This window comes from Nocardioides guangzhouensis, from assembly GCF_004519545.1.
In the GTDB taxonomy this organism is placed as follows: Bacteria; Actinomycetota; Actinomycetes; order Propionibacteriales; family Nocardioidaceae; genus Nocardioides; species Nocardioides guangzhouensis.
In genome coordinates this window covers 54,360-111,280 of sequence record NZ_SDKM01000003.1, presented here as the reverse complement: position 1 = coordinate 111,280, position 56,921 = coordinate 54,360, and the positions used below count along the sequence as shown (strand labels likewise).

54 protein-coding genes (2 of these 54 cut by a window edge) are annotated in these 56,921 nt (G+C 72.2%); 26 read left to right on the top strand and 28 right to left on the bottom strand.

Annotation, left to right across the window (positions count from 1 at the left end):
- A protein-coding gene (locus tag EKO23_RS03065) for a sugar ABC transporter ATP-binding protein (protein ID WP_134713948.1) crosses the window boundary here: on the bottom strand, window positions 1-524 show its start. 994 nt of this gene lie to the left of the window's left edge; the window shows 524 of its 1,518 coding nt (coding positions 1-524); the start codon lies at window positions 522-524; its stop codon lies off the left edge, out of view.
- Window positions 525-731: 207 nt separating this feature from the next.
- Between EKO23_RS03065 and EKO23_RS03060 the strand changes: the two genes are divergently transcribed.
- The 5 genes from EKO23_RS03060 (at window position 732) to EKO23_RS03040 (ending at window position 6,008) form a co-directional block, all read left to right on the top strand.
- Window positions 732-1,748: a LacI family DNA-binding transcriptional regulator gene (locus EKO23_RS03060; RefSeq protein WP_134713946.1), complete on the top strand. Its 1,017-nt coding sequence runs from the start codon at window positions 732-734 to the stop codon at window positions 1,746-1,748.
- A gap of 285 nt (window positions 1,749-2,033) precedes the next feature.
- Window positions 2,034-2,813 (top strand): exodeoxyribonuclease III, encoded by a 780-nt coding sequence (locus EKO23_RS03055; RefSeq protein WP_134713944.1) that lies wholly within the window; start codon window positions 2,034-2,036, stop codon window positions 2,811-2,813.
- A gap of 80 nt (window positions 2,814-2,893) precedes the next feature.
- The gene (locus EKO23_RS03050) at window positions 2,894-4,390 is read left to right on the top strand and encodes an FAD/NAD(P)-binding protein (protein ID WP_217702428.1); all 1,497 of its coding nucleotides are present in this window, start codon (window positions 2,894-2,896) and stop codon (window positions 4,388-4,390) included.
- On the top strand, window positions 4,293-5,483 hold the full coding sequence (locus EKO23_RS03045) for a DNA recombination protein RmuC (RefSeq protein WP_134713942.1): 1,191 nt from the start codon (window positions 4,293-4,295) through the stop codon (window positions 5,481-5,483). Before EKO23_RS03050 ends, EKO23_RS03045 begins: the two co-directional genes overlap by 98 nt.
- A gap of 21 nt (window positions 5,484-5,504) precedes the next feature.
- Window positions 5,505-6,008, top strand: coding sequence for a DUF6542 domain-containing protein (locus tag EKO23_RS03040; protein ID WP_175582654.1), 504 nt, complete (start codon window positions 5,505-5,507; stop codon window positions 6,006-6,008).
- Here the strand turns inward: EKO23_RS03040 and EKO23_RS03035 are convergent.
- Together EKO23_RS03035 and EKO23_RS03030 are read right to left on the bottom strand one after the other, a co-directional pair.
- Window positions 5,942-6,565: an L-threonylcarbamoyladenylate synthase gene (locus tag EKO23_RS03035; protein ID WP_134713940.1), complete on the bottom strand. Its 624-nt coding sequence runs from the start codon at window positions 6,563-6,565 to the stop codon at window positions 5,942-5,944. The genes EKO23_RS03040 and EKO23_RS03035 overlap by 67 nt on opposite strands.
- Window positions 6,566-6,578: 13 nt before the next feature.
- A complete protein-coding gene (locus EKO23_RS03030; protein WP_134713938.1) occupies window positions 6,579-7,580 on the bottom strand; it encodes a 4-hydroxy-3-methylbut-2-enyl diphosphate reductase in 1,002 nt (333 codons plus the stop codon).
- Window positions 7,581-7,669: 89 nt separating this feature from the next.
- Here EKO23_RS03030 and xseA point away from each other — a divergent pair, with 89 nt between their 5' ends.
- Entirely contained in the window at window positions 7,670-8,935 is a 1,266-nt protein-coding gene (xseA, locus tag EKO23_RS03025; protein ID WP_246050869.1) for an exodeoxyribonuclease VII large subunit, read from the top strand.
- The gene (locus tag EKO23_RS03020; RefSeq protein ID WP_134713936.1) at window positions 8,928-9,143 is read left to right on the top strand and encodes an exodeoxyribonuclease VII small subunit; all 216 of its coding nucleotides are present in this window, start codon (window positions 8,928-8,930) and stop codon (window positions 9,141-9,143) included. The genes xseA and EKO23_RS03020 overlap by 8 nt, the downstream gene beginning before the upstream one ends.
- Before the next feature lie 10 nt (window positions 9,144-9,153).
- Here EKO23_RS03020 and EKO23_RS03015 read toward each other — a convergent pair whose 3' ends face one another.
- Entirely contained in the window at window positions 9,154-9,723 is a 570-nt protein-coding gene (locus EKO23_RS03015; RefSeq protein WP_167880297.1) for a DUF4245 family protein, read from the bottom strand.
- A 131-nt stretch (window positions 9,724-9,854) separates the two neighbouring features.
- Here EKO23_RS03015 and EKO23_RS03010 point away from each other — a divergent pair, with 131 nt between their 5' ends.
- The 5 genes from EKO23_RS03010 to glpX are packed head-to-tail and all read left to right on the top strand — an operon-like array spanning window position 9,855 to window position 13,856.
- Complete coding sequence (locus tag EKO23_RS03010; RefSeq protein ID WP_134713932.1) at window positions 9,855-10,250, top strand: TOBE domain-containing protein; 396 nt, start codon at window positions 9,855-9,857, stop codon at window positions 10,248-10,250.
- A 3-nt stretch (window positions 10,251-10,253) separates the two neighbouring features.
- Window positions 10,254-11,030 carry a molybdate ABC transporter substrate-binding protein gene (gene modA, locus EKO23_RS03005; protein ID WP_134713930.1) on the top strand — a complete coding sequence of 259 codons (777 nt, stop codon included), beginning with the start codon at window positions 10,254-10,256 and terminating at the stop codon, window positions 11,028-11,030.
- The gene (locus EKO23_RS03000) at window positions 11,027-11,821 is read left to right on the top strand and encodes an ABC transporter permease (protein ID WP_246050868.1); all 795 of its coding nucleotides are present in this window, start codon (window positions 11,027-11,029) and stop codon (window positions 11,819-11,821) included. The genes modA and EKO23_RS03000 overlap by 4 nt, the downstream gene beginning before the upstream one ends.
- A 14-nt stretch (window positions 11,822-11,835) precedes the next feature.
- Window positions 11,836-12,813, top strand: a complete 978-nt coding sequence (locus tag EKO23_RS02995) for a sulfate/molybdate ABC transporter ATP-binding protein (protein WP_217702427.1) — start codon at window positions 11,836-11,838, stop codon at window positions 12,811-12,813.
- 17 nt (window positions 12,814-12,830) lie between these two features.
- Window positions 12,831-13,856 (top strand): class II fructose-bisphosphatase, encoded by a 1,026-nt coding sequence (glpX, locus tag EKO23_RS02990; protein WP_134713926.1) that lies wholly within the window; start codon window positions 12,831-12,833, stop codon window positions 13,854-13,856.
- A gap of 112 nt (window positions 13,857-13,968) precedes the next feature.
- Here the strand turns inward: glpX and EKO23_RS02985 are convergent, their stop codons facing one another.
- Window positions 13,969-14,781, bottom strand: a complete 813-nt coding sequence (locus EKO23_RS02985) for an esterase/lipase family protein (protein ID WP_134713924.1) — start codon at window positions 14,779-14,781, stop codon at window positions 13,969-13,971.
- 90 nt (window positions 14,782-14,871) lie between these two features.
- Between EKO23_RS02985 and EKO23_RS02980 the strand changes: the two genes are divergently transcribed.
- Window positions 14,872-15,798 (top strand): alpha/beta fold hydrolase, encoded by a 927-nt coding sequence (locus tag EKO23_RS02980; protein ID WP_134713922.1) that lies wholly within the window; start codon window positions 14,872-14,874, stop codon window positions 15,796-15,798.
- A 107-nt stretch (window positions 15,799-15,905) separates the two neighbouring features.
- Here EKO23_RS02980 and EKO23_RS02975 read toward each other — a convergent pair whose 3' ends face one another.
- The 5 genes from EKO23_RS02975 to EKO23_RS02955 form a co-directional block, all read right to left on the bottom strand.
- Window positions 15,906-16,988, bottom strand: a complete 1,083-nt coding sequence (locus EKO23_RS02975) for an ABC transporter ATP-binding protein (protein ID WP_134713920.1) — start codon at window positions 16,986-16,988, stop codon at window positions 15,906-15,908.
- An 86-nt stretch (window positions 16,989-17,074) separates the two neighbouring features.
- Window positions 17,075-17,233, bottom strand: coding sequence for a hypothetical protein (locus tag EKO23_RS02970; protein WP_217702426.1), 159 nt, complete (start codon window positions 17,231-17,233; stop codon window positions 17,075-17,077).
- 65 nt (window positions 17,234-17,298) lie between these two features.
- Complete coding sequence (locus tag EKO23_RS02965) at window positions 17,299-18,189, bottom strand: carbohydrate ABC transporter permease (RefSeq protein ID WP_134713916.1); 891 nt, start codon at window positions 18,187-18,189, stop codon at window positions 17,299-17,301.
- 4 nt (window positions 18,190-18,193) lie between these two features.
- Window positions 18,194-19,225 (bottom strand): carbohydrate ABC transporter permease, encoded by a 1,032-nt coding sequence (locus tag EKO23_RS02960; RefSeq protein ID WP_134713914.1) that lies wholly within the window; start codon window positions 19,223-19,225, stop codon window positions 18,194-18,196.
- Between the two features lie 75 nt (window positions 19,226-19,300).
- Window positions 19,301-20,584, bottom strand: a complete 1,284-nt coding sequence (locus tag EKO23_RS02955; RefSeq protein ID WP_134713913.1) for an ABC transporter substrate-binding protein — start codon at window positions 20,582-20,584, stop codon at window positions 19,301-19,303.
- A gap of 413 nt (window positions 20,585-20,997) precedes the next feature.
- Between EKO23_RS02955 and EKO23_RS02950 the strand changes: the two genes are divergently transcribed.
- Entirely contained in the window at window positions 20,998-22,113 is a 1,116-nt protein-coding gene (locus tag EKO23_RS02950) for a LacI family DNA-binding transcriptional regulator (RefSeq protein ID WP_134713912.1), read from the top strand.
- Here EKO23_RS02950 and EKO23_RS02945 read toward each other — a convergent pair.
- Together EKO23_RS02945 and EKO23_RS25015 are read right to left on the bottom strand one after the other, a co-directional pair.
- Window positions 22,049-23,722, bottom strand: a complete 1,674-nt coding sequence (locus EKO23_RS02945; protein WP_134713911.1) for a sulfatase-like hydrolase/transferase — start codon at window positions 23,720-23,722, stop codon at window positions 22,049-22,051. The genes EKO23_RS02950 and EKO23_RS02945 overlap by 65 nt on opposite strands.
- A gap of 140 nt (window positions 23,723-23,862) precedes the next feature.
- Window positions 23,863-24,078, bottom strand: coding sequence for a hypothetical protein (locus tag EKO23_RS25015; protein WP_167880296.1), 216 nt, complete (start codon window positions 24,076-24,078; stop codon window positions 23,863-23,865).
- A 172-nt stretch (window positions 24,079-24,250) separates the two neighbouring features.
- On the opposite strand from EKO23_RS25015, the gene EKO23_RS02940 reads away from it, so the two are divergent.
- The 6 genes from EKO23_RS02940 to EKO23_RS02915 all read left to right on the top strand — a co-directional run bounded on the left by EKO23_RS02940 (window position 24,251) and on the right by EKO23_RS02915 (window position 30,718).
- A complete protein-coding gene (locus tag EKO23_RS02940; RefSeq protein ID WP_167880295.1) occupies window positions 24,251-27,166 on the top strand; it encodes an ATP-binding protein in 2,916 nt (971 codons plus the stop codon).
- Between the two features lie 86 nt (window positions 27,167-27,252).
- The gene (locus tag EKO23_RS02935; RefSeq protein ID WP_134713907.1) at window positions 27,253-27,480 is read left to right on the top strand and encodes a hypothetical protein; all 228 of its coding nucleotides are present in this window, start codon (window positions 27,253-27,255) and stop codon (window positions 27,478-27,480) included.
- Complete coding sequence (frdA, locus tag EKO23_RS02930) at window positions 27,473-29,227, top strand: fumarate reductase (quinol) flavoprotein subunit (protein WP_246050867.1); 1,755 nt, start codon at window positions 27,473-27,475, stop codon at window positions 29,225-29,227. The genes EKO23_RS02935 and frdA overlap by 8 nt, the downstream gene beginning before the upstream one ends.
- Before the next feature lie 2 nt (window positions 29,228-29,229).
- A complete protein-coding gene (locus tag EKO23_RS02925) occupies window positions 29,230-29,973 on the top strand; it encodes a succinate dehydrogenase/fumarate reductase iron-sulfur subunit (protein WP_134713905.1) in 744 nt (247 codons plus the stop codon).
- A complete protein-coding gene (locus EKO23_RS02920) occupies window positions 29,970-30,371 on the top strand; it encodes a fumarate reductase subunit C (RefSeq protein WP_246050866.1) in 402 nt (133 codons plus the stop codon). The genes EKO23_RS02925 and EKO23_RS02920 overlap by 4 nt, the downstream gene beginning before the upstream one ends.
- Window positions 30,368-30,718 carry a succinate dehydrogenase/fumarate reductase transmembrane subunit gene (locus EKO23_RS02915; protein ID WP_217702425.1) on the top strand — a complete coding sequence of 117 codons (351 nt, stop codon included), beginning with the start codon at window positions 30,368-30,370 and terminating at the stop codon, window positions 30,716-30,718. The genes EKO23_RS02920 and EKO23_RS02915 overlap by 4 nt, the downstream gene beginning before the upstream one ends.
- A 4-nt stretch (window positions 30,719-30,722) precedes the next feature.
- Here the strand turns inward: EKO23_RS02915 and EKO23_RS02910 are convergent, their stop codons facing one another.
- Window positions 30,723-31,763 (bottom strand): FAD-dependent oxidoreductase, encoded by a 1,041-nt coding sequence (locus EKO23_RS02910; protein ID WP_134713902.1) that lies wholly within the window; start codon window positions 31,761-31,763, stop codon window positions 30,723-30,725.
- Window positions 31,764-31,837: 74 nt separating this feature from the next.
- Between EKO23_RS02910 and EKO23_RS02905 the strand changes: the two genes are divergently transcribed.
- On the top strand, window positions 31,838-33,526 hold the full coding sequence (locus EKO23_RS02905) for a fumarate hydratase (protein WP_134713899.1): 1,689 nt from the start codon (window positions 31,838-31,840) through the stop codon (window positions 33,524-33,526).
- A 3-nt stretch (window positions 33,527-33,529) separates the two neighbouring features.
- Here EKO23_RS02905 and EKO23_RS02900 read toward each other — a convergent pair whose 3' ends face one another.
- Window positions 33,530-34,405: a MerR family transcriptional regulator gene (locus EKO23_RS02900; RefSeq protein WP_134713897.1), complete on the bottom strand. Its 876-nt coding sequence runs from the start codon at window positions 34,403-34,405 to the stop codon at window positions 33,530-33,532.
- Between the two features lie 211 nt (window positions 34,406-34,616).
- Here EKO23_RS02900 and EKO23_RS02895 point away from each other — a divergent pair, with 211 nt between their 5' ends.
- Complete coding sequence (locus EKO23_RS02895) at window positions 34,617-35,027, top strand: TFIIB-type zinc ribbon-containing protein (RefSeq protein WP_217702424.1); 411 nt, start codon at window positions 34,617-34,619, stop codon at window positions 35,025-35,027.
- A gap of 10 nt (window positions 35,028-35,037) precedes the next feature.
- Window positions 35,038-35,730 (top strand): spermidine synthase, encoded by a 693-nt coding sequence (locus tag EKO23_RS02890; protein WP_134713895.1) that lies wholly within the window; start codon window positions 35,038-35,040, stop codon window positions 35,728-35,730.
- Here the strand turns inward: EKO23_RS02890 and EKO23_RS02885 are convergent.
- Window positions 35,709-36,215: an SRPBCC family protein gene (locus EKO23_RS02885; RefSeq protein ID WP_134713893.1), complete on the bottom strand. Its 507-nt coding sequence runs from the start codon at window positions 36,213-36,215 to the stop codon at window positions 35,709-35,711. The two genes, EKO23_RS02890 and EKO23_RS02885, sit on opposite strands and share 22 nt — an antisense overlap.
- Complete coding sequence (locus EKO23_RS02880) at window positions 36,212-36,589, bottom strand: ArsR/SmtB family transcription factor (RefSeq protein ID WP_167880294.1); 378 nt, start codon at window positions 36,587-36,589, stop codon at window positions 36,212-36,214. The genes EKO23_RS02885 and EKO23_RS02880 overlap by 4 nt, the downstream gene beginning before the upstream one ends.
- Window positions 36,590-36,717: 128 nt before the next feature.
- On the opposite strand from EKO23_RS02880, the gene EKO23_RS02875 reads away from it, so the two are divergent.
- Complete coding sequence (locus tag EKO23_RS02875) at window positions 36,718-38,070, top strand: class II fumarate hydratase (protein ID WP_134714186.1); 1,353 nt, start codon at window positions 36,718-36,720, stop codon at window positions 38,068-38,070.
- On the top strand, window positions 38,067-38,891 hold the full coding sequence (locus EKO23_RS02870; RefSeq protein WP_134713889.1) for a class I SAM-dependent methyltransferase: 825 nt from the start codon (window positions 38,067-38,069) through the stop codon (window positions 38,889-38,891). Before EKO23_RS02875 ends, EKO23_RS02870 begins: the two co-directional genes overlap by 4 nt.
- Window positions 38,892-39,026: 135 nt before the next feature.
- On the opposite strand, the gene EKO23_RS02865 is transcribed toward EKO23_RS02870, so the two are convergent.
- From EKO23_RS02865 to EKO23_RS02845, 5 genes are all read right to left on the bottom strand, one after another.
- On the bottom strand, window positions 39,027-40,634 hold the full coding sequence (locus EKO23_RS02865) for a PKD domain-containing protein (RefSeq protein WP_134713887.1): 1,608 nt from the start codon (window positions 40,632-40,634) through the stop codon (window positions 39,027-39,029).
- 653 nt (window positions 40,635-41,287) lie between these two features.
- Window positions 41,288-41,938: an aggregation-promoting factor C-terminal-like domain-containing protein gene (locus EKO23_RS02860; RefSeq protein ID WP_134713885.1), complete on the bottom strand. Its 651-nt coding sequence runs from the start codon at window positions 41,936-41,938 to the stop codon at window positions 41,288-41,290.
- Between the two features lie 258 nt (window positions 41,939-42,196).
- Window positions 42,197-43,531, bottom strand: a complete 1,335-nt coding sequence (phoH2, locus tag EKO23_RS02855) for an RNA 5'-3' helicase PhoH2 (protein ID WP_134713883.1) — start codon at window positions 43,529-43,531, stop codon at window positions 42,197-42,199.
- A 322-nt stretch (window positions 43,532-43,853) separates the two neighbouring features.
- Window positions 43,854-46,529 carry a pyruvate, phosphate dikinase gene (gene ppdK / locus EKO23_RS02850; RefSeq protein ID WP_134713881.1) on the bottom strand — a complete coding sequence of 892 codons (2,676 nt, stop codon included), beginning with the start codon at window positions 46,527-46,529 and terminating at the stop codon, window positions 43,854-43,856.
- A 137-nt stretch (window positions 46,530-46,666) separates the two neighbouring features.
- Window positions 46,667-47,443 carry an isoprenyl transferase gene (locus EKO23_RS02845; RefSeq protein WP_281280840.1) on the bottom strand — a complete coding sequence of 259 codons (777 nt, stop codon included), beginning with the start codon at window positions 47,441-47,443 and terminating at the stop codon, window positions 46,667-46,669.
- A gap of 72 nt (window positions 47,444-47,515) precedes the next feature.
- Here EKO23_RS02845 and trhA point away from each other — a divergent pair, with 72 nt between their 5' ends.
- Window positions 47,516-48,268 carry a PAQR family membrane homeostasis protein TrhA gene (gene trhA / locus EKO23_RS02840; protein ID WP_134713877.1) on the top strand — a complete coding sequence of 251 codons (753 nt, stop codon included), beginning with the start codon at window positions 47,516-47,518 and terminating at the stop codon, window positions 48,266-48,268.
- A gap of 246 nt (window positions 48,269-48,514) precedes the next feature.
- Here trhA and EKO23_RS02835 read toward each other — a convergent pair whose 3' ends face one another.
- The 7 genes from EKO23_RS02835 to EKO23_RS02805 all read right to left on the bottom strand — a co-directional run.
- Window positions 48,515-50,509 carry a thioredoxin domain-containing protein gene (locus EKO23_RS02835; RefSeq protein ID WP_134713875.1) on the bottom strand — a complete coding sequence of 665 codons (1,995 nt, stop codon included), beginning with the start codon at window positions 50,507-50,509 and terminating at the stop codon, window positions 48,515-48,517.
- Window positions 50,510-50,523: 14 nt separating this feature from the next.
- Entirely contained in the window at window positions 50,524-50,802 is a 279-nt protein-coding gene (locus tag EKO23_RS02830; RefSeq protein ID WP_134713873.1) for a hypothetical protein, read from the bottom strand.
- 9 nt (window positions 50,803-50,811) lie between these two features.
- Entirely contained in the window at window positions 50,812-51,735 is a 924-nt protein-coding gene (locus EKO23_RS02825; protein WP_134713871.1) for an ATP-grasp domain-containing protein, read from the bottom strand.
- Window positions 51,732-52,595: a hypothetical protein gene (locus EKO23_RS02820; RefSeq protein WP_134713869.1), complete on the bottom strand. Its 864-nt coding sequence runs from the start codon at window positions 52,593-52,595 to the stop codon at window positions 51,732-51,734. Before EKO23_RS02820 ends, EKO23_RS02825 begins: the two co-directional genes overlap by 4 nt.
- A 7-nt stretch (window positions 52,596-52,602) precedes the next feature.
- Window positions 52,603-54,525, bottom strand: a complete 1,923-nt coding sequence (locus EKO23_RS02815; protein ID WP_217702423.1) for a M6 family metalloprotease domain-containing protein — start codon at window positions 54,523-54,525, stop codon at window positions 52,603-52,605.
- Between the two features lie 268 nt (window positions 54,526-54,793).
- Window positions 54,794-55,981 (bottom strand): lytic transglycosylase domain-containing protein, encoded by a 1,188-nt coding sequence (locus EKO23_RS02810; protein ID WP_134713867.1) that lies wholly within the window; start codon window positions 55,979-55,981, stop codon window positions 54,794-54,796.
- Between the two features lie 120 nt (window positions 55,982-56,101).
- On the bottom strand, window positions 56,102-56,921 hold the 3' portion of the coding sequence (locus EKO23_RS02805) for an ATP-binding cassette domain-containing protein (RefSeq protein WP_134713865.1). Its footprint extends 20 nt past the window's final position; the window shows 820 of its 840 coding nt (coding positions 21-840); its start codon lies beyond the right edge, outside the window; it ends in the stop codon at window positions 56,102-56,104.

The following is a 56,921-nucleotide window of genomic DNA, read 5'->3' as shown; positions in this document are numbered from 1 at the left end:
GCGGTGGGCTCGTCCATGATCAGCAGCCGCGCGTCGAGCGAGATGGCCTTGGCGATCTCGAGGATCTGCTGGTCGGCGATCGAGAGCCCGAGCGCCGGGCGGCGCGGGTCGATGTGGACGCCGAGCCGGGCGAACAGGCGCTCCGTCTCGGCGTACATCGCGGCCCGGTCGATCCGCCGACCGCGGCCGGTGGGCTGGCGGCCCATGAAGATGTTCTCGGTGACCGACAGGTCCGGGAACAGGGTCGGCTCCTGGTAGATCACCGCGACGCCTGCGTCCTTGGACTCGGCGGTGCTCCCGAAGTCGACCTCCTCCCCGCCGAGCAGGAACTCCCCCGCGTCGCGGCGGTGCACGCCGGCGACGATCTTGACCAGCGTGGACTTGCCGGCGCCGTTCTCCCCCACCAGTGCGTGGATCGATCCGGTCCGGGCCTCGATGCGCCCGGAGCGCAGGGCCACGACCGGCCCGAACGACTTCGAGACGTCGCGGAGAGCGAGGACCACCTCGCCGCTTCCTGCCGTCATCGGAACCTCCGGTTGTCGTGATTGAAAGGTTTCAAGTTTGGCTAACGTAACGTGACCGTCGCCACACGTCAAGGCTCGCCAGAGATTTGGCCTGAACGGGTCTCCACCTGCGTAGACAGGTGGAAGTCGCTACAGTCGTGCGAGACGCAGGAAGCGTCGTAACGTTTTAGGTCGACCCGGCAAGGGGTCGCGGGACGGGGTGGTCGCATGGCTGTGGGCGTCAAGGACATCGCCGTGGCCGCCGGCGTCTCGCTGGGCACGGTCTCCAACGTGCTCAACCACCCCGACCGGGTCAGCGCGCGGACCCGCGCCCGCGTCGAGCAGGTGATGAGCGACCTCGGGTTCGTGCCCAACGAGTCGGCCCGCCAGCTGCGCGCGGGCCGCTCCCGCACGCTGGCCTACGTCGTGCTCGACGCCTCCAACCCGTTCTTCACCGACGTCTCGCGCGGGGTCGAGGAGACCGTCGCGGAGAAGGACCTCTCGCTGTTCATGTGCAACAGCGACAACCGGGTCGACCGCGAGAACGCCTACCTCACGCGGCTGGAGGAGCAGCGCGTCGCCGGCGTCCTGGTCACCCCGGTCGACCCCGACTCCCAGACCCTCGACCTGATCTCCGGTCGGGGGACCCCGATCGTGATCGTCGACCGGATCCGCTCGCGGGAGACGCACTGCTCGGTGGCGGTCGACGACGTGCTCGGCGGCCGGCTCGCGATGGAGCACCTGCTCGACCTCGGGCACCAGCGGGTCGCGTTCATCGGCGGACCGTCGTCGATCGGCCAGGTCCGCGACCGGCACCAGGGATCCCTCGACGCGCTCGAGGACGCCGGCCTCTCCGAGGACCACCTCACCCGCATCGACACCGCCTCGCTCAGCATCGGCGAGGGACGCCTCGCCGCGGAGCGCCTGCTCGGCATCTCCAGCAAGCGCCGCCCGACCGCCGCGTTCTGCGCCAACGACCTGCTCGCGCTCGGCCTGCTCCAGCAGTGCGTGGCCTCCGGCGTGCGCGTCCCCGACGACCTCGCGATCGTCGGCTACGACGACATCGAGTACGCCGGCGCCGCCGCCGTACCCCTCACCTCAGTGCGCCAGCCCCGGATGCGTCTCGGCCGCACCGCCGCCGAGCTCCTCCTCGACGAGGTCGACAACCCGGACCACGCCCACCAGCAGATCACCTTCACCCCCGAGCTGGTCGCCCGCGCCTCCACCGCCACCCGCAGCGCCTGACGCCCCACCTCCCGCCCAGGTGCCCGATCTTGCTGGCCGAGGTGCCCCGAATTGCGCGCCGAGCGGCCAGCTCTTGCGCGGCGCCGTGGTTTCGAGACGCTCGCTGGCGCTCGCTCCTCAACCAGCGGCGGATGGCGCTCGCTCCTCAACCAGCGGCGGATGGCGCTCGCTCCTCGGCCAACGGCGCGGGACGTCGTACGAAATGGCTGCTCGCCCGACTGCTGGCCCGACCACATCGCATGACGTCCCGCACGACCCAGCCCTGGCCACGGCTACCCTCGCGGGGTGCGCATCGCCACCTGGAACGTCAACTCGCTCCGCAGCCGGATCGACCGCGTCGAGGCGTTCCTCGAGCGCCACGACGTCGACGTGCTGGCCCTGCAGGAGACCAAGGCCCGCGAGGACCAGCTGCCGCTGATGGGGCTGCAGTCACTGGGCTACGAGGTCGCCTCGGTCGGCCACAACCAGTGGAACGGCGTCGCGATCGTCAGCCGGGTGGGCATCGAGGACGTCACCGTCGGCTTCGAGGGGATGCCCGGCTGGGGCGACCCGGTGGCAGCCGAGGCGCGGGCCCTGGGCGCCGTGTGCGGCGGCGTGCGGATCTGGTCGCTGTACGTCCCCAACGGGCGCAAGATCGACGACCCTCACTACCTCTACAAGCTCGACTGGCTGGCCCGGCTGCGCGACGCGGCCCGCGCCTGGCACGACGACGACACCGCCCTGGTTGGCGACTGGAACATCGCACCGCAGGACGACGACGTGTTCGACATGGCGGCGTACGCCAACGACACGCACGTGACCCCGCGCGAGCGGGCGGCGTTCGCCGGCTTCCTCGAGGACGGGTACGTCGACGTGGTGCGGCCGCACACGCCCGGGCCGGGGGTCTTCACGTACTGGGACTACTTCCGCCAGCGCTGGGAGCGCAACCGCGGCATGCGGATCGACTTCATCCTCGGCTCGCCGTCGCTGGCCGCGCGGGTCACCGGCGCGTTCATCGACCGCGAGGAGCGGGACGGCAAGGGTGCCTCCGACCACGCCCCGGTGGTGGCCGACCTGACGGACTGACCGGCACGGCGATGCCGGGTTCCGGACGTCATGTGTCTACTATCTGGATCGGATCACTTGCCTATCGGAGGGAGCGCACGTTGAGGACGGTCGCCGTCGTGGGGGCGGGAGCCGCGGGCACCCTGACCGCCACCCGCCTGCTGCGCGAGGCCCTCGAGCCGGTCCACGTGCTGCTCGTCGACCCCGACCTGACCACCGGACGCGGCGTCGCCTACTCCACGCCCGACACCCGGCACCTGCTCAACGTGCCGGCCAGCGGGATGAGCGCGTACGCCGAGGAGCCCGACCACCTGGTGCGCTGGCTGCGCGGCAGCGTCGCTCCGGACGCCCAGCCGCACGACTTCGTCCCCCGCGCCTGGTACGGCGCGTACCTCGCCACGCTGCTGGCCCGAGCCGCCGACACCGGCCCCGGCCGGCTGACCCGGGTGCACGACACCGTCACCCGCGTCGAGGAGCACGACGGCGGGCTGCTGCTCGGCACCGCGTCGGGCGACCCGCTGGAAGCCGACGCCGTGGTGCTGGCGCTCGGCACCCGCCCGGCGGCGACCTGGGCTCCCGACGAGCTGCGTGCCTCCCCCCGCTTCGTCCCGGACCCCTGGGCGCCCGCCGCCCTGGCCGACCTCCCCGACGGCGACGTGCTGCTCGTGGGCACCGGCCTGACCATGGTCGACGTCGCGATCACCGCCGACCGTCCCGGGCGCGCCCTCCATGCCGCCTCCCGGCACGGCGTCCTCCCCCGAACCCACCGGCTGCCGACCACGCCGCCCGTCGACCCGCCGAACGGGCTGGTGCACTGCACGGACCTGCCGTCCCTGCGCCGCCTGGTCGAGGAGCACGTCCTCGAGACCCTCGAGATCACGGGCGACTGGCGCCCGGCCATCGACGGGCTCCGCAGCGTCACCACCGCGGTCTGGCAGCGGCTTCCCGACGCCGACAAGCGCGCGTTCCTGGCCGAGGACGCCCGCACCTGGGACGCCCACCGGCACCGCATGCCGCCGGTGACCCGGGCCCGGCTCGACGCGGTCGCCGAGGCCGGGCGACTCGTGCAGCACGTCGGCTCCGTGGCCGAGGTCGAGGAGACCGCGGACGGTCTCGACGTACGCCTGACCGACGGCACGACCCTGCACGTGGGCTCCGTGGTCAACTGCACCGGACCGGTCGCCGACCTCGCGGCCGACCCCCTGCTCGGCACCCTGTACGCCGCGGGGCTGGTCTCTCCCGGTGCCGCCGGGCTGGGCCTGGCCACCGGACCGGCCGGCCGCGTGACCGGACCGACGGCCGCACCCGTGTGGACGCTCGGCTCGCTCCGGCGCGGCGACCTGTGGGAGTCGACCGCGATGCCGGAGATCCGGGTCCAGGCCGCCGACGTGGCGCGAGCCGTGCTCGCGCACCTCGGCGACGGGACGGCCGCGCTGGCCGATCCCGCGGTGGCGGCGCGCCCGACCGGCGCTGTCGGTGGCCTCCGCCATGCTGCGTCCCATGAGTCTCGCAACGGTGCTGCTGACCCTGGCCCTGCTGGCGACCGGCCTGACGGCCGGCCTGCTGCTCGGCCTGCGGCTGGGCCGGTCGCGCCCTGACCGGGCCGCAGCGCTGCCCGCCGCCCTGACCGCCCTGCAGGAGCGGGCCGCGGGCGACGCGGTGATCCGCGAGGGCCTGGAGCGGTTGCAGGACCAGCTGCGCGACCTCGGCCACGACCGCGCCACCTGGCAGGGCCAGCTCGCCCAGCAGGTCTCCGACATGCGCCTGTCCACGGAGTCGCTGCGGCGCGAGACCCAGTCGCTGTCGACCGCGCTGCGCAAGCCTCAGGTCCGGGGCCGGTGGGGCGAGATGCACCTGCGCCGCGCGGTCGAGCTCGCCGGCCTGGTCGACCGGTGCGACTTCACCGAGCAGGCACGTCTCGAGGACGGAGCGCTCCGTCCCGACCTGCTGGTCCGGCTCGCCGGCGACAAGTGCGTGGTGGTCGACGCCAAGGTCCCGCTCGACGCGTTCCTCGACGCCACCGCGACCGACGACGAGGACGAGCGCGGGGCCCACCTGGCCCGGCACGCGCGCCAGGTGCGGCAGCACGTCGAGGGCCTCTCCGCCAAGCGCTACTGGCGGGCGCTGCCGGAGTCACCGGAGTTCGTGGTGCTGTTCGTGCCGGGCGAGTCCTTCCTGTCGGCAGCGCTGGAGGCCGACGGCGCGCTGATCGAGCACGCCGCGCAACGCCAGGTCGTGCTGGCCACCCCGACGACGCTGATCGCGCTGCTGCGCACGGTCGCGCACGGCTGGTCCCACGAGGCGCTGGCCGACCAGGCGAGCGAGGTGCACCGGCTCGGGCGCGAGCTGCACGAGCGGCTGGCCCGGATGGGCGGCCACCTCGACCTCGTCGGCCGCTCGCTGGGCGCCGCGGTCGGCCACTACAACCAGGCGATCGGCGCGCTGGAGTCGCGGGTGCTGGTCAGCGCCCGTCGGTTCGGCGAGATGGGGGTGACCGACGACGAGCTGCCCACGCCGCGCCAGGTCGAGGCCGCGCCCCGGTCGCTCGGCGCCGACGCCCCCGAGCCTGCGGACGACCCGGTCGCCCGCGAGCTGCACGCCGCCGACCCGCCCGACGAGGGCCTGCTGCCCGGCCTCGGCGACGCGACCGACCGCGACCGCCGTACGGCGCGCCGCGCACAGGGCGCCTGACCCGCGGCCTACGGTGGGGCCGTGGCCAGGGCACGCACCCTCTGGGAAGAGGGCACCGAGCCGGGTCGGCAGGTGGTCGTGCTCGGCATCGCGACCACGCTGACCGCGGTGGTGCTCGACATGCTCGTCAACGGCCGGCTGACCGTGGTCTTCGACCTGGTCTTCGTGCCGCTGTGCGTCGCGCTCGCCCTGCTGGTCCGGCCGCGCGACTTCTTCACGGTCGGCGTGCTGCCCCCGCTGCTCATGCTGGGCGCCGTCTGGGTGCTCGCGCTCGTCGACACCGCGGCAGTGGCCCACGCCGCCGACGGCACCGTCCAGGCAGTGGTGACCGGGCTGGCCCGGCACGCGACCGCGCTGGTCACCGGCTACGGGCTGACCCTGTTCTGCCTGGGCATGCGGACCCGCGTCATGGCGGCCCGACGCCGCGAGCGACCCCGGATCCCTGACCCGCGCGAGGGTCAGGACGCGAACCTCGTGGCGTCCCCGGCGCCGCGGCGGAGCACCTCGGGCGCACCCTCGGAGTAGTCGACGACCGTCGTCGGCACCGGCAGGCACTCGCCGGACTCGACCACGATGTCGACGACGTGGTCGAGCTCCTCTTTGATCTCCCAGCCCAGCGACCGCGGCTCGTCCTCCCCGGGCAGGATGAGGGTGCTGGTCAGGATCGGCTCGCCCATGGCCTCGAGCAGCGCACAGGTGACGACGTGGTCGGTGATCCGGACACCGACGGTGCGCTTCTTCGGGTGCATCAGCCGGCGCGGCACCTCGCCCGTGGCCGGCAGGATGAAGGTGTACGGCCCGGGGGTGACCGCCTTGATCGCACGGAACGCATGGTTGTCCACGTGCACGAACTGCCCGAGCTGGGCGAAGTCGCGGCACATCAGCGTGAAGTGGTGCTTGTCGTCGAGCTGCCGGATCCGCAGGATGCGGTCGCGGCCGTCGCGGTTGCCGAGCTGGCAACCGAGTGCGTAGCCGGAGTCCGTCGGGTAGGCGATGAGGGCGTCGTCGCGCAGCGCCTCGACGACCTGGTCGACCAGCCGTTGCTGCGGGTTGTCGGGATGGATGTCGACGTAACGGGCCATGCCGGGCGCCCGCTCAGTCGCGGGCGGCGGCGCGCAGGTCGCGGCGCAGCTCGGGGGGCAGCGCGAAGATCAGGGACTCCTCGGCGGTGTGCACGGCCTGGGCGTCGGGGTAGCCGCGCTCGGCGAGGAACTCCAGCACGCCCTCGACCAGCTCCTCCGGCACGGACGCGCCGGAGGTGACGCTGACCGTGGAGACGCCCTCGAGCCAGGCCTCGTCGATCTCGGAGGCGTCGTCGACGCGGTGGGAGGCCTTCGCGCCGGACTCCAGCGCGACCTCGACCAGCCGCACCGAGTTGGAGGAGTTGCCGGAGCCCACCACGATCACCAGGTCGGCGTCGTGCGCGATCTCCTTGACCGCGAGCTGGCGGTTCTGGGTGGCGTAGCAGATGTCGTCGCTCGGCGGGTCGAGCAGGGCCGGGAACCGCTTGCGGATCGCGGCCACCGTCTCCATGGTCTCGTCGACCGAGAGCGTGGTCTGCGACAGCCAGGCGACGCGCTCGGGGTCGCGGACGGTGATGCCGGCGACGTCGTCCGGGCCCTGCACGAGCTGGATGTGCTCGGGGGCCTCACCGGCGGTGCCCTCGACCTCCTCGTGGCCCTCGTGCCCGATCAGCAGGATGTCGTAGTCCTCGCCGGCGAACCGCTTCGCCTCGTGGTGCACCTTGGTCACCAGGGGGCAGGTGGCGTCGATGGTCTTGAGCGAGCGCTCTCCCGCCTGCCGGTGCACCTCGGGAGAGACGCCGTGCGCGGAGAACACGACGGTCGCGCCCTCGGGGACCTCGTCGAGCTCCTCGACGAAGATCGCGCCGCGCCCCTCGAGGTTCGCGACCACGTGCTTGTTGTGCACGATCTGCTTGCGGACGTAGACCGGCGCGCCGTAGAGGTCGAGCGCCTTCTCTACGGTGATCACCGCGCGGTCGACGCCGGCGCAGTAGCCGCGCGGCGCGGCCAGGCGCACGGCGCGCTCGGCCTCGTCGGGCGAGAGTACGGCGGGGGTGCCCAGGTCGGTGCTCATGGGCCCGAGTCTACGGACGCGGCGCGCCCCGGCCGAACTGCCGCCGTCGGTCCGGCGGCCCGTCGGTCGGGTGCCCTAGGCTCCGGCCCGTGCCCTCGCTGCGCGACACCACCCTCGAGTCCCCCGCCCCGGTGCGGGCGGTGGCCAACGCGCTCGCGGCGTACATCGACCGTCTCGGCGTGATCTGGGTCGAGGGCCAGGTGGCCCAGCTCAGCCGCCGGCAGGGGCTGGCCACGGTGTTCCTCACCCTGCGCGACCCCGTCGCCGACCTGTCGATCTCCGTGACCTGCTCCCGCGCCCTGTTCGACGGGCTCAACCCGCCGGTGGTCGAGGGGGCGAGCATCGTGATCCAGGCGAAGCCGTCGTTCTACGCGACCCGCGGCACCCTCTCGCTGCAGGCCCGCGACATCCGCACGGTCGGGCTCGGCGAGCTGCTGGCCCGAATCGAGCGCCGGCGCCAGCTGCTGGCGGCCGAGGGTCTGTTCGCGGCCGAGCTCAAGCGCCGGCTGCCGTTCCTGCCACACACCGTCGGCCTGGTGACCGCCCCCGGCTCCGACGCCGAGCGCGACGTCGTCGAGAACGCCCGCCGCCGTTGGCCCTCGGTCGAGGTCCGGGTGGCCGCCGCCCGCATGCAGGGCCGCGACAGCGCCGTCGAGGTGATCGAGGCGCTGGGCCGCCTCGACCGCGACCCCGAGGTCGACGTCATCGTGATCGCCCGCGGCGGCGGCTCGGTCGAGGACCTGCTGCCGTTCTCCGACGAGGCGCTGGTGCGGGCCGTCCACCGGGCACGGACGCCGGTGGTCTCCGCCATCGGGCACGAGGCGGACCAGCCGCTCCTCGACCTGGTCGCCGACGTGCGCGCGTCCACCCCGACCGACGCGGCCCGCCGGGTGGTGCCCGACGTCGCCGAGGAGACCCAGCGCGTCGCCTCGGCCCGGGACCGGATGCGCACGGTCCTGACCGGCTGGGTCGAGCGCGAGCAGCACCGCCTCGACGCGATCCGGTCGCGACCCGCCATGGCCGACCCGCGAACCCTGGTCGACGCCCGGATCGACGAGCTGCACGCGCTGCGCGACCGTGCCCGCCGCACTCTCCGGCACCGGCTGGACCGCGCCTCCGACGACGTGCGGCACCACGCCGCCCGGGCGGCGGCGCTCTCACCGCTGGCCACCCTGCGCCGGGGGTACGCCGTGCTCCAGGATCCCGACGGCCACGTGCTGACGTCCGTCGCCGGGCTGGCCGAGGGCGACCCGGTCTCGGTGCGAGTCGCCGACGGACGCCTGCACGCCACCACCACCCGCACCGAGGCCGCGACCCCGCTGGTCGAGCCCGAGGAGGAGGACACCCATGAGTGACCAGTCCGACGAGACCGAGGGCCTTTCCTACGAGGCCGCCCGCGAGGAGCTGGTCGCGGTGGTCGCCCAGCTCGAGGCCGGCGGCACGTCGCTGGAGGAGTCACTCGCGCTCTGGGAGCGCGGCGAGAAGCTCGCCCGGGTCTGCCAGGGCTGGCTCGACGGCGCCCGCAAGCGGCTCGACGCCGCGATCGAGGCCGACGGGGACTGAGCCCGGCGGCTCAGGACACGTCGTCGGTGGTCAGCGACGCGGTGAGGTCCCGGATCCGCTCCTCGGGGGCGGTGCCGACCACGAGCACGACGCCGGCGTCGGTCTCCGCCGCCAGCCCGTAGTCGCCGCCGCCGTCGGTGAACGACCGCCACTCGGGCGCCAGCGTGCTGTCCAGCGTGACCGGGTCGCCCTCCTGCGCGTCCGCGTCGACGTACGTCGTCACCAGGTCGTCGAGGGTGCTCCCGGCGTCGGCGCCGGGGTCGACGGTGTCCTGGCGGATCCCGACGAAGTGGTCCTCGCCGCTGAGCAGCGAGATGCCCCAGACGCCGTCCGCGTTGTACGCCGCGGCGGTCGCGATCCAGCCCTGGGGCAGCGTCGGCGGGTAGACGACCGGGCCGCCGCCGCCTTGTTGCAGCGCCTTGACGGTGGCGAGGTAGTCGACGCTGTCCGGCTTGATCTCGAGGTCGTCGCGGTTGAGCGCGCGGAATGCCACGAACGCGACGATGACCCCGATCACGACGATCAGCGCGCCCACCATCCCCGGGAAGCTGCGTTGGTACCGGCCCGCCTGCTCGCTCACACGCAGCATTCTCCCGGGCCGGCCCGAGACCCCGGTCGCCGGGTGGAACGACACCCCGGAAGCGGGAGTCCGCGACGCGCAGGTGCGGAGCCTACTGGTCAATCCTGCCGCAGGTGCGGCACACTTCACCCGTGACGACGTATCGGATTGCGGAAGCCGCCGAGCTGCTCGGTGTCAGCGACGACACCCTGCGCCGGTGGGTCGAGGCGGGACGGCTCCGCACCACGAGCGACGGGGGACGCTCCGTGGTCGCGGGGACCGACCTGGCCGCGCTCGCCGAGTCCCTGGCCGAGCACCCGGACCGCGAGGCCTCGCGGGCCTCCGCGGTGAGCGCCCGCAACCGGCTCTCCGGGATCGTCACCAAGGTCACCAAGGACACCGTGATGGCGCAGGTGGAGATGATCTGCGGGCCCTACCGGATGGTGTCGCTGATGAGCACCGAGGCGGCCGAGGAGCTCGCCCTCGAGCCCGGTGTCCGCGCCATCGCCTCGGTGAAGTCCACCAACGTCGTCGTCGAGAGGCCCTGACCCATGCCCACCACCCTGCGTCCGCTCCGGGTCGCCCTCGTCGCCCTGCTGCTGCTCGTGCCGTCGGCCGCCTGCGGCTCCGACGACTCCGAGCCGGGCACGGACGGAGGCACCCAGACGTTCACCGTGCTGGCGGCCGCCTCGCTGACCGAGGTGTTCGAGAGCTTCGCCAAGGACTTCGAGGCCGAGCACGACGGGGTGGAGGTGGAGTTCTCGTTCGGCTCCAGCACCGACCTCGCCGAGCAGGCCGCGGACGGCGCACCCGGCGACGTGCTCGCGACCGCGGACGAGAAGTCCATGCAGGTCGCGGTGGACGCCGACGCGACCGGGACCACGCCCGAGGCGTTCGCGACCAACACGATGGTGCTGGTCACCCCGCCGGACAACCCGGCCGGGATCAAGGCGATCGACGACCTCGCTGACGCGACCTGGGTGCGCTGCGCCGACGAGGTGCCCTGCGGCCGGGTCGCGCTGGAGCTGGTCGGGAGCAACAAGGTCACCTCCGAGCCGGTCAGCCTCGAGGAGGACGTGAAGTCCACGCTCGAGAAGGTCACCTCGGGCGAGGCGGACGCCGGCTTCGTCTACAAGTCGGACGCGGTCGCGGCCGGCGACGCCGTGAACGTGGTCGAGATCGACGACGCCGCCGACCACCCCACGTCGTACTACATTGCTGCCCTCTCGCAGACCGACGACGAAGACCTGGCCCAGGCCTGGGTGGACCTGGTCACCTCCGAGGAGGGGCAGGCCACGCTCGCGGAGGCCGGCTTCTCGGCACCGTGACCAGGGACCCGCTCGGTCGCCCGCCGGCGCTCCTGCTGCTGCCGGCAGCGATCGCCACCCTGCTCCTCGTCGTCCCGCTGGCGGCGATGGTCGCCGCCACCGACTGGTCCGGGCTCGCCGACCAGCTGGGCAGCGAGCAGCTCCGCGAGGCGCTCCGCCTGTCGCTCGTGACCTCGACCGCGGCGATGCTGGTCTGCCTGCTCCTCGGGCTGCCGCTGGCCTGGCTGCTGGCTCGCGTCGACTTCCAGGGCCGCGGACTTCTGCGGGCCCTGGTCACGGTGCCGCTGGTGCTGCCGCCGGTGGTGGCGGGCGTGGCCCTGCGGACGGCGTTCGGCCGGACCGGCGTGATCGGCGAGCCGCTGCTCGAGCTCACCGGCTTCGCCTTCCCGTTCACGGTGTGGGGCGTGGTGCTGGCACACGTGTTCGTCTCGATGCCGTTCGTGGTGATCGCGATCGAGGGCGCGCTGCGCTCGGCCGACAAGGAGTACGACGCCGCAGCCGCGACGCTCGGCGCCTCCCGGTGGACCGCCTTCCGCCGGGTGACGGTGCCGTTGGCGCTGCCGGGCATCCTGGCCGGGATGGTGCTGGGTTGGGCCCGCTCGCTGGGTGAGTTCGGTGCCACCATCACGTTCAACGGCAACTACCCCGGGACCACGCAGACGATGCCCACCCTGATCTACGTCACCCGCCAGTCCGACCAGGGGGCCGCGCTCGCCGCCAGCCTGGTGATGCTGGGGGTGTCGATCACGGTGCTGCTCCTGCTGCGCGACCGCTGGCTGGGCACGCCGTGAGCGGGGCTGCCTCCGTGGGCCCGGGCCTCGACGCCCGGCTCGCGGTCCCCGACCGGCTCGACGTCGCGCTGACGGCCGCCCCGGGCGAGATCGTCGCGGTGATCGGGCCGAACGGCGCCGGCAAGTCCACCCTGGTCCGGGCGCTCGCCGGGCTGGTCCCGGCCACCGGCCACGCGCTGCTCGACGGCACCGACCTGCTCACCCTCCCCGTGCGCGAGCGCCGCGTCGGCCTGGTCTTCCAGGACAAGATGCTGTTCCCGCACCTCACCGCCCGGGCGAACGTGGCCTTCGGGCCCCGCTCGCGCGGCGTGTCCCGTCGTACCGCCGAGGCCGCTGCGCAGGACTGGCTGGACCGCCTCGGCATCGGCGACCTGGCCGGCCGCAAGCCGCGGCAGCTCTCGGGCGGGCAGGCCCAGCGGGTCGCCATCGCCCGGGCCCTGGCCGCCGACCCACGGCTGCTGCTGCTCGACGAGCCGATGGCCGGTCTGGACGTGTCGGTGGCGACGGCGCTCCGGCTGGAGCTGGCCCGGCACCTGCGCGACTACGACGGCGTCACGCTGCTGGTCACCCACGACGCCATCGACGCGCTCACGATCGCCACGCGGGTGCTGGTCGTCGACGCCGGCCGGGTCGCGCAGTTCGGCACCCCACTGGAGGTCGCCCAGCAACCGGCCACCGACCACGTCGCCCGGCTGGTCGGCCTGAACGTGCTCCGAGACGGCGAGCGGTTCCGGGCGTTCAGCCCGACCGCCGTCAACGTCGACCTCCACGAGCCGGACGGCTCCGCCCGCAACCGCTGGCCGGGCCGGATCGCCGCCGCCAGCCCGCACGGCGCGGCGCTGCGCCTGGTCGTGCACGCGGTCGGCGGCCAGGAGCTCATCGCGGACGTGACCCCGGCGGCCGCCGCCGAGCTCGGGCTGGTCCCCGGCCGGGAGGTCTGGCTGTCGGTCAAGGAGACCTCGGTCCGTTCGTACGTCGCCGCCCCGACGTGAGCCGATACGATCCGGGCATGAACGAGAGCCCGGTGCCGCCGTCCCTGTCCGTCAGCCCCGAGTCCCCCGACCGCAACCTGGCGCTGGAGCTGGTCCGGGTCACCGAGGCGGCCGCGATGGCGGCCGGTCGCTGGGTGGGCCGGGGTGACAAGAACGGCGCCGACGGCGTCGCAGTGAACGCGATGCGGGTGATGATCTCCAGCATCGGCATGAACGGCGTCGTGGTCATCGGCGAGGGCGAGAAGGACAACGCGCCCATGCTCTACAACGGCGAGACCGTCGGCGACGGCTCCGGCCCGGAGTGCGACGTCGCGGTCGACCCGATCGACGGCACCACGCTGACCGCCAAAGGCATGGCCAACGCGATCTCGGTGCTCGCGGTCGCCCCGCGCGGCACGATGTACGACCCGTCCGCGGTGTTCTACATGGAGAAGCTGGTCACCGGCCCCGAGGCCGCGGCGGTGGTCGACATCCGGCTCCCGGTCGCGGAGAACATCAACCTGGTCGCCAAGGCCAAGGGCTCCAGCCCCGAGGACGTCACGGTCGTACTGCTCGACCGGCCGCGCCACGAGAAGATGGCCGAGGACATCCGGGCCACCGGCGCCCGGATCAAGTTCATCGTCGACGGCGACGTCGCGGGCGCGATCATGGCCGCCCGGGCCGACACCGGCATCGACCTGCTGCTCGGCGTCGGCGGCACTCCGGAGGGGATCATCGCGGCCTGCGCGATGAAGTGCCTGGGCGGCACCATCCAGGGTCGGCTGTGGCCGCGCGACGACGACGAGCGGCAGCGGGCGGTCGACGCCGGCCACGACCTGGAGCGGGTGCTGACCACCGACGACCTGGTCACCGGCGACGACTGCTTCTTCGTGGCCACCGGCATCACCGACGGCGAGCTGATGAAGGGCGTCCGCTACCGCGCCGGCAGCGCGCTCACCCACAGCCTGGTCATGCGCTCGCGCAGCGGCACCATCCGCTCGATCACCTCCGAGCACCGGCTCTCCAAGCTGCGCGCCTACAGCGCCATCGACTTCGAGCACTGACCCCGCGCCGTACCCCCGCGCCTGTCAGGGAAATCAGTGGGTTGTCAGGGTTGAAACGCCTGACATCGCAGCGATTCCCCGGCCGCCCGGGGAATCGTGGGGCACGAGTGACTCAGGCGGTCGCGGCCAGCGGCTCCAGCCCGAGCAGCTCGGCGACCACCACGTCGACGACCCGGGGGTCGACGGCCATGCCGAGGTGGCTGGCGCGCACCTCGACCGGTCGGGACAGCGGGTCGACGCACGAGCGCCAGTCGACCATCCCGTCGCCGCGGGAGTAGACGCAGGTCAGCGACACCCCGGTCGGGACCGGGAGCCGCGACTCCTCGAACGTGGTGCGGGCGCACTCCCCGGCCACGCACTCCTCGGACATCAACCCGGGGATCCCGGCCCGGCTCAGCCGCACCAGCACGTCGGCCGCGGTGAGCAGCACCGGGTGGGAGGTGCCGGGAGCCAGCATCGGGCTGCCCATGGTGATCACGCCGGCCACCAGGTCGGGCCGGCGTACGGCGAGGCCGCGGGCCAGCATCCCGCCGAGGCTGTGCCCCACGATCCGGACCCGGCTCTCGCGGCGGGCGGCGATCGCCTCCAGCCGCTGCTCGAGCAGCACCGCGTTGTCGGCCATGCAGGCCACGTTGGAGCGGATCGTGGACCGGTAGGTCCGGTAGCCGTGCCGGCGCAGCGTCCCGGCCATCACCCGCAGCGACCAGTCGCCGGCGAGGAAGCCCGGCACCAGGAGCACCGGCTCGGTGGCGCGCGCGGGCGCCCGGTCGGCGTACGGCGTGGCCAGGCGCTCGCGTCGGTCGGCCACCGCCCGCAGCGCCGCACGCCCACCTTCTGGCACCACGGTCAGCTCCCGCGCCAGGCTGAGCAGCCCGGGCTGGCGGAAGCCCTCCGGCGCCAGGAACGGCGCGAGCGACGTGCGCATCTCCCCACGGTACGGCGCGGAGTGCCCGGATAGCGGGAAATCCGACCCCAGTCCTCGGCCGCCCGACCGGCCGTCGTGTTGACTGACCGCATGAGCCACGAGGACGACGTCGCCGTCTCCGAGGAGCTCTTTGCCCCGGTGAGCTCGGGCGTGGAGCTCTGCTACCAGACCTTCGGCGACCCCGGCGACCGGCCGCTGCTGCTGATCATGGGCCTCGGCGGGCCGATGACCTGGTGGGACCCGGACTTCTGCAGGCTGCTCGCGCGCCGCGGCTTCTACGTGATCCGCTACGACAACCGCGACACCGGCCGGTCCTCGAAGCAGAAGGGCCGGGTCACCCGGCTGGCCCTGCTCCGTGCCTTCGCCGGACGCCGGGTCTCCGCGCCGTACTCCCTCTCCGACATGGCGGGCGACGCCGCCGGGCTGCTCGACCACCTCGGGGTCGACGGCGCCCACGTGGTCGGCATCTCGATGGGGGGCATGATCGCGCAGACGCTCGCGATCGAGCACGCTGCCCGGGTCCGGTCCCTGACCTCGATCATGTCCACGACCGGAAAGCGGACGGTCGGCTGGCAGGACCCGAAGCTGCTGCCGGCGCTGCTGGCGCCGCGGAGCATCGAGCGCGAGGCGTACGTCGAGGGGTCGGCGAAGTTCTGGGAGATGATCGGCTCGCCCGGCTACCCGGAGGACCCGCTGCACACCCGGTCCAGGGCCGAAGAGACCTTCGACCGCGGGCTCAACGGGCCCGGCGTGCTGCGGCACATGATGGCGGTCCTCACCCAGCCCAACCGGGCCACCGGGCTGCACGCGGTGATGGTGCCGACGCTGGTCATCCACGGCATGAAGGACCGGATGGTGCACGTCTCGGGCGGCCGGGCCACGTCGGCCGCGGTGCCCGGCGCGGAGCTGCTGCTCGTCGAGGGGATGGGCCACGACCTCCCCCGCGACCTGTGGCCGACGTTCGCCGACGTCATCGCGAGCACCGCCAACCGGGCCCGGAGCCAGGCCGGCCGCTGACGGCTGGGTCACGCCCCGGGACGCGTCCCGGCACGGGAACGGCCGGCCGGATGTCCCGCACCCGGCCGGCCGCCTTCCGGAGGAAGTCTCCGTGGTCGAGGAGGCGCTCAGTCGCTGAGCCGCTCCCCGGTGTCGGTGTCGAACACGTGCACGTGGCGCGGGTCGGTGGTCACGAAGACCGTCTCGCCCTTCTGCACGTGGTCGCGCCCGCTGACCCGGATGATGACGTTCGACGGGGTGCCCTCGACCCCGCAGGTGCCATAGACGTAGGCGTCGGAGCCGAGCTCCTCGACCACCGTCACCTGCACCGGCAGGCCGTGCTCACTGTCCTTCTCGATCCGCCACGCCTCGGGCCGCACCCCGACGGTGATGTTGCCCTGCATCTTCTTCGCCGCCGCCTCGTCCACCGGCACCCGGTAGCTGCCGATCTGCGCCTGCCCGTTCTCGGCGTGCGCCTCGATCAGGTTCATCTGCGGCGAGCCGATGAACCCGGCCACGAACAGGTTCGCCGGCCGGTCATAGAGGTTCAGCGGGGTGTCCACCTGCTGCAAGATCCCCAGCTTCATCACCGCCACCCGGTCCCCCATCGTCATCGCCTCCACCTGGTCGTGGGTGACGTAGACCGTGGTCACCCCCAACGAGGACTGCAGCTTCGCGATGTCGGTGCGGGTCTGCACCCGCATCTTCGCATCCAGGTTCGACAGCGGCTCGTCCATGCAGAACACCTGCGGCTCCCGCACGATCGCCCGACCCATCGCCACCCGCTGCCGCTGACCACCCGAGAGCGCCTTCGGCTTGCGCTCCAGGAACTGCTCCAGCCCCAACAGCTTGGCCGCCTCGGCCACCCGACGCTTGCGCTCCTCCTCGGGCACCTTCGCCATCTTCAACGCGAACGCCATGTTGTCCCGCACGCTCATGTGCGGGTAGAGCGCATAGTTCTGGAACACCATCGCGATGTCCCGGTCCTTCGGCGGCAGCGCCGTGACGTCCTTGTCCCCGATGAAGATGTGCCCCGAGTTCACCTCCTCCAGACCCGCCAGCATCCGCAGCGTCGTGGACTTCCCACACCCCGACGGACCCACCAGGACCATGAACTCCCCGTCCCGGACCTCCAGGTCGATGCCCGGCACCGCCGGCTCGTCCGCACCCGGATACCACCGCTGCGCCTTCTTGAAGCTGATCGTTGCCATGACTACATCTCTCCTTCACCGGCAGGAACGTGCCGGACGATCCGTTGTGAACTCGATGAGTTGTTTCCCGTGCAGCGCCGCCGTGCTCAGTCGGAGCGCTGCCAGGCTCGGTAGGCGAGGTAGGTCAGGACCACGAACCCGGCCAGCACGATCGCTTCGCTGAGGGCGGGCTCGCCCCGGACCTCGGCGACCACGGTCACGACGAAGGCGACGACGGTGAAGAACCCGAGGATCCCGAGAACCATCTCCCATCGCTGCCGTCGGGCGCTGGGCCCCCGCCCGCCCCGGGCGGGGGCACCTCGCTGCGGCATCAGCCCTTGACACCTCCTGCGGTCAGGCCGTCGACGATCCGCCGCTGGAACAGCAGGACCATGATGATGAGCGGGATCGTGACCACGGTGCCGGCCGCCATGACCGCGGTGTACGGCTCCACCTGGGGCTGGGACCCGGTGAACTGTGCGATCGCGACCGTGACCGGTTGGGTCTTGTCGTTGCTCAGCTGGCTGGCGATCAGGAACTCGTTCCACGAGGCGATGAACGCGAGGATCGCGGTCGTGAACAGGCCCGGTGCCGCGAGCGGCAGGATCACGATGCGGAACGCCTGTCCCGGCGTCGCCCCGTCGATCTTGGCCGCTTCCTCGAGCTCCCACGGCATCTCCCGGAAGAACGCCGTCAACGTGTAGATCGTCAACGGCAGGACGAAGGAGATGTTGGGGATGATCAGCGCCTGGTAGGTGCCGAACCAGCCGATGTTGCGGAACAGCTGGAACAGCGGCGTGACCAGCGCGACGCCGGGGAACATCGAGGCGCCGAGCACGATGCCGAGCACGACGAACTTCCCGCGGAACTCCAGCCGGGCCAGGGCGTACGCCGCGAACACACCGACCGCGAGGCCGATGAGCGTGGTGCAGACACCGATGAACAGACTGTTGAGCAAGGCGCGACCGAAGTGGTTGCCCAAGTCGGTGTCGAACACCGTGCGGTAGTTGTCGAGCGTGACGTGCGTGGGGTACGGCGTGGTGTCGAACGTGTACTGGAGGTCGCGCAAGGACGTGACCACCATCCAGTAGAACGGTGCGAGTCCCCAGACCACGATGAGCGCGACGCCGGCGTACAGCCGGATCGTCTTCCAGACCGGGACCTTCGGCTGGGCCGCCTTGTACTCGGCAGAGGTGGTGCCGGTGGCAGTTGCAGTGGCCATGTCGTCACTTCCTCTTTCCGCCGGCCGACTGCTCCACGGCATTGACGCCGAGGAACTTGATGAAGACGAACGCCACGAGGAAGACGAAGAGGAACGTCAACGTGGACAGCGCCGCGGCACTGTTGAACGCGGATCTGATCTCCTCGACGACGAGGATCGACAAGGTCGTGGTGTCGTTGCCGTCACCCGCGCCACCGCCGGTCATGATCGCCGGGAGGTCGTACATGCGGAGCACGTCGAGCGTGCGGAACAACAGCGCCACCATCAGCGCCGGTTTCACCAGCGGCAACGTGATCGAGGTGAACCGCTGCCAGGCACTCGCGCCGTCGACCTTGGCCGCCTCGTAGATGTCGGCGGAGATCAGCTGGAGGCCGGCCAGGATCAGCAGCGCCATGAACGGCGTCGTCTTCCACACGTCGGCGATGATGATCGCGAAACGCGCGGCCCACTTGTCGCTGAACCAGAGGATGTCGGTGTTCAGCAGGGCGTTCGCGATGCCGTTGACGGCGAAGATGAAGTACCAGAGCTTCGCGGTCACCGCAGTCGGGATCGCCCACGGGATCAGGATGCTGGCCCGGACCAGTCCACGGCCGCGGTACTTGCCGTTCATGATCAGCGCGAACGCGAAGCCGAGCACGAGCTCGAGGGTCACGGTCACGATGGTGAAGAAGCAGGTGATCCAGACGACCTCCCAGAAGCCGGCGGCGGTGGTGCCGACCGGGCAGGAGGTGTCGCCGCAGCGCTGGAGCAGCCAGTGCGTGTAGTTCTCGAACCCGGCGAAACCGCCCTCCTGGAAGAAGCCGGTCTGCGGGTCGAGCTTGGCGTCCTGCTGGAACGACATCCAGACGGCCCGGAGCACCGGGTAGCCGATGACGATCGCCAGCAGGACGATGGTGGGAGCGATCAGCACGTAGGCGCGACGCGCCTGGTGCGGATCGATGAGCTCGCGGTCCTCGTCCCCGCCGCCCTTGCCCTTCTTCTTGAGCTTGGGTGCTTCTTCAGAGGCGACCGCCGAGCCGGTGGTCTGTGCTGACATCAGGATCCTTCCGTCGGGCGGGACCGGGGGTGCGGGGCCGCCGGGGCGACCCCGCACCACAGCCGGTAGAAGGCCTTACTGGCCGCTGGAGGACGCCGCCTCCATGGCGGCCTGCATGTCCTTGATCGCGTCCTCGGCGCTCTTCTCGCCGCGCATCGCCGCGTAGGCGTTGTCCGTGATCGCCTTGGACACCGCCGGGTAGAAGGGCGTGATCGGCCGCGGCACCGCGGTCTTGATCGACTCGAGCAGAGTCGGCAGGTAGGCATACTTCTTCACCAGCTGCGGGTCGGTGTAGAGGGACTCGAGCACCGGCGCGTTGCCACCCTTCTCGGTGTAGAGCCGCTGCTGCTCCTCCTCCATGATCCAGTTCACGAAGGCGATCGCGGTCGCCTTGTGGTCCGAGAAGGCGCTGACCGCGTTGTTGTGGCCACCGAGGGACGAGGTGCCGGGGCCGTCGAGGCCGACCAGCGGGGCGACCGCGAACTTCCCCTTGATCTTCGAGCTGCCCTCGGTCTGCGCCAGGTTGTAGGCGTAGGGCCACTGCCGCATGAACAGCAGCTTGCCGTTCTGGAAGGACAGGCGGCTCTCCTCCTCCTTGTAAGTGATGGCCGCCTTCGGGATGTTGCCGTCGGCGTACGCCTGCACCAGCGTGTCGAGGCCGTCGATGGACTCCTGGCTGTCGACGGTCGGCTTGCCCGCCGCGTCCACGATCTGGCCGCCGGCGCCGTTGATCGCCTCGGAGGCGTTCACGGTCAGGCCTTCGTACTTCGCGAACTGCCCGGCGTAGCAGTCGATCTTCGCCTTGGTGGCGATGTCGCACATGCCCATCATCTCGTCCCACGACTTCGGCGGGGTCTTCACGAGGTCGGTGCGGTAGTAGAGCATGCCGCCGTCCGAGGTCTGCGGGGCGGCGTACTGGGTGCCGTTGTAGTTGCCGGAGTCGACCACCGGCTGGAGCACACCGTCCAGCTTGAGGTCCGGCAGCGGCTGCAGCCAGCCCTTCGCGGCGAACTCGGCCGTCCAGATCAGGTCGACCGACATCACGTCGTAGTCGGCAGTGCCGGCCTGGAGGTTGCGCACCAGGTCGTCGTGCTGCTGGTTCGCGTCGACGGTCTGCTCCTTGACCGTGACCTTCTCGTCGGGGTGCTCGGAGTTCCACTTCGCGATGAGCTGGGCGACCACGCCGGTGTTGTCCTTGCCCTGGACGTAGGTGATCGGGCCCTTGGAGTCGAGGTTCTCCTTGAAGGCGGCGTTGTCGCCGCCACCTCCTCCGCCGCCGCCGTCGTCGCCGCCACACGCGGCGAGCGGGGTGACCATGAGGGCCAGGGCCAAGAGGCTGGCACTGTGCTTGATCCGCATTGCTTTCCTCCGGTTGTTGTAGGAGTCGCGAACAGCCCTGCCCAGGCCGTCGGTCGGTGTTCGGGCGGGCCTCACTGAGCAGCCACCCAGGCAGATGAACCGGACGGACGTGCCTCACGCGACGGTGAGGGCACGGACCCGCGCGGGACCCGGTTCGTCACGGCGTCGTACGACTGCGGGGCCACCACGCCGCCGGGGCGGAGAGGGTCGCCGGAGAGGTGCGAGACCATGCGCATCCTTCATCAGGGGCCGTTCACGCCGTATTAACGCAAACGTTTGCGTCTGATCGTGATGCACGTCACACTGTGGTGTCAACAGCCTCTTGGTGACGGTTCGGCATACGGACCCGCGCCGGTCGAGGCACCCCTCGGGGGTGTCCGAACGGGAAACCGGGAAGGGACGGGGATGCCCCGGTGACGAGAACCTCACAGGTCAACATGGCCGACGTGGCGCGGCGGGCCGGCGTGTCCACCGGCACCGTATCGCGTGCCCTGCGCGACCTGCCGGGGGTGGGCGACGAGACCCGCGAGCTGATCAAGGCGACCGCCCGCGAGCTGCACTACGTCATCTCCCCCGAGGCCTCGCAGCTCTCGCGTGGATCGACGGGGCGCGTGGCCATCGTGGTGCCGCGCCTGCACAACTGGTTCTACGCGGAGATGGTCTCGGCGCTCGAGCGGGTGCTGCGCGACGGCGGCCTCGACGTGCTCGTCTACCAGCTCGACGGCGAGGCCAAGCGGCTGCACTTCTTCGACGCGTTGCCGTCGCGCCGCAAGGTCGACGCGGTGGTGCTGGTCGCCCTGCCGGTGCTCACCGTCGAGGCCGAACGGCTCGACTTCATGGGCGCCCAGGTGCTGGTGGCCGGAGGCCGGATCCGCGACTTCCCGTACGTCGGCGTCGACGACCACGCGATCGGCGTCGCCGCGGTGGAGCACCTCGCCGCGCTGGGCCACCGCCGGATCGGGATGCTCCGCACCAGCGACACCGAGGGCGCCTACTGGTCCTCCGACGCGGAGCGCTCGCGCGGTTTCCACGACGCGCTGGCCGCCGCCGGGCTCCCGGACGACGAGGCGTACGTCGTCACCGAGCCGTACGCCGTCGATGCCGGCGCCCGGGCGATGCGCCGGCTGCTGGCGCTGCCCGAGCCCCCGACCGCGGTCTTCGCCTACTCCGACGAGCTCGCGATCGGGGCGCTGCGGGAGCTCCAGGTGGCGGGGATCGACGTGCCCGGGCGGATGTCGCTGATCGGCGTCGACGGACATCCCACCGCCGACCTGTTCGGGATCACCACGTTCGACCAGCACGTCGGCGACCAGGGACGCCTGACCGGCCAGCTGGTCCTCGACGCGCTGGCCCGCGGCGACGGCGCGGTGCTTCCGGCGAACCGGGTGGACTTCGACCTGGTGGACCGTGGCTCGACCGGGCCCGCCCCGGCCGGAACCGGGGCGGGCCGCGGCAAGCGCGGGGTCAGCGCGCAGCCGCGCGGCACTCGGCGGGCGCGCACCCGTCGTACAGCTCGAGGCGGCGCCTGAGGTCGCGCACCCACGGCTCGTCGTGGTCCTCGGCGAACACGTTGGTGTCCTCCCACGGCACGTCGTACCGGTAGAGCTCCCAGGCGTGTTCCGTGCCCTGCCACGAGCTGTCGAGGTCGAAGCGCACCAGCAGTCCGCGCTCGCCGCGCACCGCGACGTACGACGGGATGATGTCGATGGTGCCGCCGGAGCCCTCGTCGGTGTCGACCTCGCCGGGCTGGCTCTTCGCGTAGGTGTGCTCGAAGAACGCGTAGCGTGCGCCGGGCGCCCCGGCCGACCGCAGCGTCTCGGCGAACGACCGGCCGCTGCGGAACCTCTTGGGCCGCAGGCCGGCCAGCTCCTCGAACGTCGGCGCGAGGTCGATGTTGTTGACGAACTGGTGGCGCGACCCGGGGACGACGTCCGGCCCGACCACGACCAGCGGCACCCGGCTGTCGGAGTCGTACGGCGTGCCCTTGCCGCCGTTGAGCTGGTGCTGGCCGAGGTGGAACCCGTTGTCGGAGGTGAGGAACACGTAGGTGTCGGGACCCGCGGCCTCGCGCACCTTCGCGAGCAGACGGTCGATCGACTGCACCATCCGCGCGCGGTCGCGGTAGCGGGTCAACGCCTGCTCGCCGGTCAGCGAGATGTCGTTGGTCCGCCAGGCGGGTGCCGGCTCGGTGCGCCCGCCGTGCAGGTAGGTCGGTGCATTGTCGTCGCGCGGGTCGTCGTACCCGACGAGGTCGGCGAGGGTCAGCGCGCCGCACGGCCTCGTCCCGCAGCTGCCACCCGTCGGGTCGCCGGCCGGCGCGCGGTCGGCGAACGCCGACGGGAACTGCGGGCTGTCGGGATAGGCCCTCTGGAGCTGGCTGTGCGGGCCGTACGTCGCGATCTCGAGGAAGTACGGCGCGTCGCCGACCTCCGCCTCCTCCAGGAACTGGACCGCCTTGCGGGACGTCACGTTCGTCGCGTACGCACGGTCGAGGTCGGCCACCGACGAGTCGCGCGGCGGCTTCGGGTGGTTCTGCAGCTGCACATCCCCGGCCTCGTCGAGGTAGGTGCTCTTGTAGCCCCAGCCGTTGTAGCCACCGCCGAGGATGGCGTTCCACGTCGACCAGCCGGGCACCTTCGGCGGCAGCAGGACCCGACCGCCGGCGTTGCCGGTCTCGTAACCGTTGAGGAACTTCCCGACGAAGCCCGTGGTGTAGCCGTTGTCCTGCAGGGCAACGGAGAACTGTCGCTCCGCGTTACCGTTCGCGGCGAACGCACGGTAGCCGCCGATCGGGTGGTCGAGGTCGTTCGGGGTGTTGGTCAGGACACCGGTCTGGTGCGGTGTCTGCCCGGTGAGCAGCGCCGCCCGGGAGGGACAGCACAGCGAGTCGATGACGAACGCGTTGTCGTAGACGGCACCCTCGGCCGCCATCTGCTGCGCGTTCGGCATCGTCGCCAGCAGCTCGAGGGAGAAGTCGTCCATCAGGACCAGGACGATGTCGGGACGTGCGTCGGGCCGGGCGGGGGCGGGGATCTCCCCCGGCGCCGCCTGACCCGCAGGTGTGACGAGCTGCCCGCCGAGGAGCATCGCCGCACCGGCCACCAGGATCCCGAGAAGGGTGGTCGTGCGAGGTCTCACGTCATGCCTCCATTGTCTAGTGAGTCACTAGAGTTTGGAGCATGCAATGACCGGTGGCAACTCGACACGACATCCCGCGGCACCCGGCGGCCACGGCCCCGTCGCACCGCCCGCGGCGCTGAGCCTCCTGCCCTCTCGGGTCAGTGACGGGCAACGAGGTATGCGGCCATCTCCATCTTGCGCACCGCGACCACCTCGTCGATGTCCGTCGACGACCGGAGGGAGAGGGGCGGGCAGCCACAGTTGCCTGCTTCCTCCTGGTCGGCCGCGACCGAGGCTCTGAGGAGCCCGCTGCCGAGGATCGCCAGCGAGGCCAGGACGGCGAGGGATCCGGTGCGGACGGCGGTGGTGCGCATCTCCGTGCTCCTTCCGGGCGGCGGACACCTCCACCGTCGGAGCGCCGTACGGCGGGTTGACGGGACTGGACAGAACTGGACAGAGACCACGGGTTCCGCTCCTGCTGCACTGGTCAGGGCGGGCCATGGACACCCCTCCGATCGCGCGGGGATGCTGGGAATGAGGGTGACCATGGGAGTCCTGACGCGACCGGACCTCCCGCCGGGTACGGGGCGGGACCTCGTCGAGGCACTGCACGACCTGCACCACCGGGCGGGACGGCCCAGCCTGCGCAGCATCGCCGGCTACGTCGGCTGCAGCCCGACCACGGTCTCGGCGGTGTTCTCCTCGCCGCGGCTGCCGACGTGGGGCGTGCTGGAGCTGGTCGTGGAGTCGCTGGGCGGGGACGTCGAGATGTTCCGGACGCTGTGGCTGGCCGCCGACGCCGCCGAGGGCGGGGGCTCCCCCGGGTCCCTGGTCCCGGTCGCCGGGCGGAAGGACGAGCTGCGGGCCGTGCGGCTCCACCTGGTCGGTGGCCGCGGCCTGCTCCTGGTCACCGGCGAGGCCGGGATCGGCAAGTCCCACCTGGTGCGCGCGGCCACGGCCGCGGTCGACGGCGAGGTGTTCGTCGCCAAGGGCGCCTGCCTCCCGCTGTCGGCCGCCGTACCGGTGCTCCCCGTCAGCGACGCGTTGCGGGCGGTCCACGACGTCGACGGCGGTCGGTGGCTCGGAGAGGCACTGGCCGGCACCGCGCCCTACGTGACCGAGGCACTGGTTCCGTTGCTCCCCGAGCTCGAGGCCGCGCCGCAGCACACCCCGCAGGAGGACGCCTGGTCCCGGCACCGGATGTCGTTGGCGGTCGGCGCCGTGCTGGCGGCGCTCGCCGACCTCCGGCCGCTGGCCGTCGTGGTGGAGGACCTGCACTGGGCCGACCCCGCAACGCTGGACATGCTCGAGCACCTGCTGGCCCGTGGTCCCGCCGTACCGGTGGTCGGGAGCTGGAGGACCGACGACCCGACCACCGCGCAGGCGACCCTCGACTGGTTCCAGCGCGTGACCAGGCTGCCCGACGTGGACGCGCTGCCGTTGGGTCCGCTGAGCGAGGACGAGACCGCCGAGCAGCTCGCACTGCTCGGTGTCAGCACTGCCACCGCCGGCCTCATCCACCGCCGCAGCGCCGGCCAGCCGCTCTTCACGGAGCAGCTCGCCGCCCAACCCGTCGGGGCGCCCATGCCCAGCCTGCTCGCCGACCTGCTCGACCGGCGGCTGGCCGACCTGGACGGCCCCGCGTGGCGCGTCGCCCGCACGCTCGGGGTGGCAGACCGGTCACTCGACGACCGGATCCTGGCCGACGCCGCCGGAGTCACCGGTACCGAGCTGAGCGGCGCGCTGCACGAGCTGGCGGACCGTCGTCTGCTGCGGGTCGGCAGCACCCGGCTCGTGGAGGTGCACCACCCCCTGCTCGCCGAGGCGATCCGCCGCCGGCTCGTGCCCGGCGAGCTGGCCGACGAGCACCGCCGCCTGGCGGAGGGCCTGGGACGGAGACCGGACGTCTCGCCCGCCGAGGTCGCCGAGCACTGGCAGCGGGCCGGCGTCCCCGCCGAGGAGCTGACCTGGCGGGTCGCCGCGGCCCGCGCCGCCGCCCAGCGGTACGCGCTCGCCCAGGCAGCCGACCAGTGGCTGCGCGTGCTGTCGCTGTGGCCTGACGGCCTGCTCGAGGCCGGCGATCCCCCGATCCGCAAGCCGGAGGTCTACGACGCCGCCATGGAGATCCTGTGCTTCCTCGACGTCCTCACCGGGTGGCAGGTCGCGGAGGCGGCCCTGCGCGACCTCTCGGACCCCTCCGACCCGGCCGCTGCAGGGACCTTCCGACGTGCTGCCTACATCCGGTGCTGGCTGGGCGACCCCGACGGCGCCCTGTCCCTCGTCGACCGCGCCATCGCCCTCCACGAGGGGCGCCCGCCCTCGCCGGCGTACGTCGACGCGCTGCACGTGCGCGACCAGATCCTCGACGCTCTCGGCCGCTACGAGGAGGCGCGCGCGACATCGGCACGTGCCCGCGAGATGGCGGCCGGCCTCGACATCCCCACGACCTACCGGAACATCCTCATCCGGGAAGCCATCCACCAGTCCGACGTCGGCCATGCCGACCGCGCGCTCGCGCTGCTGGGCGAGGCGGCCCCCCGGGCCGGCGACCGCCCCGATCCGGGAGCCGACATCCATCTGGCGGTGACGCGCACCGCCGTCCTGACGGACATGGGGCGACCGGTCGAGGAGGTCCTGGCCGCGGGCACCAGCGGGCTGGAGGCCGCGGCGGCCTGGGGGATCGAGACCCGGCCCGTGCTGATGATCCGCGCCAACATGGCAGCGGCCCTGCGCCTGTCCGGGCAGGTCGGGCGGGCAGCGGCCCTCATCGACCCGCTGATCTCGGACGATCCGCCGACCCCAGAGACCTCCTGCGTGCACGCGGAGCGTGCGTGCGTCGACGTCCTCCGCGGACGGTGCGCGGACGCGCTCTCGCGGTTCACCGCGCTCGCCGACTTCCGGGACGGGCTCATCTCCAACCGGCTCGAGGACGTGCGGTACGACTCCGACGCCCTGCTCTGGTGCGGCCAGCACGACCGTGCGCTGGCTCTCCTGACAGAGGTCCTTCAGGACGGCCTGCCCACGGACGCCGCGATCATGGCCGGTGGCCCGCTCGTGCTGGCTGCGCGTGCGACGGCCGACCTCGCGGAGCGCTCCGCCACCACGGACCGACTCTCCTGCGCCCGCGAGCTGCGTCGGCTCCTTGGTCGGGCGCGGTCATCCCCCTTCGCCGAGCGCCCGACCCACGCGGCCGGGCCTGCTGAGGGCACCACGTGGGCCGCCGAGCTGGCCCGGCTCACCCAGGACGCCACGGTCGAGCAGTGGACCCGGGCGGCGGCCGCGTGGGACCGGCTGCACCGCCCGCACGACGCGGCGTACTGCCGCTGGCGCGGAGCGCAGGTCGCCCTCAGGGAGGGCCGCGCGACGCTGGGCGGGCGGCTGCTCCGCCGGGCGGCCACCGACGCGCGCGAGCACGTGCCCCTGTCCCGGGCGATCGAGGCGACGGGACTTGCGCGCACCTGACCCCGCGCACCTCTTCACATTCCGGACACCGAGGGGCAGTCTGGACAGACATCCCGGATCCGTCCCGGCGCTCAGAGAGGTGGGCCGTGACATCGACGATCACCAGCTTCGAGGCCGTCCGTGCACCCTGCGGGAAGCAGCACGGCGGCGAGCAGTTCACGTCCGAGGACCAGCAGGGCCTCGTCACCGTCGACGTGCGCTACACGTGCGGCTGCCACAGCCACCGTGAGGAGTTCCACGACGGCAGCGTCCACTTCATGACCGTCAACCACCACGGGAAGGTGCTGGTGGACGAGGAGCTGCGGGGTGAGTGACGACCCGATGGTCGCCACGCACGACGTGCTCCTGATCGGAGGGGGTGCTGCCGGCCTGCGCGCCGCCATCGCGGTGGCCGAGACCGACCCGGGCCTTGACGTAGCCGTGGTCTCGAAGGTCTACCCGATGCGCAGCCACACGGTCTCCGCGGAGGGCGGCGCGGCCGGGGTGATCGCCGAGGGCGACACCATCGACGAGCACATCTACGACACCATCTCGGGAAGCGACTGGCTCGGGGACCAGGACGCCATCGAGTACTTCGTGCGCGAGGCCCCGCGGGAGCTGCTGCGGCTCGAGCACTGGGGCTGCCCGTGGAGCCGGCAGCCCGACGGCCGGGTCGCGGTCCGGGCGTTCGGCGGCATGAAGAAGATGCGGACCTGGTTCGCGGCCGACAAGACCGGCTTCCACATGCTGCACGCGCTGTTCCAGACGTCGCTGAAGTACCCCGCCGTCGCCCGGTACGACGAGTGGTTCGTGACCCGCCTGCTGGTCGACGACGGGCGGGTCCACGGCGTGGTCGCGGTCGAGCTCCGCACCGGCCGGGTGCGGGGGATCACCGCGAAGGCGGTGGTCCTCGCCACCGGCGGCTGCGGGAAGGTCTTCCCGTTCACCACCAACGCCAACATCAACACCGGCGACGGCATGGCCCTGGCGTACCGCGCCGGCGCGCCGCTCAAGGACATGGAGTTCGTGCAGTACCACCCGACCGGGCTGCCGTTCACCGGGATCCTCATCACCGAGGCCACCCGGGCCGAGGGGGCCTGGCTGGTGAACAAGGACGGCTACCGCTACCTCCAGGACTACGACCTGGGGACGCCGACCCCGACCCCCGAGCTGCGCAGCATGGAGCTGGGGCCGCGCGACCGGCTGTCGCAGGCGTTCGTCCACGAGGAGGCGAAGGGCCGCACCCTCGAGACGCCGTACGGGTCCGTCGTGCACCTCGACCTGCGCCACCTGGGCGCGAAGCTGATCGACACCAAGCTGCCGTTCGTCCGCGAGCTGTGCCTGAAGTACGAACGCATCGACCCGGTGCGCGAGCTGATCCCGGTGCGTCCCGTCGTCCACTACATGATGGGCGGGGTCCACACCGATGCCGACGGTGCGACCGGTCTCGGTGGCCTCTACGCCGCCGGCGAGACCGCGTGCGTGAGCATCAACGGGGCCAACCGGCTGGGCTCCAACTCCCTGCCGGAGTGTCTCGTGTTCGGCGCCCGCGCCGGCCGCGCCGCCGCGGCGTACGCCGCCTCCGCCGGGCCGCCTCCCCCGTCCGTCGGGAGCCAGGTCACCGACGAGACGCGTCGCCTCGAGCGGGACCTGCTCGGCCGGCTCCCCCGGGACGACTCGATCGCCGCGATCCGCACCGAGATGCAGACCACGATGGAGGCGGCCGCCGGGATCTACCGCAACGGGCCGGACATGGCCACGGGTGCCGACACGCTCCGCGAGCTCCAGGACCGGGTGGGTCGCGTCGGCGTCCGCGACACCAGCCGCACGTTCAACACCGAGCTCGTGGCCGCGCTGGAGGCCGCGAACCTGCTCGACGTCGCCGAGTGCATCCTCAGGTCCGGGATGCACCGCGAGGAGTCGCGCGGTGCCCACCAGCGCACCGACTTCCCCGACCGGGACGACGAACGGTTCCTGCACCACCACGTGGTCACCCGCGGGCCGGACGGCACGCCGCGTGTCAACCGGCTGCCGGTCACCATCACCCGCTGGCCCCCGGGCGAGCGCGTCTACGGGAGGTGAGCATGGCTGACGAGATCCGCGTCGAGGTGGCGCGCTACCGGCCGGACAAGGACCGCGAGCCCGGCTGGCAGGAGTACGACGTCCCGCTGCGCACGGACTGGACGGTGCTGGACGCGCTCAACCACGTGAAGAACGAGGTGGACAGCACGCTGGCCTTCCGGTGGTCGTGCCGCATGGGCATCTGCGGGAGCTGCGGCATGAACGTCCAGGGGGAGCCGCGCCTGAGCTGTGCGACCTTCCTCACCGACTACGCCCCCGGACCGGTGCGGGTGGAGCCGCTGGCCAACTTCCCGGTGGTCCGGGACCTCGTGGTCGACATCGACGACTTCCTGGAGAAGCTGCCCCGGGTCAAGCCGTGGATCATCCGCGACGAGGAGAAGTCCGTCGACGACGGCGAGTACCTCCAGTCCCCCGAGGAGCTCGAGGCCTACCAGCAGTTCAGCATGTGCATCAACTGCATGCTCTGCTACGCCGCGTGCCCGGTCTACGGCCTCGACCCGGACTTCGTCGGCCCGGCCGCGATCGCCCTCGCCGAGCGCTACGACCTCGACTCCCGGGACCAGGGCGCCCGGCAGCGGCTCGACGTCCTGATCGAGGCCGAGGGCGTCTACGGCTGCACCTTCGTGGGCGAGTGCACCCGGGTCTGCCCCAAGCACGTGGACCCCGCCGGCGCGATCCAGCGCTACAAGCTCAAGGCCGCGCAGGAGTCGGTCAAGGCGTTCCTGCTACCGAGGGCGTTCCGGTGAGCCGCGCGACCGGGGACGACCTGTCCTACCGGCGGCCGGTGCCGTTGTGGTGGTGGCTGCACAAGCGCACCTACTTCGTGTTCGTCATGCGCGAGCTCAGCAGCATCTTCATCGCCTGGCTGGTGCTCTACCTGCTGCTGTTCGTCCGCGCCGTGGGGCGCGGAGAGGCGGCGTACCAGGACTTCCTCGACGACGCGGCCTCGCCGTGGCTGGTCACCCTCAACGTGATCGCGTTCGCGTTCATCGTCCTGCACACCATCACCTGGTTCAGCCTGACGCCGCAGGCGATGGTCGTCCGGGTCCGGGGGCACCGCGTGCCGGGTATCGCGATCATCGCCGGGCAGTACGCCGCGCTGGCCGCGGTCACCGCCTTCGTCGCCTGGCTGGTGCTGTCGTGAAGTTCCGGATCGAACCGTTCGTCTGGCTGGCCTTCAGCGGGGGTGGGGTGCTCGCGGCGCTGTTCATGCCGGTGCTGGCTTTCCTCTTCGCGCTGGCGTTCCCGCTGGGCTGGATCGACCCGCCATCGCACGACCACCTGGACGCGATCGTGTCGAACCCGTTGACCTTCCTGGTGCTCTTCGGCCTGTTCGTGGTGATGCTGGTCCACGCCGCGCACCGGTTCCGCTACACCCTGTACGACGGCCTGCAGATCAAGCACCGGGTGCTGGTCGGCACGCTCTGCTACGGCGCGGTCCTCGTCGGCGCGTTCGCCTGCCTCCAGTTCCTGGGCGGGGCGACCCAGTAGGCGGTCAGGCTGCCTCGGCCCGGAGCTGCCGGGCCACGGTGACCGCGGCGGCCCGGCCGGCCCGGTTCGCCCCGATCGTGCTCGCCGACGGGCCGTAGCCGACGAGCTGCACCCGCGGGTCCGCCACCGCGGTGGTGCCGTCGAGCCGGATGCCGCCGTGGGACGAGCGCAGGCGCAGCGCCCCGAGGTGGGCGACCGCCGGCCGGAAGCCGGTGGCCCAGAGGATCACGTCGGCCGGCTCGTACGACCCGTCGGCCCAGCGGACGCCGTCCGGCTCGACCCGCTCGAACATCGGCCGTCGGTCGTAGGCGCCCAGGTGCTCGGCTGCCCGCTCCTGCTCGCGGAGCGCGAGCCCGGTGACGCTGACGACGCTCGCCGGCGGCAGGCCCCGGCGTACCCGCTCCTCGACCAGCGCCACCGCCGCCCGTCCCGCCTCCGGGTCGAAGTCGCCGGTGCGCCACACAGGCGGCCGCCGGGTGACCCAGACGGTGTCGGCGACCGGCGCGATCTCGCCGAGGAGCTGCACCGCGGACGCACCACCGCCGACCACGACCACCCGGCGTCCGCGGAAGTGCTCCGGCCCGGGGTAGTCGACGGTGTGCAGCTGCTCGCCCCGGAACCGTTCGATGCCCGGGTAGTGCGGGACGAACGGGCGGGTCCAGGTGCCGGTCGCGTTCACGAGCGTGCGCGTGGTCCAGCGTCGGTCGCCGGCCCGGACGACGAGGAGGTCGCCGTCGGAGGTGACGTCGTCGACCACGACAGGGCGGACGACCGGCAGCCCGTGCTCACGCTCGTACGCCTCGAACCAGCCGGGCAGCACGTCGTTCGCGCGCCGGCCGTCCCGTTGCGGCGCCGGGGACCCGGGCAGATCTGCGATGCCGTGCACGTCGTCCATCGTCAGCGAGTCCCAGCGGTGCCGCCAGGCACCGCCGGCGGCGTCGTTCGCGTCGAGCAGGACGTGGCCGACGCCCAGCCGGAGCAGGTGGTACGACGCGCTGAGGCCGGCCTGGCCGGCCCCGATGACGACGGACTCGTGGAGGTGCACACCAGCCGAACGCCCGCGGGTCCGTGACTATGCCCGCCTTCAGGAGGACCGCGTCCGCGGCGTAACCTGCCGACGTGAGCACCTCCCCTGCGTTCCTCTACTCCGACCTCCTCCCCACCGGCGCCGACGACACGCCGTACCGCCTGGTGACCACCGAGGGGGTGTCCACGTTCGAGGCCGGCGGCCGCACCTTCCTCCAGGTCTCCCCCGAGGCCATCCAGCGGCTCACCGCCGAGGCGATGCACGACATCAGCCACTACCTGCGGCCCGCGCACCTCGCACAGCTGCGCCGGATCATCGACGACCCGGAGTCGTCCGGCAACGACCGCTTCGTGGCGCTCGACCTGCTCAAGAACGTCAACATCTCCGCCGGCGGCGTGCTGCCGATGTGCCAGGACACCGGCACCGCGATCGTCATGGGCAAGAAGTCCGAGGGCGTGCTCACCGGCGCCGACGACGGCGAGGCGATCAGCCGTGGCGTGTACGACGCGTACACGAAGCTCAACCTCCGCTACTCCCAGCTCGCCCCGCTGACGACGTACGAGGAGAAGAACACCGGCACCAACCTGCCGGCGCAGATCGAGATCTACTCGACGCCACAGACCTCGGGCAAGCCGGAGTTCAAGTTCCTGTTCATGGCCAAGGGCGGCGGCTCGGCGAACAAGTCGTTCCTCTACCAGGAGACCAAGGCGGTCCTGAACCCCCAGCGGATGCTGGAGTTCCTCGACGAGAAGATCCGCTCGCTCGGCACCGCCGCCTGCCCGCCGTACCACCTCGCCGTGGTGATCGGCGGCACCAGCGCCGAGTTCGCGCTGAAGACCGCGAAGTACGCCTCCGCGCACTACCTCGACAACCTCCCGACCGAGGGCTCGATGTCCGCGCACGGTTTCCGCGACCTCGCGCTCGAGGAGGAGGTCTTCAAGCTGACCCAGTCGTTCGGGATCGGCGCCCAGTTCGGCGGCAAGTACTTCTGCCACGACGTCCGCGTCGTGCGCCTCCCCCGGCACGGCGCCTCCTGCCCGGTGGCGCTGGCGGTCTCGTGCTCGGCGGACCGGCAGGCGCTCGGCAAGATCACGCCGGAGGGCGTGTTCCTCGAGCAGCTCGAGACCGAGCCGGCGCACTACCTGCCCGACACCGAGACGCAGCACCTCGCGGAGTCCGGCGACGTGGTGAAGGTCGACCTCACCCAGCCGATGGACGAGATCCTCGCCGAGCTCACCAAGCACCCGGTGAAGACCCGGCTGTCGCTCACCGGCCCGCTCGTCGTGGCCCGCGACATCGCGCACGCCAAGATCAAGGAGCGGCTCGACGCGGGCGAGGAGATGCCGCAGTACCTCAAGGACCACCCCGTCTACTACGCCGGACCGGCCAAGACCCCCGAGGGCTTCGCGTCGGGCTCGTTCGGGCCGACCACGGCCGGCCGGATGGACTCGTACGTCGAGCAGTTCCAGGCCGCGGGCGGGTCGATGGTGATGCTGGCGAAGGGCAACCGGAGCAAGCAGGTCACCGAGGCCTGCAACGCGCACGGCGGGTTCTACCTCGGCTCGATCGGCGGGCCGGCGGCCCGGCTCGCGCAGGACTGCATCAAGTCCGTCGACGTGCTGGAGTACCCCGAGCTCGGCATGGAGGCGGTCTGGAAGATCGAGGTCGAGGACTTCCCCGCGTTCATCGTCGTCGACGACAAGGGGAACGACTTCTTCACCGACCCGTCGGGCGCGGTGACCGTGCCGCTGTCCGGCATCCGGGTGCGCTCGAAGGAGTAGGTCTCAGGCCAGGCCGTCGGCCAGGTCGGCGGCCAGCGCGGCGGCGGCCGGTCCGACCAGGTGGCCGAGCCGGTGCGCGCCGCTCACCGCGTGCTGGTGCCCGCCGCCGACGTTCACCGGCAGGTCCGGGTGCGCGGCGGCCAGCGCGGCCACGGTCTCCCGCACCGCCACCACGTCGTCCGAGGAGGGCACGCCCAGCACCGCCGCGGCCGGCCGCTGCTCGGCCACGACGGCGACCCAGCCGTCCGGCGGCAGGTCGCCCCCGACGTAGACCACGTCGCCGCCGGCCCGCCGCAGCGCGGTCGCGAACGCGAGCACCCCGAGCTCGTGGCGGGAACCGCGGGCCAGCCCGACCACCACCCTCGGGCCGCCACCAACGGGCCCTGCGGCGTCGTACGCCGCCGCAAGCCGGCGCTGCACGCTGGCGCTGACGAGGTGCTCCCCGGCCACCAGCACGGCCCCGTGCCGCCAGGCGGCGCCGAGCCGGAGCAGCGAGGGCATCAGCCAGCCGTCGACGACCTCCTCGAAGGTGCCGAGCGCGAAGCCCGCGTCCAGGGCCGCGTCGAGGCCCGCGACGTCGAAGGTCGCGGCCACCCGGGCCAGCGCGTCCACGTCGCCGATCGGGGTCACGCCCGGATCGGGGGCGTCGTCGGTGCCGGCCTCCTCGTCCGCCAGCACCCGGGCCGCCGCCTGGCGTGCGGACCAGCCCGCGCCGACCAGCGCCCCCATCGCCCGGAGCCGGCGCAGCGACGCGTCGTCGTAGAGCCGGTAGCCGCCCTCCGACCGCGCCGGCGACACCACGCCGTACCGCCGCTCCCAGACCCGCAACGTGTCGGCCGGGATGCCGGTCAGCGTGGCCGCGTGCTTGACCGTGTACACGTCAGGGAGTCTAGACCGAACCTTGGACAAACTCTGGACAAAGCGCGATCGACGGATGGAGACTGGAGCCCCCGGCACGGCCGGCTTCCCACGTCCGCCGACCGTGCCAACGCAGGTCCCGGAAGCCTCCTCCGGGACCTGCGACGCGCAGGCCCGTTGGAACCCTGCCGCGTCGCCGCACGTTGGCCGGGTAGCCGACGAAGGAGATCCCATGCAGTGCCCGACCGACGGAACCGTGCTCGTGATGAGCGAGCGCAGCGGCATCGAGATCGACTACTGCCCCACCTGTCGGGGTGTGTGGCTCGACCGTGGCGAGCTCGACAAGATCATCGACCGGTCGCTCACCCAGCCCGCCCCGGCCGCGCCCGCCGCGCCGGCGCCGTCGTACCAGGACACCCGCGGGTACGACGACCGGCGCTACGACGACCGGCGCTACGACGACCGGCGCTACGACGACCGGGCTACGACCAGCGCCACCGCAAGCCCAAGCGCAAGGAGAGCTGGCTCAGCGAGCTCTTCGACTGAGCCGCCGGCACCGTTGGTCGAGGAGGGCGCCCAGCGCCCGTCTCGAAACCAGGGTGCCCACGACCCGACCGCCTCGCGTGCAGGGGTCTCCGGATAGCGTCGTGGCCATGCCCACCGAGTACGCCGAGGTAGCTCGCGCCGAGACCGAGCGCGGGGAGCTGGTGCTGCGCACCCGCCGGGAGGAGTCCGCCCCCGAGGTGCTGGAGCTGCGCGCGAACGGGGTGTTCGTGATGGACACCGCTGAGACCTCGACCGAGCGCGCGCTCGCGGCCGCCGCGCTCGACCTCGTCGACGGCCCGGCGTCGGTGCTGGTGGGCGGGCTCGGGCTCGGATTCACGATGCGGGAGGTGCTCGCGGACCCGCGGGTCGAGCGCTGCACGGTCGTCGAGCTCGAGCAGGCGCTGGTCGACTGGATGCGCGACGGCACCATCCCGCACGGCCCGCAGGTGCTGGCCGACGAACGGCTGACCGTGGTGGTCAACGACGTGGCGCTGGCGTTCGCCGAGGCCGGCGAGGTCTCCTACGACCTGGTGCTGCTGGACGTCGACAACGGCCCGGGCTACCTGGTGCACGACGAGAACGCCGAGCTCTACCGCGTGCCCTTCCTGACCGCCGTACGACGGGTGACGAGGCAGGCGCTGGTCGTCTGGTCGGCCGACACCTCCGCGGAGCTCGAGGCGGCCCTCGGCGAGGTGTTCGACGACGTGCGTGCGGTGCCGTACCCGGTCCAGCTCGGCGCCCGCGCGGAGACCTACTGGCTCTACGTGGCGCGCGTGGCTCAGGAGAACGCCGCGACGTAGTGCGCGGACTGCGACGGGTAGTAGTCGTCGAAGTCCACCGACCCGACGTCGCCCCCGGTCTCCGAGGCCACCAGACGGTCGAGGTAGTAGTCCCAGCCCGGGCCGATCTGGGAGGCGGCCTCGGGATCGGACATCACCTGGCCGAAGGTCAGCGTGGTCACCCCATCGGCCTCGACGAGGTCGAGCTCGAGCTGCCACTGCGAGCCGTCGCCGCCCTGGGTGCGGACCACCAGCCGACGCGGCGGGTCGCAGACGTCGATCGAGGCGGGTTCGGCGGGCGCGTCCTCGCCCTCCGCGGTCATCCGGAATAGCACCTGCCCCTCGGCCGGGTCGCCGGACCAGGTGCCGATCCAGCGCTCCATGCGGGACGGCTCGGTCACCGCGGCCCACACGTCCTCGATCGGGGCCCGGAACGTCCGGGTCAGCACCAGGTAGCCGACACCCTCGCGCGCCTCGCGCCGTCCGGTCGGTGGAACTGCCGTCATCCCGCCTCCTCCTCGCCCTCGGCCCCGCGGCTGCCCGGTCGGGACGCGCCGCGCCGGTCACGCGACGTACGGCGCACCTCGAGGTCCAGCCCGTCGAGCGCACGCTCGGGGACCGGCGGCGCCGGAGCCTCGACGGCGTCGAGCCACGAGCGCACGGCGGCCAGGCCGGCACGCTCGAGCCGGTAGCGGCGCTCCCGGCCGTGCGTGGCGCCGGCGACCAGTCCCGCCTCGGTGAGCACCCGGAGGTGCCGACTCACCGCCGGCCGGCTGATCGGGTGCTCGGCGGCGAGGTCGACCACCCGGGCAGGGCCGGAGCCGAGCCGCACGAGCAGGTCCCGGCGTACCGGGTCGGCGATCGCCTCGAACGCGTCCACCCACCATTGGTAACCCATCAGTTACCTTTCGGTCAACCGGTAGCGTCGGTCCCGTGACCACCGCCGAGGGGACCGACGGAAGCACCGAGCCGGACCACCGGGACCGCCACCGCGTCGAGCACGACTCGATGGGCGAGGTCCGGGTGCCGGCCGACGCGCTCTGGCGTGCGCAGACCCAGCGGGCGGTCGAGAACTTCCCGATCAGCGGGAGCACCCTCGAAGGCAGCCACCTGGTCGCGCTGGCCCGGGTGAAGGCAGCCGCGGCCGTGGTCAACGCGCGGCTGGGGGTGCTCGACGCCGACATCGCCGAGGCGATCCGGGCCGCGGCCGAGGAGGTCGTCGCCGGCCGGCACCACGACCACTTCCCGGTCGACGTCTTCCAGACCGGGTCCGGCACGTCCTCGAACATGAACATGAACGAGGTGCTCGCCTCGCTGGCCTCACGCCGCGGCGTCGAGGCGCACCCCAACGACCACGTCAACGCCAGCCAGTCCAGCAACGACACCTTCCCCACCTCCATCCACGTCGCCGCGGTCACCGCGACCCACACAGACCTGCTGCCCGCCCTCGACCACCTGGCGTCGGCGTTCGAGCGCAGGGCCGAGGAGTTCGCGGACGTCGTCAAGGCCGGCCGTACGCACCTGATGGACGCAACCCCGGTGACGCTCGGCCAGGAGCTCTCCGGGTACGCCGCGGTCCTACGGCTGGGCGTCGAACGCCTGGAGTCGACGCTCCCCCGGGTCGCCGAGCTCCCGTTGGGCGGCACCGCCGTCGGCACCGGCATCAACACGCCCGAGGGGTTCGCCGCGGCGGTGATCGCCGAGCTGTCCGACCGCACCGGGCTGCGGTTCACCGAGGCCCGCAACCACTTCGAGGCGCAGGGGGGCCGCGACGCGCTGGTCGAGCTCTCCGGCCAGCTGCGGGTGGTCGCGGTCGGCCTGACCAAGATCTGCAACGACCTGCGCTGGATGAGCTCGGGCCCGACCACCGGCCTGGCGGAGATCCACCTCCCTGACCTCCAGCCCGGGTCCAGCATCATGCCCGGCAAGGTGAACCCTGTCGTACCCGAGGCCGTGCTGATGGTCTGCGCCCAGGTGGTCGGCAACGACGCCGCGGTCGCGACCGCCGGGGCGGCGGGCAACTTCGAGCTCAACGTGATGATGCCGGTGATCGCGCGCAACCTGCTCGAGTCGATCCGGCTGCTGTCCACCGCGACCCGGCTGCTGGCCGACCGCTGCGTCGACGGCATCACCGCCGACGTCGACCGGATGCGCGCGTACGCCGAGTCGTCGCCGTCGATCGTCACCCCGCTCAACCGGTACGTCGGCTACGAGAAGGCCGCCGCCATCGCCAAGAAGGCGATGCAGGACGGCACCACGATCCGTGAGACGGTGCTGGACCTCGGTCTCGTCGCCGACGGGACCCTGACCGAGCAGCAGCTCGACGACGCCCTCGACGTGAAAGGCATGACGCACCCGTGACCCTGCAGGACTCCGCCGCCGTCCGCGCCCAGTACGCCACCGAGGAGAGTCTCCACACCCGGCTCTCCGTCTGGCACCCGGCGCTCGACGGACGGGACCCGTCCACGCTGGCCCTCGACGCGGCTGTCGGCGCCGTCGCGGGGCGGGAGACGCCGCACCTGCTGGACGTGGGCTGCGGCACCGGCGGCTTCGCGGCCCGGCTCTCGCTGGCCCTGCCCCGGGCGACCGTGAGCGCGATCGACCAGTCAGAGCGGTTCGTGCGGCTCACCCGCGAGCGGGGCATCGACGCCCGCGTGGGCGATGCCCAGGCGCTGCCGTTCGACGACGGCTCGCTCGACGTGGTCACCGCGATGTGGATGCTCTACCACGTGCCGGACCTCGACCTCGCGTTGGCGGAGGCCCGGCGGGTGCTGCGCCCCGGCGGGCTGTTCGTCGCGGTCACCAACGGCGACCAGCACACCGCGGACCTGCGCCGCGAGGCCGGCGGGGCTCCCCTTGTCACCCAGTTCAGCAGCGAGAACGGCGAGGAGGCGCTGCGACGCCACTTCTCCGACGTACGCCGCGAGGACGTGGCCACCCGGGCCCTGTTCCCCGACCACGCGGCCGCCCAGGCCTACCTCGACACGCTCGCGTGGGTGCCGTCGGAGGAGCTGGCGGCGGGCGACGCCGGCGACGCCGCTGCGATGGCTCCGGCCGCCTCGCCGGACCTCTCCGTGGTGGTGCCCCCGCCCGGCGAGCGCCGTACCACCGACCTGCTGCTGCCCGCCTTCGACGGCCCCCGCGAGTACGCCGGCCACGTCACGGTCTTCACCTGCCACTGACCCCTTTTGCCGGATAGTCCCAAACGTTCGAGGGATCGCCGACCGGTCGGTGACCCTCGAACGTTTGGGACTATCGGGAAATGCGGCGCCGGCCGGGTCAGGGGGCCCCGGCCGGCGCCGTGCTCGTGCGTGCCGTCAGCGTGTGAGCAGCTGCTTGCGGGACAGCACCGCGGAGCGGTTGGCCGCCCGGTCGACAGCGACCACCTTGACGTACATCGTGCCCTTGCGGAGCCCGGCGACCCGGGCCGACCAGGTGCCCGTCGCGGTCGGCGTGACCTTGCGGATGCCGGCCTTCTTCCAGGCACGAGCCGCCGTGGCGGTCTTGACCCACGTGCCGGTGGCCGGACGGAAGGCGTACCACCTGGTGCCCCGCTTCTCGATGACCCGGACCTCGACCCGGCTCACGCCGGTCCCGGCAGTGTCCGTGGCCCGGCCCTTGAGCGTCCGCCAGCTGGCGACGTAGCCCGTGCGGGTCTTCGGGACGGTCAGCCTGACGACCGGCTTGACCGTGTCGGCCGTGACGGTCACGGTGTCCGCCGCGACCTGCGCGGTGTTGCCGCGCTCGTCCTCGAGCGTGACCGTCGGCGTGTAGGAGCCGGCGGCGGCGTACACGTGCGACGGCGCGACCATGGCGTCCGGCCACGACGTGGTGGTGCCGTCGCCCCAGCTCACCGTGCGCTGCACGGCGGCGACGTCCGTGTAGTCGTCCGCGAGCGCGGTCTGGCCGAGCTGGACGGCGGTGAGGCCGGCCCAGGCAACGGTCGGGGACGCGGCGAACGTGCCCGTGGGAGCGTTGTCCTTGGTGACGGTCACCGGGTCCGCGGACACCGGCGCCGTATTGCCGGCCTCGTCCTCGAGGGTGATGACCGGTGTGAAGGTGCCGGCGGTGGCGTACACGTGCGAGGGGACGTCGACCAGCGTCGGCCAGGGCGTGATCGGGGTTCCGTCGCCCCAGTCCACCATGCGGAGCACCCGGGCGGCCGGGCTGAAGTCGTCGTCGAGCCCCGCCTGGCTGAGCTGGACTGCGGTCAGGCCCGCCCAGGCGGCGGTCGGCGACGCGGTGAAGCTGCCCGTCGGGGCGGTGTCGTCGCCGATCACGACCGCGTGCAGGTACTGCTCGCTGACGTTCAAGGCCTGGTCGGTGAGCTTGACCCTGGGTCGGTAGTACCCGTCGGTGAGCGGGTAGGTGTAGCTGATCGTGGTGCCGGTCGACCACGGCTCGTAGCCGTCGCCGCGGCCCCAGTCGATCTGGCGGGTGATCGACCCGGCCGGCGAGAGGTCGTCGCTGAGCGACTCCTGCGTGACGGTCGCGGTGCTCACGTTCCAGGCAACCCCGAAGGTGCCGGTCGGCGGGGTGACGTCCGGCAGCACCTTGGTCAGCGAGACCATGGTGCCCTTACGGGTCCCGGCGAGCGGGGTGACCTGGATCGTCACGCTGGTGCCCGCCGGCCTGGTGGTGGTGGCGGACCAGGACGTGGCCGTCACCGTGGCGCTGTCGAGCGCGACCCCGCCCGGGTCGACGAGCTTCACCTGGTAGCTGGTGGCGTTGGTCGCGGCGTTCCACGACGAGGCGACCTGGTAGGCCGCGGCCGGCTTGCTCACGGTGGCGACCAGGCCGGTCACCTTGCCGGGCTTCACCGGCGGCGCGGCGACGGCGGGTACGGCGGCCGCGGCGGCGACCAGCGCGACCCCGACCAGGACGGCGGCTGCCCCGCGCGACGCACGGGATCGGAAGAACTTCATGACTCCCCCCGGAATCACAGACGAAGCGGCGGCGCCCGCCCGAAGAAGTTCCCACCCAGGTGCCCTGTCGGGACAGAGCATGCGGTCCGCCGACGGCCCGCGCCCCCAGAAACACGCCCTGGGGCCGGAAACGCTCCCAACGGGTGGCGTTTCCTGACAGGGAATGACCATCTAGACCTGTCGCGCCGTACGACGGCTCCGGCGGCGTTCTCCCGCGCCCCCTGCCGGGGTGGTCCGCGACGTCCTGGCTCGCCCGGACGGCGTGTCGGCGACCAGGTCGTCGCGGACTACGGGGGCATGGCGACGGGATGGTCCGGGTCGGTGCCGGAAATGCAGGGCGGGGGTGCATCGGCCTGGCTGGGGAACCCGCCCGACGCACCCCCGACGAGTGCCCGCCATGGGGACGGACCTCGGGGAAAGGGCTGCTGCGTCGCAGTTGGGGCCACGACAGTGGTCCAGCAGCCTTGCATCATCTGCAGCTGCGGCACCGGGGAAGCGCCGCAGCACGAGCATGGCGGGGTCCGCAGGCGGTCGGCAGGCGATTGCCGGCAATGCGACCGGTCAGCCGCGGAGCGTCGTCATCCGGGGTGGTGACGTCGATGACCCGATCGGACTACCGCCTCACTGGGGATCGACGGTCTCCAACCCGCGGATCAGTACCAGTTGTGGCCCTGCTTGAAGCTCCAGGCGCCGCACGGGCTGCCGTAGCGGTCCTCGATGTAGCCGAGACCCCAGCGGATCTGCGTGACCGGGTTGGTCTCCCAGTCCGGGCCGGCCGAGGCCATCTTGGAGCCGGGCAGCGCCTGGGGGATGCCGTACGCCGACGAGCTGGGGTTGTCGGCGTTCACGCGCCAGCCGCTCTCGGACGTGTAGAGGGAGTCCAGGCAGCCGAACTCGTCCTGGGAGTACCCGAACTCGGAGAGCAGCGCCTTGGCGATCTCCCGCGGGTCCTCGTCGGAGATGTCCTCGGTGCGGCTCACGGCGGTGCCGGTGCGGTCGACGCCGGACAGGGCAGCGGCCTTGGCGGGGTCGGCGGAGCGGCGCCGGTCCGCGGAGCGGGACACCTCGTCGTCGCGACGGACGGCATCGGTCTGGACGTCGTCACCGGCGTTCATCTGGGGGAAGTCGGCGGCGACGTTGACCGGGGATTCGGCGTTGGACTGCAGCACGCCGCCGGAGACGGCAACACCGGTCGCGGCGACCGCGACCGAGGAGTACAGCACGGAGTTGCGCAGGACCTTGGTGGGTCGGCTGGGGGCTCGGTGGTGGCGGTGCTTCGGAGTGTACTTGGCGTGTTTCGACAAGGAGCTACTCACGGCTAGACGTCAGGGCAAACCCGTGACCGAGTCCCGAGGGGTCACGAAAAGGTCTCGGAACACCATGCATGACGTGACCACGCAGGGCAAACCGAACACGGCAGAAACCGACGCGACCCCGGTCACAGTTGGTCACACCAACCACATCGGCCACTTGGGGAGCACCAGTCACCACAAAAGCGGACGTGGGAGGCTCCGGCTGCCACCGAATCCTCCCACGTCGCTGGCCGAGGGGTCCCGGCCGGGTCACATGGTGACGTTCTCCAGCATCTCGGTCACCAGCGCCGCGATCGGCGAGCGCTCGGACCGGGTGAGCGTGACGTGGGCGAACAGCGGGTGGCCCTTGAGCTTCTCGATGACCGCGACCACGCCGTCGTGGCGGCCCACCCGCAGGTTGTCCCGTTGGGCGACGTCGTGGGTGAGCACCACCTTGGAGTTGGCGCCGATCCGCGAGAGCACGGTGAGCAGCACGTTGCGCTCCAGGCTCTGCGCCTCGTCGACGATGACGAACGCGTCGTGCAGCGAGCGGCCGCGGATGTGGGTGAGCGGCAGCACCTCGAGCATCCCGCGGTCGAGCACCTCGTCGATGACGTCGGGCGAGGTGATCGCACCGAGCGTGTCGAAGACCGCCTGGCCCCAGGGCGACATCTTCTCCTGCTCCGAGCCGGGCAGGTAGCCGAGCTCCTGGCCACCCACCGCGAACAGGGGCCGGAACACCACGACCTTCTTGTGCTGGCGGCGCTCCATCACCGCCTCGAGGCCGGCGCACAGCGCCATCGCCGACTTGCCGGTGCCGGCCCGGCCGCCGAGGGAGACGATCCCGACCTCGGGGTCGAGCAGCGTCTCCAGCGCGATCCGCTGCTCGGCGGAGCGGCCGTGGATGCCGAACGCCTCGCGGTCACCCCGGACCAGGTGGACCTGCTTGTCGGGCCCGACCCGGCCCAGCGCGGTGCCGCGGTCGGAGAGCAGCACCAGGCCGGTGTGGCAGGGAAGCTCGCGGGCCTGCTCGAGGTCGACCACGCCGTCGTCGTACAGCTCGTCGAGGTCGGCGGCGATCACCTCGACCTCGGCCATCCCGCTGTAGCCGGTGTCGGACTCGCTGATTGCCTCCGCGCGGTACTCCTCGGCGTCGAGGCCGACCGCCGAGGCCTTGATCCGGAGCGGGAGGTCCTTGGAGACCAGGGTGACCAGCGCGCCCTCGTTCGCCAGGTTGCGGGCCACGGCGAGGATCCGAGTGTCGTTGTCGCCGAGCCTGAAGCCCGACGGGAGAGATTCGGGGTCGGTGTGGTTGAGCTCCACGCGGATCGTGCCGCCGGCCTCGCCGACCGGGATCGGCTCGTCGAGCCGCCCGTGCAGGACCCGCATCTCGTCGAGCATGCGCAGCGCCGAGCGGGCGAAGAAGCCGAGCTCGGGATGGTGCCGCTTGCCCTCGAGCTCGGTGATCACGACCACCGGGAGGACCACCTCGTGCTCGTCGAACCGGCGTACGGCGCCCGGGTCGGCGAGCAGCACGCTGGTGTCGAGGACGAAGGTGCGGACGGACGGAGCGGTGCGCTTGCCCTGCTGACTCTTCGAGGCCACGGAACTCACCCTCTTGAGCCGGCGCGCGCACTCGTCGCCCGGCCCTGGATCACGCGCTGACGGACCGGGGGGATCCCGACGGCCGGAGTGCCGGCCTTCCCCACGCACGCCGCGGTGGCGACGTCACGCGGTGATCGTGTGAGAACACGGCCGGGCCTCCCAGTACGGCAGGCTTCCCCACCCGCCGATGAGCCCGAACGTACGCCGGGTCCCCAGCCGGTCCGGGCCGACACGCCCGAACGTGGGGTGAACAGTCACCGACCTCCGACCGGACGGTCGGACGGGTCACCCGACCGGGCCATCGCCGAGCCGCCCGACGGGGTCAGTCCGAGCCGCCCCCGCCCAGCGCCGACCGGCCGGCCTCGAGCCGGGCCACGGGGACCCGGAACGGCGAGCAGGAGACGTAGTCGAGCCCGACCTCGTCGAAGAAGTGGATCGAGTGCGGGTCGCCGCCGTGCTCGCCGCAGATGCCGAGGTGCAGGTCGGCCCGGGCCTCGCGGCCCCGCTCGACCGCCATCCGCACCAACGCGCCCACGCCGTCGGTGTCCAGCGACTCGAACGGCGAGACCGGGAACACCCCGTGTTCGAGGTAGGTGCTGAAGAACGACGCCTCGACGTCGTCGCGCGAGAAGCCCCACGTCATCTGGGTGAGGTCGTTGGTGCCGAACGAGAAGAACTGGGCGATCCCGGCAATCTCGGCGGCGGTGACTGCGGCTCGGGGCAGCTCGATCATGGTGCCGACCTTGTGCGCGATGTCGACGCCGGTCTCCTGCTGCACCTGCTCGGCGACCGCGGCGATCTCCCGGCGCACGATGTCGAGCTCCCGGACCGTCGCGACCAGCGGGATCATGATCTCCGGGCGGGCGTCCCCGCCGGCCGCGATCCGGGCCGCGGCGGCCTCGAGGATCGCCCGGGCCTGCATCGTGAACAGGCCGGGGATGGCGATGCCGAGGCGCACGCCGCGCAGGCCCAGCATGGGGTTCTGCTCGTGCAGCCGCTTCACCGCGTCGAGCAGCTTGTGGTGGTGGGTGTCCTCGTTGCCGCGCTCGTCCTCCAGCGCGACCTGCACCGACAGCTCGGTGTAGTCGGGGAGGAACTCGTGCAGCGGCGGGTCGATCAGCCGGATCGTCACGGGCAGCCCGTCCATCGCCTCGAGGATCTCCTCGAAGTCCTGGCGCTGCAGCGGCAGCAGCGCCGCCAGCGCGGCCTCCTGCCCGGCGTCGTCCTCGGCCACGATCAGGTGCTCCACCAGCTCCCGGCGCTCGCCGAGGAACATGTGCTCGGTGCGGCACAGCCCGATCCCCTCGGCACCGAACCGGCGGGCCCGGGACGCGTCGCCGGCCTTGTCGGCGTTGGTGCGCACGTGCAGTCGGCGCCGGGAGTCGGCGTGCTCCATCAGGCGGCGTACGGAGTGCACGAGGTCGTCGTCGGCCTCCTCGCCCTCGAAGTAGCGGACCACGAGGGAGTCCGCGACCGGCACCTCGCCGGCGAACACCTCGCCGGTCGAGCCGTCGATCGAGATCACGTCGCCCTCGCCGAGGGTCGGGCCGCGGCGTACCTTCACGCGCTTGCGCTCGGCGTCGACGTCGAGCGCCTCGGCGCCGCAGACGCAGGTGCGGCCCATGCCGCGGGCGACCACGGCGGCGTGCGAGGTCTTGCCGCCCCGGCTGGTGAGCACCCCGCGGGCGACCATCATCCCGTGCAGGTCGTCGGGGTTGGTCTCCTGGCGGACCAGGATCACGTCCTCGCCGCGCTCGGCCCACTCGACCGCGGTGTGCGAGTCGAAGACGACCTTCCCGACCGCGGCGCCGGGTGAGGCGTTCATGCCCTTCGCGATCAGGTCGCGCGGCGCGTCCTCGTCGAACCGCGGGAACATCAGCTGCGCGAGCTGGGCGCCGGTGACCCGGCGCAGCGCCTCGTCGAGGTCGATCAGGCCCTCGTCGGCCATGTGCACCGCGATCCGGAACGCCGCCTCCGGGGTGCGCTTGCCGACCCGGGTCTGCAGCATCCACAGCTTGTCGTTCTCGACCGTGAACTCGATGTCGCACATGTCGCGGTAGTGGTGCTCGAGCGTGGCCATGATCCGCAGCAGCTCGGCGTGCGGACCCGGCGCCACCTCCTGCATGTCGGCCAGCGACACGGTGTTCCGGATGCCGGCGACCACGTCCTCGCCCTGCGCGTTCTGCAGGTAGTCGCCGTACTCCCCCTGGGCGCCGGAGGCCGGGTCGCGGGTGAAGGCCACACCCGAGCCGGAGTCCATGCCCCGGTTGCCGAACACCATCGCCTGCACGTTGACGGCGGTGCCCAGGTCCTCGGGGATCCGCTCCTGCCGGCGGTAGAGCACGGCCCGCTCGGTGTTCCAGGAGTCGAAGACGGCGCGTACGGCGAGGTCGAGCTGCTCGCGGGGATCCTGCGGGAAGTCCCGGCCGGCGTGCTCGGTGACCAGCCCCTGGAAGGTGCCGACCAGGCGCTTGAGGTCCTCCTCGTCGAGGTCGAGGTCGGCCTCGGTGCCGCGCGCCCGCTTGGCGTCGTCGAGCGCGCGCGCGAAGACCAGGTGGTCGATGTCGAGCACGGTCGAGCCGAACATCTGGATCAGCCGGCGGTAGGAGTCCCAGGCGAACCGCTCGTCCTTGCTGGCCGCGGCCAGGCCGTGCACGGAGCGGTCGTTGAGGCCGACGTTGAGGACGGTCTCCATCATCCCGGGCATCGAGAACTTCGCCCCGGACCGCACCGACACCAGCAGCGGGTCCTCGGCGTCCCCGAGCGTGCGTCCCATCGTCTTCTCGAGGGCGGCCAGCCGCTCGGTGACCTGGCCGGCCAGCTCCGCGGGCTCGGCGCCCTCCGCGAGGTAGGCCTTGCAGGCCTCGGTGTCGATCGTGAACCCCGGGGGCACGGGCAGCCCGAGATTGGTCATCTCGGCGAGGTTCGCACCCTTGCCCCCCAGCAGGTCCTTCTGGTCCTTGTTGCCGTCCGCGAAGTCGTGCACGAAGGTGGTCACCCCCCGAGCATGCCGCGGATCGGCGCGCCGCGCATCCACAGGTTCCGCGCCCCACGCCCGGTGAGTCGGCACAAGATGTGCCGGGTCACCATTCTCGAAACGGTGTGAGTCGGCACAAGACGTGCCGGGTCGACGGGTCAGGTGCCGAAGCGGCGCTCCCGCTCGGCGTAGGCACGGATCGCGCGGAGGAAGTCGACCCGGCGGAAGTCCGGCCAGTAGGCCTCGCAGAAGTAGAACTCGCTCTTGGCGGACTGCCAGAGCAGGAAGCCGCCGAGCCGCTGCTCGCCGGAGGTGCGGATCACCAGGTCGGGGTCGGGCTGGCCCTTGGTGTAGAGGTGCTCGGCGATGTGCTCGACGTCGATGGTCTGGGCGAGCTCCTCCAGCGAGGTGCCCTTCTCGGAGTGCTCCACCAGCAGCGACCGGACCGCGTCCGCGATCTCGCGGCGACCGCCGTACCCCACGGCGACGTTGACCAGCATGCCGTCGACGTCGCGGGTGGCCTCCTCGGCCTCCTTGAGCCGGCGGGCGGTGTGGGCGGGCAGCAGGTCGAGCGCTCCCACCGGGTGCAGCCGCCAGCGCCGCTGGTCGGCGAGCGAGTCCACCGCCTCCTCGATGATGCCGAGCAGGGCCTCGATCTCCTGCGGGGGACGGTTGAGGTTGTCGGTCGACAGCAGCCACAGGGTGACCACCTCGATACCGGTCTCCTCGCACCAACCGAGCAGCGGCTCGATGTTCGCCGCGCCGGCCCGGTGCCCGTGCGCGGTGTCCGCGCCGACCGCCTTCGCCCAGCGCCGGTTGCCGTCCAGCATCACGCCGATGTGCTTCGGGAGGCGGTCCTGGGGAAGCGCCTTGACCATCCGAGCCTCGTACGCCGGGTAGAGCACCCGCCGGATCGCCTGTTTCCAGTCCGCCACGTGACCGACTCTACTCGTCCTGTCTGTACCGATCGGCGTACACCATGAGTGGCCATCCGTACCCTTGGGTACATGAACGACATGATCCGCTCCCGCCTGGACCATGCCGTCGACCGGACCCACGGCGCCGTGGACCGGGCACGCGACCGGGCACACGACACGCTCGCCGACATCAAGCCGAAGCTCCGCGGCTGGCTGCACCTGGCCACCGCACCGCTCACGCTCGCTGCCGGCATCGTCCTGATCGCACTCTCCCCCACCGCGGCGACCCGGGTCGGCTCGGCGATGTTCGCCGCGACCGCGCTGGTGCTGTTCACGGTCTCCGCGATCTACCACCGCGGCACGTGGTCACCCCGCACGTGGAACTTCCTGCGGCGCTTCGACCACGCCAACATCTTCCTGCTCATCGCCGGGTCCTACACGCCGTTCGCGCTGCTGTTCCTGTCGGGCACGCCCCGCTGGCTGCTGCTCTCGATCGTCTGGACGGGGGCCGTGGTCGGCGTCTTCTTCCGGGTGTTCTGGACCGACGCGCCGCGCTGGCTCTACGTGCCGATCTACATCGCGCTCGGCTGGGCCGCGGTGTTCTTCATCCCGTCGTTCGCCGCGGGGGCCGAGCGGTTCGACCCGGGCATCGCGATCGCGGTCCTCGTGCTGGTCGCGGCCGGCGGCGTGCTCTACACGCTCGGCGGGGTGGTCTACGGCTTCCAGCGCCCCGACCCCTCGCCCCGCTGGTTCGGCTTCCACGAGGTGTTCCACTCGTTCACGATCCTGGCGTTCGTGACCCACTACGTCGGCGTCTCGCTGGCGACGTACTCCCTGCGCTAGCCAGGGCTACCCGAGGCAGGAGCCGGCCACCCGGAACTGCCCCAGGCCCATCCGACGCACCACGGGACGACCAGCGCCCCGCACGGGCCCCCCGCCCAATCCCCCTACGAGGCCGCCCTCGGGATCCACGGCAGGTCGGGCGTGCTCCGGGCGGCGGCAGCGGCTCACCGTGCACCAGCAGGCCGCAGGACTTCCCTTGCTGCTTGGTGGTCGGAGGGCTGAACGGGGCATCCAGCCTCATCGGTTTCAGCGTGGCAGGTCCGCGGGGTCGGTGACAGGTCGTTCGCAGACCAGGTCGCGGCAGACGTACGCCGCGGGGCGGCCGTCGACCTCGACCCGGCCTTCGAGCAGCGGTACGTCGGTCCGGCCGGGCTCGGCAACCAGGACCACCGCACCGGGGCGGCGGCGGGCGGCCCGGGCCAGGGCGTCGCGCTCCGGCCCGGGGCGCCCCACCACGGCGACCTCCTCCGGACCCTCGAGCATCGCCTCGGCCGCGGCCAGCGCGTGGCCGGCGAACCGCGGCGCTCGCTCGGCGAGCGTGGCCAGCACCGACAACGTCTCCTCGGCGGCGGTGCGATGCGCGCCGGACCCGGTCAGCGCGGCGTACGTCGCGAGCGCCTGGACCATCGCCGACTGCCCGGACGGGCTGGCGTTGTCGCCGATCTCCCGTGGCCGGGCGACCAGCGTCTCGGCGTCGACCGCGGTGTCGTGGAACCCGCCGTCGTCGGCCCGGAACCGGTCCAGCGCGTCGTCGAGCAGCACCCGCGCGTGCGCGAGCCAGCGGGCGTCGCCGGTCGCCTGGAGCAGGTCGAGGAAGCCCTGGGCGACGCACCCGTGGTCCTCCAGCACGGCGTCGTGCCGGCCGACCACGCCGTCCCGGGACACGCGGCGCAACCGCCCGTCGACCAGGTGGACCTCGACCAGCAGCTCGGCAGCGCGGGTCGCGGCATCGACGTACTCGGGCTTCTCGAGGAGGGTGCCGGCGGCGCACAGTCCGCTGACCGCCAGCCCGTTCCAGGCCGCGACCACCTTGTCGTCGCGGGCGGGTCGGATCCGTTCCTCGCGGGCGGCGAGCAGCCGGCGCTTGACGTCCTCGAGCCGGTGCAGGTCGTCGGGGTCCTGCCGGAGCTGGAGGGTGGACGACCCGTGCTCGAAGGTGCCCGCCTCGGTGACGGTGAACACCCCGGCCGCCCAGGTGCCGTCCTCGTCGCCGAGGGCCGCCCGGAGCTGGGTCGGGGTCCAGGCGTAGAACCTGCCCTCGACGCCTTCACTGTCGGCGTCCAGCGCGGAGGCGAACCCGCCCTCGGCGGTGCGCAGCTCGCGGAGCAGGAAGTCGGCGGTCTCCTCGGCGATCCGGTTGCCGCCCCAGCGGGCGTAGACGCCGAGCAGCTGCGCGTTGTCGTAGAGCATCTTCTCGAAGTGCGGCACCACCCAGCCCGCGTCCACGGAGTAGCGGGCGAAGCCGCCGCCGACCTGGTCGTAGATGCCGCCGCGGGCCATCGCCACGCAGGCCGCGTCCAGCATCGTCCTGGCCAGGGTGCCGGTCTCCGCTGGTCGAGGAGCGCGCCCCGGCGAACGTCTCGACACCAGGAGCTCGTGCCGCAGCAGGAACTCCAGCACCATCGACGGCGGGAACTTCGGCGCTCCCCCGAACCCGCCGTGCTCCGGGTCGTGCTCGCGGGCCAGGGCGCGGACGGCGTCGGCCAGGGTCTCGGCGCCGACGGTCCCGGCCTCCAGCGCTCCCTGCGCCTGCAGGTGGGCACGCACCCTATCGGCCGACCGGCGTACGTCGTCACCGCGGTCGCGCCACGCCTCGACGAGCGCCTCGAGCACCTGCCCGAAGCTGGGGCTGCCGTGCCGGGGCCGGTCCGGGAAGTAGGTGCCGGCGAAGAACGGCGCGCCCTCGTGGTCGAGGACGCAGGTCATCGGCCAGCCGCCCTGCCCGGTCATCGCCTGGGTCGCGGCCATGTAGACCGCGTCCACGTCGGGCCGCTCCTCACGGTCGACCTTGACGTTGACGAAGTGCTCGTTCATGTACGCCGCGGTGGCCTCGTCCTCGAACGACTCGTGGGCCATCACGTGGCACCAGTGGCACGCGGCGTACCCGACGGACAGCAGCACCGGCACGTTTCGATCCCGCGCCTCCACGAACGCGTCCTCGCCCCACTCCCACCAGTGCACGGGGTTGTCGGCGTGCTGGAGGAGATAGGGGGACGTTGCGCCACGCAGGCGGTTGGCCACGTCAGAGCTCCCTCTCAGTCCGCGAGGGCGCGAAGGCGGATGGTGGCGGGGGCGACCAGCTCCGCTTCGCCTGCCCAGGTCGACCCGGGTACGGCAATGAGTCGGGCCAGGTCGTCGGGCGCGAGGGCCGAGAGCTCGCGTCCGACGGCGTCGGCGAGCAGGTGGGCGTAGCCCTCGACGGGGATTGCGTCGTCGATGCGGACCCTGAGGCGCTGCCAGTGCGGGGTGTCGCTCGGGTCGACGGCGAGGGTGACAACCGTGACCATCGAGCGGTTCTCGACGGCTGAAACCACGCGATCTCCTCAGGCCGGGCGACCGGAGTCCAGCCATGCGACGAGCGCGCGTGCGATGGGCAGTCCGGTCGGCTGCTCGAAGCAACTGTACGCAGGGCTCGTGTTCGCCTCGAGGCACCACCAGTTGCCGTCGTCGTCGTGGATGAGGTCGATGCCGACCAGCGGCAGGTCCAGCGTCTTTGCGAGAGACCGGCAGGATGCGTCGACGTCATGTGGCAGCTCGGTCGCGGTGACTGTCTGCGGGGTCATCCCCTCGCCGCCGTACCGGTAGTCGATGCTGGTGGACGTGATGGAGCAGGCGAACACCCGGTCTGCGACGACGTGTGCGCGGACGTTGGTGCCGGAGACCAGCTGCTGGAACTGCGTGGGCAGGAAACGCACCTGGTCGAGGGCCGCCGCCCGTGCGGGCGTGAGCTCCTGGACGACCGACCGGATGCCGCTGGTCGACTTGAAGACGAGTCGGCCGTGCCGGGCTGCGAAGCCGCGTACCTCGTCGGGGTCGTTGGACACCAGCGTCGCGGGAACCTGGAGGCCGGCGGCCGCGATGAGGGCGGCCTGGTAGGGCTTGGACGCGTTGCTGCACATGGGTTCGGGCCGGTTTGCGACCCGCGCCCGAGTGGTCTGCGCCCAGCTCGTGAGCAGGCTGACTGCGGCCTGGTGCCGGGCCCGGCTGCACGGGTCGACCCGCGCACCGCGGGCGTGGGGAGCCGCTCCCACCAATCGCAGGTAGACGCCGTCGACGTCGCCCAGCTCGATCGTCCGCCCCTCCGGGCTGACCGTGCACGACGTGCCGCTGGGATCGACACGCAGGTCGACGTGCCAGTTCGCCGCGTCGCGCTCGTCGAGGACCGTGAAGTCGACCCCGAGGTCGCGGGCGGCATCCATGGCCATCTGCACGGGGGCCTCGGAGCGGACCCCGACCAGCACGATCATGCGGGGACCTCCTGCCGGGCGTGACGGTGCGCGCGTTCGACGAGGTGGTCCGCGAGAGCCTCCCTGTGGTCGGACCTCGACAGTGTCGGCACCGCGTCCAGACCGACGCACACGAGTCTTCCCGTCGTCGTCTCGGCGAGCTGGACGTCGCACACGTCCAGCTCGCAGGCCTGCGCCAGGTCGCGGCACGCCCGACCGGTCGAGCCCGGCGCCCCGGTCACGGTGTCACCGGCGACCAGGACGTGGCAGCGTCCCGGTCGCAGAGGCTCGATGCGCAGCGCCGGCAGCCCGATCGGCGGCCCGGTTCCGGGCGCGGCGTACGCCAGTGACGCGGGAACGAAGCCGTCCGGCCACTCCAGGGCAACGTGGCCGGGCGATGCCGGACGGGAACGGCTGCCGCTCGAGGCGAGCTGCACCGCCGGGATGGCCAGGCCGACCTCGCGCGCCAGCGCGAGGACCGAGACGAGGTCTCGTGCCGGGCCGGCGAGTGCCGCCGGGCCCGCCCGGTTGACCACCCGGCTCCCCAAGCCGTGGAGCCAGCTGGCAAGGAGCGCCTCCAGCTCGACCCGTGCGTAGTCCCGGTCGGAGGCGTCGACGAACGGGGGTGGCGTGACGGTGACCAGCCGCGAGTAGACGCACCCGATCGTCCGGGCGGACAGCTCCGTGTCCCCGTCCAGCCACACGGCGTCGAGCCCGTCGGCGCGGGCCGGCCCGCACACCGGACGGTGAGCGAACCGTGCGCTGGTGGCGAGCCGGAGGTCGGTGACCAGGGCAGCCTCGACCCCGCGCTGGCCCAGGCTGGCGACCAGCCGTGACGCGGCACGGTCGTCAGCATGGGCGAGGACGAGGACCTTCACCATCTGCAGGTCACCCTGCCGGCGGCGTGTCGTAGGCGCGCTTGGCTGCCGCCGAACCGGATTCCATGGCCGCCCGCAGCTCCGCCGCGTCGGTCGGACCCTCGTCGTTGGTCGCGTCGTCGCCTGTCGAGAGGGTCGGCCGGTCGGAGCTTCCGATGAACGGCTCCGCCCCGGGCGGCAGCGAGCCGGTGTCGGCCTGGCCGCCTGCACCCTGGTCGGTGATCATGCTGGCGAGCGCGTCGACGGTGGCCTCCAGGGCCGCGACGCGTTCGTCGAGGTCTCCGGCCGCCGCGTCGGTGGCGGCCTGGCCGACATCGCCCCCGAACCACCTGCGTGGATCCGGCAGGTCGCGGAACTTGCCTCCCTCCCGCAGCTCCTTCGGGCTGACCTCCTTCGGGCTGAGCTCCTTGGGGCTGAGCTCCTTGGGGCTCACCTCCTTGCGGAATCCCTTCTGGTCACGCAGCCACTTGTCGCGGATCTCCTTGAGGACCTCCTTGCCCTCCTTGATCGGGGGCTTCACGAAGCAGCGAACTCCCATCCAGACGCGGACGGTCGGGGCGAGCGCCGGGATCTCGGTGACGCTGACGCACGTGTTGGCACCGGCGTAGGACTTGCTGTTCGGCGTCGAGGAGTCCGTGAAGGACGTGTTGCCGCTCGATCCCGGGTACGGGTCGCCGGCGTCACCCCGGTTCCGGTTGTTCTCCAGGTCCTTCTTGCCGTCCGCCTGCACGAGGGCCACCTTGTAGTGCGACTCGTCGCGGTTGGTCGCCACGGCGTCGTCGATGTGCCAGATCAGCAGTCCCTGTCCGGGCATGGACGCGTCGTACCCGGTCTGCAACCGGTTCTCGACCAGGAAGTACTCGTTGCCCGGAGCGCCGTCCTTCCAGAGCCGGTGGACGTTGCCGGAGGACTTCACGTCGGTCACGTTCACGTGGCCGTTGCTGGTCTGGGCGATGACGTTGGCCCACCCCTGGTTGGCCTTGCACCAGGCCGACGGGTGCACCGGACGGTCTCCCCCGAGGCCCCAGGAGCCCGCACCCATCAGGCACCAGTTGCCGATGCCTTCGGAGGTGTTGTCGGTGTCGTACAGGTCCGGCCACCCGAACAGGAGATGGCCGAGCTCGTGCGCGCAGACCCCGATCCTGGCGTCGTCCGGGATGGTCAGGTAGGGGAAGATCTTGGTTCCGTCCACGGTCCGTTCCGCGGGCAGGACCCACTTGTGGGACCAGATGTCGGCGGCGGCACCGGTCTGCTCGGCGCCGCGGCCTGCGTGCACGACGACGAACGCGTCGACGTACCCGTTGCCGTCGTTGTCGTACGGCGCGAACCCGACGTGGGGGTCTGCTGCGGTGACCGCGTCGTTCGCCATGGTCCTGGCGTTCGGCGCCGCCGCCTGGGTCCCGTTCTCCGCGCCGGCGTACGTCGCCACCGGCTGGGGAAGGCGGTACGGACCGACCACTTCGCCGTCGAGCGTGATCAGGCCCTTGCTTGCCTCGGTGTAGTACTCCTTGACGCTGCCGTGCGGCAGGACTCCGGTGGAGAAGAAGAGGTCGCGGAACCTCGCATCGGCGCCGTTGGGCATGGGGTGGTCGCTGAAGTCGACGAGGACGACGATGACGCGGACGGTGCCGCGCAACGGCGCCCGTTCGAGGGCAGCCGCGCGGGCGACCTCGAGCGTGGTTCCGACCGGGTAGTAGGTGCCGGGGTAGAGCAGACCGTCGTTGAATCCCGGGTGCCGCGGCTCGCTGTAGCGCAACAGCGGGGCAAGCATCTCACCGGCGTTCTCGCGGATCTCGTTGAATCGTTCGTTGAGCTGGTCCTTGAGCTCGGGGTCGGGCGCCACGACGCACAGGTCGGTCATCCGGTGTGCTCGAGCTTCGACGGTGGTGCCGGGCGTCGGCGCGCCCGGGCGGCGTTCGGTGGGGTGCCCCATGGTTCTTCCCCTTCCAAGGCGTGGGCAGCACGGCGGGGCGGCGAGGGTGGGCGAACCAGGACTCGCCGTCGTGAAGGATCCGAGACACCGGTCGCTTCGCTGCTCTGGCCCAACGCCACGAAGTCGAAAGGGACTCATTTCCTTGGTACCGCGCACACGTGGGGCCAACCATGGCGACAACGGGCCATGTTGAACGCACATCCCACGACCCAGAGCGCGCGGCACGGAGTCAAGATCGCGCGCCCCGCCGACCGCGGACGCACCTGCCCTAGCCGCAGGGCTTGCCGGTCGGGCTCGGCGACGGGCTCGGCGAGGGAGACGTCGAGGGCGAGGGGCTGGCCGAGGGGCTGCTCGACGGGCTGCTCGACGGGCTGGGGCTCGGTGAGGTCGACGGCGACTCCGAGGGCGACGGCGAGGCGCTCGGCGACCCCGTCGGAGACGGCGAGGTCGTCGGGGACGGGGACGGCGTGGCCGACGGCGAGGGCGTCGGCGAGGACGAGGCCGTGGGCGACGGACTGCAGGTGGGCGTCGCCGGCGAGGAGGGAAGCTGGGTCGGCGAGGACGGGGTGGACGTGCCGCCCGGCTCGCGGACCGGCGCCGCCGCGACCTTCCCGGTGCCGCTGCCGGCGGCCGTGCCGGCGCCCGGGTGACCGGAGGGCAGCCGGACGTTCGCGGCGGCGAGCCAGGCCGGGACGACGAAGCTGGCACCGGGCAGCACCAGGCCGGGGGCCGCACCGAGGGTGTCGTAGGCGTGCATCCACTTCAGGACGATCCGCAGGTAGGCGTGCGAGTGGTTGTAGGACAGGACCGCGGCCCGGACGTCGGCGGGCTTGCTGAGGTCGCGCCCGCCCTTGCAGAGGTAGGCGGCCGCGGAGCCGGCGGCGTCCTCGACGTCCTGCGGGTCGAGCACCCCGTCCATGTCGAGGTCCACGGCGAAGCGGATCCAGGTCGACGGCAGGAACTGCATCGGCCCCACCGCGCGGTCCCAGCGCTTGTGGCCGTCGAGCGTGCCGTCGTCCGTGTCGCGCACGGCCTTGAACTTCTTGCCGTCGAGGACCGGCCCGAGGATCCCGGGCACGGCGCGGTGCTTCGCGTCGATCCGGTGCCCGCGCAGGTTCCCGGACTCGACCTGACCGATCGCGGCGAGCAGCGAGACCGGGAGGCGGCAGTCACCGACCAGCCGGGAGGCATCGGTGTACGCCGCGAGCAGGACCTCGTCGATCACCAGGTCGCCGGACATCGCGCCCGCGGAGCTGACGTCGGTGGCGGAGACGGTCTGGTTGCTCCCGACCCGCAGCGGTTCCTGGTAGTCGGTACCGGAGACCTGCGGCGCCACGGGCGCGAGGTCGGCGTCCGCTGCCCCCCGGACCGCCCCGCCGACCTGCTCGCTCCCTGCGGTGACGAGCAGCAGGGCGCAGCACCACGCCGCGACCAGGACGTCCCACCGCCATCTCACCCCTCAACCTTGGGCCGAGCACCCCCGGGGTGGCAAGGGGATGACCGGGCTGTCATCCCCCGGTCACGCCCCCGTGGCCCCGTGTTGACGGGGGATCGCCCGCGAGCTGACCGGATCCGGTCAGCGGCCGGGAGCGGGGACGCCGCGACCCGAGAGCGCCGTGCCGCCGTCGACCTCCGACCGCCGACCGGGACGCGGGACGGCGGACAGCAGGAGCCGGGTGTAGGGATGTTCGGGCTCGCGGAGCAGCCGATCCGTCGCGCCACGCTCCACCACCTCGCCCGCGCGCATCACCAGCGTCTCGGCGCAGAGGTACCGCACGACGGCCAGGTCGTGGCTGATGAACACCAGTCCCACGCCGGTCTGCTCGCGGATGTCCGCGAGCAGGTTCAGCACCTGAGCCTGCACCGAGACGTCCAGCGCCGAGACCGCCTCGTCCAGCACCAGCACGTCGGGTTCGACCGCGAGCGCCCGGGCGATCGCCACCCGTTGCCGCTGTCCCCCGGAGAGCCGGCGGGGCAGGAGCGCGGCCTCACGTTCGCCGAGTCCGACCTGGGTCAGGAGCTCCAGGACCCGCGACCGCCGCTCGCTGCGCGTCAGCCGCGTGTGGAGGCGGACGGCCTGATCGACGGCGGCGCCCACCGGGACGCGCGGGTCGAGCGAGAGGTACGGGTCCTGGAACACGATCTGCAGGGCCCGGGCCCGGGCCAACCGCTCGCGCCGGCCGCGGGGCTGCGCCACCTGCTCCTGCCCGTGCACCAGGACGCGGCCGGCGTCGGGCGCCTCGAGCCCGACCAGCATCCGGGCGGTCGTCGACTTGCCAGACCCGGACTCCCCGACGATCCCGACCGAGCCTCCCTCCGGCAGCGTGAGGTCGACGCCGGCGACAGCCGTGACGGTCGACCCGTGGGTCCGGTAGGTCTTGCGGAGGTGCTGGACC

What these genes read in the sequence shown, in the direction of transcription:
- EKO23_RS03060 (WP_134713946.1), top strand. Translation starts at nt 732, where the DNA reads ATGGCTGTGGGCGTCAAGGACATCGCCGTGGCCGCCGGCGTCTCGCTG.
- EKO23_RS03045 (WP_134713942.1), top strand. Translation starts at nt 4,293, where the DNA reads ATGAGTCTCGCAACGGTGCTGCTGACCCTGGCCCTGCTGGCGACCGGC.
- EKO23_RS03035 (WP_134713940.1), bottom strand. Translation starts at nt 6,565, where the DNA reads ATGGCCCGTTACGTCGACATCCATCCCGACAACCCGCAGCAACGGCTG.
- EKO23_RS03030 (WP_134713938.1), bottom strand. Translation starts at nt 7,580, where the DNA reads ATGAGCACCGACCTGGGCACCCCCGCCGTACTCTCGCCCGACGAGGCC.
- EKO23_RS03020 (WP_134713936.1), top strand. Translation starts at nt 8,928, where the DNA reads ATGAGTGACCAGTCCGACGAGACCGAGGGCCTTTCCTACGAGGCCGCC.
- modA (WP_134713930.1), top strand. Translation starts at nt 10,254, where the DNA reads ATGCCCACCACCCTGCGTCCGCTCCGGGTCGCCCTCGTCGCCCTGCTG.
- glpX (WP_134713926.1), top strand. Translation starts at nt 12,831, where the DNA reads ATGAACGAGAGCCCGGTGCCGCCGTCCCTGTCCGTCAGCCCCGAGTCC.
- EKO23_RS02985 (WP_134713924.1), bottom strand. Translation starts at nt 14,781, where the DNA reads ATGCGCACGTCGCTCGCGCCGTTCCTGGCGCCGGAGGGCTTCCGCCAG.
- EKO23_RS02980 (WP_134713922.1), top strand. Translation starts at nt 14,872, where the DNA reads ATGAGCCACGAGGACGACGTCGCCGTCTCCGAGGAGCTCTTTGCCCCG.
- EKO23_RS02975 (WP_134713920.1), bottom strand. Translation starts at nt 16,988, where the DNA reads ATGGCAACGATCAGCTTCAAGAAGGCGCAGCGGTGGTATCCGGGTGCG.
- EKO23_RS02970 (WP_217702426.1), bottom strand. Translation starts at nt 17,233, where the DNA reads ATGGTTCTCGGGATCCTCGGGTTCTTCACCGTCGTCGCCTTCGTCGTG.
- EKO23_RS02965 (WP_134713916.1), bottom strand. Translation starts at nt 18,189, where the DNA reads ATGGCCACTGCAACTGCCACCGGCACCACCTCTGCCGAGTACAAGGCG.
- EKO23_RS02960 (WP_134713914.1), bottom strand. Translation starts at nt 19,225, where the DNA reads ATGTCAGCACAGACCACCGGCTCGGCGGTCGCCTCTGAAGAAGCACCC.
- EKO23_RS02955 (WP_134713913.1), bottom strand. Translation starts at nt 20,584, where the DNA reads ATGCGGATCAAGCACAGTGCCAGCCTCTTGGCCCTGGCCCTCATGGTC.
- EKO23_RS25015 (WP_167880296.1), bottom strand. Translation starts at nt 24,078, where the DNA reads ATGCGCACCACCGCCGTCCGCACCGGATCCCTCGCCGTCCTGGCCTCG.
- EKO23_RS02940 (WP_167880295.1), top strand. Translation starts at nt 24,251, where the DNA reads ATGGGAGTCCTGACGCGACCGGACCTCCCGCCGGGTACGGGGCGGGAC.
- EKO23_RS02925 (WP_134713905.1), top strand. Translation starts at nt 29,230, where the DNA reads ATGGCTGACGAGATCCGCGTCGAGGTGGCGCGCTACCGGCCGGACAAG.
- EKO23_RS02895 (WP_217702424.1), top strand. Translation starts at nt 34,617, where the DNA reads ATGCAGTGCCCGACCGACGGAACCGTGCTCGTGATGAGCGAGCGCAGC.
- EKO23_RS02890 (WP_134713895.1), top strand. Translation starts at nt 35,038, where the DNA reads ATGCCCACCGAGTACGCCGAGGTAGCTCGCGCCGAGACCGAGCGCGGG.
- EKO23_RS02885 (WP_134713893.1), bottom strand. Translation starts at nt 36,215, where the DNA reads ATGACGGCAGTTCCACCGACCGGACGGCGCGAGGCGCGCGAGGGTGTC.
- EKO23_RS02875 (WP_134714186.1), top strand. Translation starts at nt 36,718, where the DNA reads ATGGGCGAGGTCCGGGTGCCGGCCGACGCGCTCTGGCGTGCGCAGACC.
- EKO23_RS02865 (WP_134713887.1), bottom strand. Translation starts at nt 40,634, where the DNA reads ATGAAGTTCTTCCGATCCCGTGCGTCGCGCGGGGCAGCCGCCGTCCTG.
- trhA (WP_134713877.1), top strand. Translation starts at nt 47,516, where the DNA reads ATGAACGACATGATCCGCTCCCGCCTGGACCATGCCGTCGACCGGACC.
- EKO23_RS02825 (WP_134713871.1), bottom strand. Translation starts at nt 51,735, where the DNA reads ATGATCGTGCTGGTCGGGGTCCGCTCCGAGGCCCCCGTGCAGATGGCC.
- EKO23_RS02820 (WP_134713869.1), bottom strand. Translation starts at nt 52,595, where the DNA reads ATGGTGAAGGTCCTCGTCCTCGCCCATGCTGACGACCGTGCCGCGTCA.
- EKO23_RS02815 (WP_217702423.1), bottom strand. Translation starts at nt 54,525, where the DNA reads ATGGGGCACCCCACCGAACGCCGCCCGGGCGCGCCGACGCCCGGCACC.